Source organism: Pseudoalteromonas sp. NBT06-2, from assembly GCF_002276045.1.
GTDB lineage: Bacteria > Pseudomonadota > Gammaproteobacteria > Enterobacterales > Alteromonadaceae > Pseudoalteromonas.
Genome location: NZ_NQMR01000005.1, coordinates 1 through 57,671, shown reverse-complemented (window position 1 = coordinate 57,671; position 57,671 = coordinate 1). Strand labels below are relative to the sequence as shown.

Annotated in this window: 49 protein-coding genes and 1 pseudogene; 11 read left to right on the top strand and 39 right to left on the bottom strand. The window is 35.3% G+C overall.

Annotated elements, in window-relative coordinates:
• Positions 1–156: 156 nt before the first annotated feature.
• The gene (locus tag CJF42_RS01915) at positions 157–867 is read right to left on the bottom strand and encodes a LytR/AlgR family response regulator transcription factor (RefSeq protein ID WP_170940434.1); all 711 of its coding nucleotides are present in this window, start codon (positions 865–867) and stop codon (positions 157–159) included.
• Between the two features lie 82 nt (positions 868–949).
• Entirely contained in the window at positions 950–2,212 is a 1,263-nt protein-coding gene (locus CJF42_RS01910; protein ID WP_095365050.1) for a sensor histidine kinase, read from the bottom strand.
• A 395-nt stretch (positions 2,213–2,607) separates the two neighbouring features.
• Between CJF42_RS01910 and CJF42_RS01905 the strand changes: the two genes are divergently transcribed.
• Together CJF42_RS01905 and CJF42_RS01900 are read left to right on the top strand one after the other, a co-directional pair.
• A complete protein-coding gene (locus tag CJF42_RS01905; protein ID WP_095365122.1) occupies positions 2,608–3,534 on the top strand; it encodes an ABC transporter ATP-binding protein in 927 nt (308 codons plus the stop codon).
• A complete protein-coding gene (locus CJF42_RS01900) occupies positions 3,524–6,889 on the top strand; it encodes a M1 family aminopeptidase (RefSeq protein WP_095365049.1) in 3,366 nt (1,121 codons plus the stop codon). The genes CJF42_RS01905 and CJF42_RS01900 overlap by 11 nt, the downstream gene beginning before the upstream one ends.
• 169 nt (positions 6,890–7,058) lie before the next feature.
• Here the strand turns inward: CJF42_RS01900 and groL are convergent, their stop codons facing one another.
• The 3 genes from groL to CJF42_RS01885 all read right to left on the bottom strand — a co-directional run bounded on the left by groL (position 7,059) and on the right by CJF42_RS01885 (position 9,738).
• A complete protein-coding gene (groL, locus tag CJF42_RS01895; protein ID WP_095365048.1) occupies positions 7,059–8,714 on the bottom strand; it encodes a chaperonin GroEL in 1,656 nt (551 codons plus the stop codon).
• A 56-nt stretch (positions 8,715–8,770) separates the two neighbouring features.
• Positions 8,771–9,058 carry a co-chaperone GroES gene (locus CJF42_RS01890; RefSeq protein WP_095365047.1) on the bottom strand — a complete coding sequence of 96 codons (288 nt, stop codon included), beginning with the start codon at positions 9,056–9,058 and terminating at the stop codon, positions 8,771–8,773.
• Between the two features lie 155 nt (positions 9,059–9,213).
• Positions 9,214–9,738: an FxsA family protein gene (locus tag CJF42_RS01885; RefSeq protein ID WP_095365121.1), complete on the bottom strand. Its 525-nt coding sequence runs from the start codon at positions 9,736–9,738 to the stop codon at positions 9,214–9,216.
• Positions 9,739–10,038: 300 nt separating this feature from the next.
• On the opposite strand from CJF42_RS01885, the gene CJF42_RS01880 reads away from it, so the two are divergent.
• From CJF42_RS01880 to accC, 4 genes are all read left to right on the top strand, one after another.
• Entirely contained in the window at positions 10,039–11,835 is a 1,797-nt protein-coding gene (locus tag CJF42_RS01880) for a protein-disulfide reductase DsbD (protein ID WP_095365046.1), read from the top strand.
• A 330-nt stretch (positions 11,836–12,165) separates the two neighbouring features.
• Positions 12,166–12,618, top strand: a complete 453-nt coding sequence (gene aroQ / locus CJF42_RS01875) for a type II 3-dehydroquinate dehydratase (RefSeq protein ID WP_095365045.1) — start codon at positions 12,166–12,168, stop codon at positions 12,616–12,618.
• Positions 12,619–12,642: 24 nt separating this feature from the next.
• Positions 12,643–13,113 (top strand): acetyl-CoA carboxylase biotin carboxyl carrier protein, encoded by a 471-nt coding sequence (gene accB, locus CJF42_RS01870; protein ID WP_095365044.1) that lies wholly within the window; start codon positions 12,643–12,645, stop codon positions 13,111–13,113.
• A 15-nt stretch (positions 13,114–13,128) separates the two neighbouring features.
• Positions 13,129–14,472, top strand: coding sequence for an acetyl-CoA carboxylase biotin carboxylase subunit (accC, locus tag CJF42_RS01865; protein ID WP_095365043.1), 1,344 nt, complete (start codon positions 13,129–13,131; stop codon positions 14,470–14,472).
• Positions 14,473–14,876: 404 nt separating this feature from the next.
• Here accC and CJF42_RS01860 read toward each other — a convergent pair whose 3' ends face one another.
• From CJF42_RS01860 to CJF42_RS01825, 8 genes are all read right to left on the bottom strand, one after another.
• Positions 14,877–15,194 carry a hypothetical protein gene (locus tag CJF42_RS01860; RefSeq protein WP_095365042.1) on the bottom strand — a complete coding sequence of 106 codons (318 nt, stop codon included), beginning with the start codon at positions 15,192–15,194 and terminating at the stop codon, positions 14,877–14,879.
• A gap of 105 nt (positions 15,195–15,299) precedes the next feature.
• A complete protein-coding gene (gene acnB, locus CJF42_RS01855) occupies positions 15,300–17,891 on the bottom strand; it encodes a bifunctional aconitate hydratase 2/2-methylisocitrate dehydratase (RefSeq protein ID WP_095365041.1) in 2,592 nt (863 codons plus the stop codon).
• A 530-nt stretch (positions 17,892–18,421) separates the two neighbouring features.
• On the bottom strand, positions 18,422–18,562 hold the full coding sequence (locus CJF42_RS27130; RefSeq protein WP_170940433.1) for a hypothetical protein: 141 nt from the start codon (positions 18,560–18,562) through the stop codon (positions 18,422–18,424).
• A gap of 68 nt (positions 18,563–18,630) precedes the next feature.
• Positions 18,631–19,578, bottom strand: coding sequence for a bifunctional Delta(1)-pyrroline-2-carboxylate/Delta(1)-piperideine-2-carboxylate reductase (gene lhpI / locus CJF42_RS01845; protein WP_095365039.1), 948 nt, complete (start codon positions 19,576–19,578; stop codon positions 18,631–18,633).
• Positions 19,579–19,588: 10 nt separating this feature from the next.
• The gene (locus CJF42_RS01840; protein ID WP_095365038.1) at positions 19,589–20,668 is read right to left on the bottom strand and encodes a M24 family metallopeptidase; all 1,080 of its coding nucleotides are present in this window, start codon (positions 20,666–20,668) and stop codon (positions 19,589–19,591) included.
• Positions 20,665–21,711: a proline racemase family protein gene (locus CJF42_RS01835; protein WP_095365037.1), complete on the bottom strand. Its 1,047-nt coding sequence runs from the start codon at positions 21,709–21,711 to the stop codon at positions 20,665–20,667. Before CJF42_RS01835 ends, CJF42_RS01840 begins: the two co-directional genes overlap by 4 nt.
• A gap of 77 nt (positions 21,712–21,788) precedes the next feature.
• On the bottom strand, positions 21,789–22,907 hold the full coding sequence (locus tag CJF42_RS01830) for a methanobactin export MATE transporter MbnM (protein ID WP_095365036.1): 1,119 nt from the start codon (positions 22,905–22,907) through the stop codon (positions 21,789–21,791).
• On the bottom strand, positions 22,904–23,656 hold the full coding sequence (locus CJF42_RS01825) for an MbnP family copper-binding protein (protein ID WP_095365035.1): 753 nt from the start codon (positions 23,654–23,656) through the stop codon (positions 22,904–22,906). The genes CJF42_RS01830 and CJF42_RS01825 overlap by 4 nt, the downstream gene beginning before the upstream one ends.
• 73 nt (positions 23,657–23,729) lie before the next feature.
• Between CJF42_RS01825 and CJF42_RS01820 the strand changes: the two genes are divergently transcribed.
• Both CJF42_RS01820 and CJF42_RS01815 read left to right on the top strand, forming a co-directional pair.
• Positions 23,730–26,480: a choice-of-anchor B family protein gene (locus CJF42_RS01820; RefSeq protein ID WP_095365034.1), complete on the top strand. Its 2,751-nt coding sequence runs from the start codon at positions 23,730–23,732 to the stop codon at positions 26,478–26,480.
• A gap of 457 nt (positions 26,481–26,937) precedes the next feature.
• Positions 26,938–27,129 carry a hypothetical protein gene (locus tag CJF42_RS01815; protein ID WP_095365033.1) on the top strand — a complete coding sequence of 64 codons (192 nt, stop codon included), beginning with the start codon at positions 26,938–26,940 and terminating at the stop codon, positions 27,127–27,129.
• A 132-nt stretch (positions 27,130–27,261) separates the two neighbouring features.
• Here the strand turns inward: CJF42_RS01815 and CJF42_RS01810 are convergent, their stop codons facing one another.
• Positions 27,262–28,338: an OmpA family protein gene (locus CJF42_RS01810; protein WP_095365032.1), complete on the bottom strand. Its 1,077-nt coding sequence runs from the start codon at positions 28,336–28,338 to the stop codon at positions 27,262–27,264.
• A 157-nt stretch (positions 28,339–28,495) separates the two neighbouring features.
• On the opposite strand from CJF42_RS01810, the gene CJF42_RS01805 reads away from it, so the two are divergent.
• On the top strand, positions 28,496–29,374 hold the full coding sequence (locus CJF42_RS01805) for a DMT family transporter (RefSeq protein WP_095365031.1): 879 nt from the start codon (positions 28,496–28,498) through the stop codon (positions 29,372–29,374).
• A 123-nt stretch (positions 29,375–29,497) separates the two neighbouring features.
• On the opposite strand, the gene CJF42_RS01800 is transcribed toward CJF42_RS01805, so the two are convergent.
• From CJF42_RS01800 to pspA, 23 genes are all read right to left on the bottom strand, one after another.
• Positions 29,498–33,856: a LamG-like jellyroll fold domain-containing protein gene (locus CJF42_RS01800; RefSeq protein WP_095365030.1), complete on the bottom strand. Its 4,359-nt coding sequence runs from the start codon at positions 33,854–33,856 to the stop codon at positions 29,498–29,500.
• A 57-nt stretch (positions 33,857–33,913) separates the two neighbouring features.
• Positions 33,914–34,420, bottom strand: coding sequence for an agglutinin biogenesis protein MshP (locus CJF42_RS01795; RefSeq protein ID WP_095365029.1), 507 nt, complete (start codon positions 34,418–34,420; stop codon positions 33,914–33,916).
• Between the two features lie 172 nt (positions 34,421–34,592).
• The gene (locus CJF42_RS01790; RefSeq protein WP_095365028.1) at positions 34,593–35,543 is read right to left on the bottom strand and encodes a prepilin-type N-terminal cleavage/methylation domain-containing protein; all 951 of its coding nucleotides are present in this window, start codon (positions 35,541–35,543) and stop codon (positions 34,593–34,595) included.
• The gene (locus tag CJF42_RS01785; RefSeq protein WP_095365120.1) at positions 35,544–36,191 is read right to left on the bottom strand and encodes a prepilin-type N-terminal cleavage/methylation domain-containing protein; all 648 of its coding nucleotides are present in this window, start codon (positions 36,189–36,191) and stop codon (positions 35,544–35,546) included.
• A 115-nt stretch (positions 36,192–36,306) separates the two neighbouring features.
• A complete protein-coding gene (locus CJF42_RS01780; RefSeq protein ID WP_095365027.1) occupies positions 36,307–36,870 on the bottom strand; it encodes a prepilin-type N-terminal cleavage/methylation domain-containing protein in 564 nt (187 codons plus the stop codon).
• Positions 36,871–36,880: 10 nt separating this feature from the next.
• Positions 36,881–37,420 (bottom strand): prepilin-type N-terminal cleavage/methylation domain-containing protein, encoded by a 540-nt coding sequence (locus CJF42_RS28980; protein WP_095365026.1) that lies wholly within the window; start codon positions 37,418–37,420, stop codon positions 36,881–36,883.
• Between the two features lie 431 nt (positions 37,421–37,851).
• Positions 37,852–38,439: a prepilin-type N-terminal cleavage/methylation domain-containing protein gene (locus CJF42_RS28975; protein WP_095365025.1), complete on the bottom strand. Its 588-nt coding sequence runs from the start codon at positions 38,437–38,439 to the stop codon at positions 37,852–37,854.
• A 455-nt stretch (positions 38,440–38,894) separates the two neighbouring features.
• Complete coding sequence (locus CJF42_RS01765; protein ID WP_095365024.1) at positions 38,895–40,118, bottom strand: type II secretion system F family protein; 1,224 nt, start codon at positions 40,116–40,118, stop codon at positions 38,895–38,897.
• Positions 40,119–41,852, bottom strand: a complete 1,734-nt coding sequence (locus CJF42_RS01760) for a GspE/PulE family protein (protein WP_286203459.1) — start codon at positions 41,850–41,852, stop codon at positions 40,119–40,121.
• Positions 41,853–41,903: 51 nt separating this feature from the next.
• A complete protein-coding gene (locus CJF42_RS01755) occupies positions 41,904–43,013 on the bottom strand; it encodes a tetratricopeptide repeat protein (protein ID WP_095365022.1) in 1,110 nt (369 codons plus the stop codon).
• Positions 43,014–43,068: 55 nt separating this feature from the next.
• Complete coding sequence (locus CJF42_RS01750; protein ID WP_095365021.1) at positions 43,069–43,995, bottom strand: ExeA family protein; 927 nt, start codon at positions 43,993–43,995, stop codon at positions 43,069–43,071.
• A complete protein-coding gene (gene mshL, locus CJF42_RS01745) occupies positions 43,996–45,672 on the bottom strand; it encodes a pilus (MSHA type) biogenesis protein MshL (RefSeq protein WP_095365020.1) in 1,677 nt (558 codons plus the stop codon).
• Positions 45,656–45,973 (bottom strand): agglutinin biogenesis protein MshK, encoded by a 318-nt coding sequence (locus tag CJF42_RS01740; protein WP_212668769.1) that lies wholly within the window; start codon positions 45,971–45,973, stop codon positions 45,656–45,658. The genes mshL and CJF42_RS01740 overlap by 17 nt, the downstream gene beginning before the upstream one ends.
• 25 nt (positions 45,974–45,998) lie before the next feature.
• Positions 45,999–46,676, bottom strand: coding sequence for a type II secretion system protein M (locus CJF42_RS01735; RefSeq protein ID WP_095365018.1), 678 nt, complete (start codon positions 46,674–46,676; stop codon positions 45,999–46,001).
• Positions 46,673–47,272, bottom strand: a complete 600-nt coding sequence (locus tag CJF42_RS01730) for a PilN domain-containing protein (protein ID WP_095365017.1) — start codon at positions 47,270–47,272, stop codon at positions 46,673–46,675. Before CJF42_RS01730 ends, CJF42_RS01735 begins: the two co-directional genes overlap by 4 nt.
• Entirely contained in the window at positions 47,256–48,200 is a 945-nt protein-coding gene (locus tag CJF42_RS01725; RefSeq protein WP_095365016.1) for a hypothetical protein, read from the bottom strand. Before CJF42_RS01725 ends, CJF42_RS01730 begins: the two co-directional genes overlap by 17 nt.
• Positions 48,201–48,384: 184 nt before the next feature.
• Complete coding sequence (locus tag CJF42_RS01720) at positions 48,385–49,746, bottom strand: EAL domain-containing protein (protein ID WP_095365015.1); 1,362 nt, start codon at positions 49,744–49,746, stop codon at positions 48,385–48,387.
• A 160-nt stretch (positions 49,747–49,906) separates the two neighbouring features.
• A complete protein-coding gene (locus CJF42_RS01715) occupies positions 49,907–50,665 on the bottom strand; it encodes a TIGR04219 family outer membrane beta-barrel protein (protein ID WP_095365014.1) in 759 nt (252 codons plus the stop codon).
• A gap of 3 nt (positions 50,666–50,668) precedes the next feature.
• Positions 50,669–51,655 (bottom strand): DUF2333 family protein, encoded by a 987-nt coding sequence (locus CJF42_RS01710; RefSeq protein WP_095365013.1) that lies wholly within the window; start codon positions 51,653–51,655, stop codon positions 50,669–50,671.
• Between the two features lie 9 nt (positions 51,656–51,664).
• Positions 51,665–52,114, bottom strand: coding sequence for a copper chaperone PCu(A)C (locus CJF42_RS01705; RefSeq protein WP_095365012.1), 450 nt, complete (start codon positions 52,112–52,114; stop codon positions 51,665–51,667).
• Between the two features lie 104 nt (positions 52,115–52,218).
• Positions 52,219–52,554 carry a hypothetical protein gene (locus CJF42_RS01700; RefSeq protein ID WP_095365011.1) on the bottom strand — a complete coding sequence of 112 codons (336 nt, stop codon included), beginning with the start codon at positions 52,552–52,554 and terminating at the stop codon, positions 52,219–52,221.
• A 48-nt stretch (positions 52,555–52,602) separates the two neighbouring features.
• Complete coding sequence (locus CJF42_RS01695; RefSeq protein ID WP_095365010.1) at positions 52,603–52,812, bottom strand: PspC domain-containing protein; 210 nt, start codon at positions 52,810–52,812, stop codon at positions 52,603–52,605.
• Between the two features lie 22 nt (positions 52,813–52,834).
• The gene (pspA, locus tag CJF42_RS01690) at positions 52,835–53,494 is read right to left on the bottom strand and encodes a phage shock protein PspA (RefSeq protein ID WP_095365009.1); all 660 of its coding nucleotides are present in this window, start codon (positions 53,492–53,494) and stop codon (positions 52,835–52,837) included.
• Between the two features lie 644 nt (positions 53,495–54,138).
• Between pspA and CJF42_RS01685 the strand changes: the two genes are divergently transcribed.
• The gene (locus CJF42_RS01685) at positions 54,139–54,318 is read left to right on the top strand and encodes a hypothetical protein (RefSeq protein ID WP_095365008.1); all 180 of its coding nucleotides are present in this window, start codon (positions 54,139–54,141) and stop codon (positions 54,316–54,318) included.
• 561 nt (positions 54,319–54,879) lie between these two features.
• On the opposite strand, the gene CJF42_RS01680 is transcribed toward CJF42_RS01685, so the two are convergent.
• Together CJF42_RS01680 and dusA are read right to left on the bottom strand one after the other, a co-directional pair.
• Positions 54,880–55,167, bottom strand: a complete 288-nt coding sequence (locus CJF42_RS01680; RefSeq protein ID WP_095365007.1) for a hypothetical protein — start codon at positions 55,165–55,167, stop codon at positions 54,880–54,882.
• Positions 55,168–55,474: 307 nt separating this feature from the next.
• Positions 55,475–56,488: a tRNA dihydrouridine(20/20a) synthase DusA gene (gene dusA / locus CJF42_RS01675; protein ID WP_095365006.1), complete on the bottom strand. Its 1,014-nt coding sequence runs from the start codon at positions 56,486–56,488 to the stop codon at positions 55,475–55,477.
• A 105-nt stretch (positions 56,489–56,593) separates the two neighbouring features.
• On the opposite strand from dusA, the pseudogene CJF42_RS01670 reads away from it, so the two are divergent.
• Positions 56,594–57,656, top strand: a pseudogene (locus CJF42_RS01670) (site-specific integrase).
• Positions 57,657–57,671: the final 15 nt, after the last annotated feature.

The window sequence follows — 57,671 nt, the reverse complement described above, 5'->3', positions numbered from 1 at the left end:
ACTAACATGGGCGAGTGTTCTTGCCATCTACTGGTTTAATCTTAATGATTTTTGTTATTCAACAATAAAAACAAAGATGCTAATATTCCAAAAACGAATAAATATCAACTGAGTGTAGCTAAACGCGATATTAAAAATAATTGCAATACAAAATTCTTACTTTACCAATTTGAATACTTTTTCTCGAAAAGACTGGCCAATGGCTAATTCATATTGTTCTACAAAAAGTGATTTGTTAGCAATTCTTTCAATCTTGCTAACCGAACACAGATATGATTTATGAATTCGGATAAATTGTTCTGACGGTAGTTCTTCTTCAAAAGAAGATATTTTTTGATAAGCCATTAACTTCTTATCAACTAATTGAACCGCACAGTAATTTCCACAAGCCTCAATAAAAAGAATATCTTTAAGTGCCACTTGATGATGCATTTTATCTGCTTTGATAAATATCGTTTTATCATCAATCTGCGCTAGTACAGATAGTTGCTCATATTGATTATCAGGTTTAGATAGCCTATTAATCTCAACGCTTTTAATCGCTTTATTGATGGCTGCCACAAAATGTTCCATGGATATGGGTTTCATCAGGTAATCGCAAATGCCATGTGCGTATCCATCTAAGGCATATTCTGAATAAGCTGTGGTAACAATAACTTGCGCTTCCACCTGTATCGCTTTGAGCATATCAAACCCATGCAGCTTAGGCATATTAAGATCAAGGAAAATTATATCTACGCTATTTTCATTTAAAAATGCCATGGCTTCCAGTGCATTTTGACTTTGATTAACAACCGTTAAATTAGCTAAGTGGCTACAATGATCTTGAATAATACGCTGTGCGATGGGTTCATCGTCAACGATCATCACCCTATATTTTCTCATTATTTACTCCATACTCACTGTGTCATTTCTTTTACTTCTAACCGCATATTAAGTTGACTAATAACTAAATTTCGTCGAGTTGAATGCACAAACTTACATCAAACACCTCATTATGATTTGAAATTGTGAGTTGATGCTTTTGTGGGTAAATCAACTCCAATCGTTTAGTCAAGTTTCGCAAACCTAAGCCCGAATCTTCCTTGGCTGGAACGGCCTTGATTACTTCCTCTTTATCAGCTGATATATTATTACTGAGATGAAAAGTGAATGAACCAGAATCGAGTGTAATGCTTAGGTTGATCCATGATTTTTCGCTCATTGATTCAACGCCATGCTTGTAAGCATTCTCGAGTAAGTTGATCAACAACAATGGCGCTATCGCTTGATTAACATTATCGACATCAATAGAAGTCTCTACTTCAACTCTTTGTACAAAACGTAATTGTTGTAATTGAATAAAGTTGTTCAAGTAGGTGAGTTCAGATTGCAAAGGCACACGTTCTTTCTCGGCTTGATATATTGAGTAACGCATGATTTCAGACAGTTTTAAAATGATGCTCGGCGCAATATCTGACTTCTCTAAAGTTAAACCATATAGGCTATTTAGCGTATTGAAAAAAAAGTGAGGATTGACCTGACTTTTTAAATGCATTAATTCGGCTTCTGTTTTCTGATTATTAAGTTCTTTTAGCAACTGCCACTGACCAAATAACCAACTAAATGCCAAGTGACCTAACATCAGAAAACACAAAATTTGTAATTGAAAGCGAGTACCGTAGGGGTCGATGTCTTCAACGGTTGGGATAAACAAAAACAGTACGGTGACAAATAGCGCATACACAAGATAAAACCTTTGATTTGTTTTATTAAGCCGAAAGGGATGAAGTTTCTTTTGTGCTATTTGGACAACATTCAGTAGCAGTAGCGCATAAATTAGCGCAATAGAGAGATTGTTTATCCATGCAATATAGTGCGTTTCTGAAAACACTGGCAACATGCCTAAAGCGATAACAAACGAAATAGCAAATCGATGACATGTCACCCATTTCAGAGTTTTTGAAAAATACCCGATAGCATTTTTTTTATAAATTGCCGAGAGAACAAGAAGCAAAAATAAAATGTAATAGAAAAAGAGATAAACTATCGGAACAAAAATATTTTCTTTTTGAACCGATGCTGTGTGGTCACCAATGGGTTGTAATGTATCAAACAGCTTGAATAGAGATAAAACTACCAACACACTCACTAGCAGTGAGATGCCGTTTTTTTTGATAAGTGAGACTATAAGACCGAGCATAGCCGTTATGTTTTCATGGTTCGTTAACATAAATTTCTTACTAAAGTCCTGCTAAGTACGAGGATTATTAGTGGTGTGAGCCTCGGTGTTTTAAAGTTTGTAACCATACCGCGTAACACCTGAAGATCCAAACAAAATGCTTTGTTTTATACCAACACCCGCTTTTTCTATATGAACCGTTCAATTATCAGGGTAATCAAGGACAGCCTTATTTTCTATTACTTGGTCTTGAGTTGGGTTCACTTCGTCATATAAACAAAAAAATAACTTCTCAGTATTCCACAGCTCCATTTATAACTGCTCTATCAACTTTCAGTAACCCCCCTTGGTGAAACCAAATGAACAGCGTACCAAATAGAGAGCAAACTACTGCCAAACTTGCCAGAGAAAACCCTATCACAGCAGATCATAACTGCCTACAAATAATGCAAATCCAAAAAACTTATGCCAACGGTGTCAGAGCACTCAACCAAGTAAATTTAGAAATAGGCAATGGCATGTTCGGTTTGTTAGGACCAAATGGCGCAGGCAAATCAAGTTTAATGCGAAGCATCGCAACATTACAGAATGTTGATGAAGGCCACATTTTATTTAATGGTCTCGATATCAAGCAGCAACCGAGCTTTATTCGTCAAGAGCTTGGTTATTTACCACAGGAATTTGGCGTTTATCCTAAATTTAATGCGGTTGATTTGCTTGACTATATCGCTGTCCTAAAAGGTATTACAGACAAAAAAACGCGTTGTAACCAAATTAATCACTTACTTGAGTTAACCAACCTTTCCCAAGAGAAAAAACGAGCAGTTGCCGATTACTCTGGTGGTATGCGTCAGCGATTTGGTATTGCTCAAGCACTACTTGGTTCTCCACGAATTTTAGTGATTGATGAACCCACCGCAGGTCTTGACCCATTGGAGAGACAAAACCTGCATAATTTATTGTGCCAGCTCGCCGATAAAATGATTGTTATTTTATCAACCCACATCGTTGAAGACGTTAATAATTTATGTCCCCAAATGGCCATCATGAATCAAGGTAGCATTCTCTTTAGTGGTACACCAACACAAGCACTAGAGAAGGTTAATGGCCAAATTTGGTACAAGTCAGTGCAACAAGATGAGCTGAATGCCATTAATGAAAAATATAATGTACTATCGGTTCGCACACAAGAGGGACAATTTAAGGTTAGAGTAAAAAGCTTAACGGCTCCAGAGGCGGGGTTCAGCAGCGTTTCAGCGGATTTGGAAGATGCTTATTTTGATACACTTAACACTACAGATCTCAATGCCACAAATATCAATGTAGCTAGTCTCAACGGAAAGCTGCAGAAGGAGAGTCTAAATGAAAAATGAGGCTCACATGACATCTCGTAATATCGGCGGAAGCTTTTCCTTCCTGTCATTATTCGAATTACGTTATCAAACTAGGCAAATTTCTTTTTGGGTATTGGCAGTCATTTTGGCCGCTTATGGTGTTTTGATTACGATTGAGCACTTGGGCGAAGGTATGTCACTGCTTCAATCAAATTCACCTTATCGGTTAAGTTATTTTATTTCGTTAACCAGTTGCCTCTCGGTGATCGTTATTAGTTTTTTATGTATTAACGCATTTATGCGAGATAATGAAAGCGGCTTTTTTCATCTGGTTGGACATTTAAAGAGTGCTAAACAACGACAAGCGCAATTGCTATCGGTGGTTGGACTTGCCATTACTATTATATCACTTATCACCATTGGCATGGCGCTTGGTTTGCTTTCCCCCAATCTGGTTGATGAAATCGGCGAAGATAAAATTGCTGCTTTCAATTTTTTCAATTACATCAAACCCTGGCTGATTTTTGTGATCCCCAATGGCATTATCATATCGTTAATACTGTCTGCTATCAGTATTCGCTTTCAGAATACTTTTTTTGTTTACACCGCCGCGCTACTCCTTATTATTTTATTTATATTTTCTATTCTTATCATTGGCGCGCCAATTACTGGCACCCCTGTATCTGCCAGAGAGTCAACACTGATCATTGCCTCATTGGTTGATCCTTTTGGTGCGGCGGCTTTTTTTGAGCAAACCGCTTTATTGTCGGCAGAAGCAAAAAACCAACAAGGCACAGAACTTTCTGGCTGGCTATTAGCCAATCGAATTCTATGGTTATGTGGAGCGATATATGTTTACGCTATTTGTCGAAATAAGCAGCCAAAGGTTGGTCAAAAAAAAATCGATAAGGCGCATAAAGAAGGTTACTCTAAAAAAATAAGTTCTAAAAAAAGTCAAATCAAATTAAAAAATGCATATAGCGCGAGTCTCTTATCAAGAAAAAACTTATCGATCAAAAACAAAAAAAACGTTCATAAACGATTAAGTATTATTCTTTTTAATACTCACTTTGAAGTTAAATCGTTACTGAAAGATAATGCTTTTAAGGTCGCGATGTTTCTTTGGTCAGCAATGGTTCTAGTCGGAATTTCGATGGTTGACAAAACATTTGTTCAAGCGGAAATGGTTGACCAACTTGCCACAACAGCCCATTTAATTTCACATTGCGCTGAAGCATTTTCAGGCTTAGCACTATTTTTTGTTATCTATTTTTGCTCAGACAAATTATGGCGAGCCAATGCGGTAAAAATGACGGGGCTGATTGAAGCAACACCTGTCGCCAACCTAACATTAGACAGTGCTAAATTACTTTCACTGTTTATCATTCCCTGCATTATGCTATTGGTTCTAATGGTAATAGCTGGGTTATATCAACTATTCAATGCAAGCCACTTAGTTGATCTCTTTGTCTATTTTTCAATGTTTATCTATTTAGTATTACCTGTGTGCATAAAAGCTTGCACCGTTTTTTTCATTCAATTGGCGGTATTACACTCACGCATTTCAAATAAATATTTAGCGATGTTATTGAGTGGATTATTGATTATTGCCCTGCCGAGCATCTTCGTCAGTATGGGCGTGCAAAACCCTTTGGTTTTATTTAATCAAATTCCCGATGTATTACGCAGTTATAGTGAGTTTGATGGTTACGGTTTAGTTGGTGAGTCAGCTCAATGGCTAACACTCTACTGGGGCTTATTTGCCGTTATTATTTCACTCTTTGCCTTTACCCTTAATCAACGAAATGATGAGCGCAGTTCATCACTTTCAAGTGCGATTAATGGCGGTAAAAATAAACTGTTATACACTTCCGCATTTGTTGGGATCTTAATCAGCTCATGGTCGATACAAATTCAATTACCTGATACAAAGCAAGACAGATCAGAACAGGCCCAACTTGATACTTCTCAACAATATGAGCAGTCATACAAACACTACCAAAATATTATCCAACCTGAAGTCGTACATACCTACTCGGTGATTGAACATTACCCATCGGATAATTCAATCCAGATCAAAGCGACTTCAACCATCAAAAATAATAGCGCTGAATCTATCAAGCGAGTATTACTTACTTCGATGAGAACAATGTCAGCGCCCAAAATAGCAGGTGCCCAATTAATTAAACAAATGAGTACCGGTTATTGGCATGTCTTTGAATATGAATTGACTAATCCAATGGAGCAAACTGAGGTACGAGAGCTGTCATACTACATGACAGTGAAATCAACACCATTTGATATTAATGGCAATATAAAGGCCAATGGAAGCTACCTACATCAAGGACAGATTGAACCTGCAATAGGCTATGTCAGCGCCATAGAAATACAAAGCGATTTTCAAAGAAAAAAGCGCGGGTTAGAGTTGTTAACCGCTAGCGATAGAAAATTGAGCCAACAGACCAATACCGTGCGCCGTACATTCAAAACAAAATTAGTGACTGCAAAAGGCATGAATGCTCTCACCATTGGCAAGTTATCCCTGCAAGGCCTGGAGAATAATCGAAGTTTCCATCAATATGAAATCAATCAGCCAGTATTCTCTATGGTGAGTTATTTTTTTGCAAAGTACGAAAAACAAAGCTTCCATTATGGAAAGCTTCCCATAGATATTTACTACCATAAAAACCATGATGGAAATATTTTGGAAATGGTAAGAGCCACTAAATTAACCATGAAATATATGCAAGCCGAGTTCGGTGACTATCCCTATGATAGTTTAAAGCTGATTGAAACCACTAAACAAGCACCGTTCGGCGGACGTGCCAGTGCCGGTGTCGTTGCTTTGAATGAATCTCTGTTTACCCAAAACCCTAAAGGAAAAGTCAATATCAACAACGTGGTAAGGAATACCATTCATGAAGTTGTACATCAATGGTTTGGTGAAAAGCTTGCAGCCAGAGAAGGAAAGGGGCAAAAAGTCATTCATGAGTCTATTACTAAGTATCTTGAAGCTGAGATTTTAGCGATTGCAGAGTCGCAGGAAATGGCAGATGAATTGATGGCCTACAACTTCAGGCGCTACTTATCAGGCCGCTCTTATGCGAGTAAAAAAGAAGTGCCACTCAGTGAAAGTCAAAATGAAAACTACCTCTTTTATGGCAAAGGTCCTGTTGTTTTCAAATCCATTCAAAATCAAATAAGCAAAGAAAAGCTGCATAAGGCGTTACGCACTCTAATTGAGAGAAATGTTGCAGGAACTGAAGCGACATTTGATGAGATGCTCGCTTTGATTCTGAAGCAGACACCAGCTGATAAAAAAGAGTCTATTAAGTATTGGCTGACACAAGTATTTGATTTGCAAACACTCATCAGTAAAAAAGACGCAACTTAGCAGATAGACAAAAATTTGGATCACATTTTAGCCTGAATTCAAATGAGAGAAAACGCTCTACACCATCTAGCCTACCTGCTTAGCTGATTACATCCATAAAAAAGCCCGAATATCGCTATTCGGGCTTTCATTTATTTGGTTAGAGCTACAGTAATAGATTAAAAACCTATTACATCATGCCGCCCATTCCACCCATACCGCCCATGCCACCCATATCAGGCATAGCTGGAGCAGCAGCCGCATCTTGTGGTACATCAGCAATCATCGCTTCTGTTGTGATCATTAGACCAGCTATTGAAGCTGCATATTGTAGTGCCGAACGCGTTACTTTAGTTGGGTCTAAGATACCCATTTCAATCATATCGTTATATTCACCTGACGAAGCATTGTAACCATAGTTACCTTCACTCTCTTTAATATTATTTACAACAACTGATGCTTCATCACCTGCATTTGAAACGATTTGACGAAGTGGCTCTTCCATTGCGCGTAGTGCCACTTTAATACCGTGGTTTTGATCTTCATTATCGCCTTTAAGTGCTAATAACTTACTCGCAGCACGAACTAATGCAACACCACCACCGGCAACAACACCTTCTTCAACTGCTGCGCGTGTTGCATGTAATGCATCTTCAACACGGTCTTTTTTCTCTTTCATTTCCATTTCAGTTGCAGCGCCAACTTTAATGACAGCGACACCACCGGCAAGTTTTGCCATACGCTCTTGTAATTTTTCTTTATCGTAGTCAGAAGTTGCTTCTTCAATTTGCGCTTTGATCTGTGAAACACGACCTGAAATAGCATCTTGCTCGCCAGTACCATCAATAATTGTTGTATCATCTTTAGAAATAACAACACGCTTCGCAGTACCTAAATCTTCCATTTGTGCTTTTTCAAGCTCTAAACCAATTTCTTCTGAAATGACTGTACCACCAGTTAAAATTGCAATATCTTGAAGCATCGCTTTACGACGATCACCAAAACCAGGCGCTTTTACAGCAGCGACTTTAACAATACCACGCATATTATTAACAACTAACGTTGCTAATGCTTCACCTTCAAGGTCTTCAGCAATAATTAATAATGGCTTACTTGCTTTTGCAACACCTTCTAAAGTTGGTAACAGCTCACGAATACTAGATACTTTTTTATCTACTAATAAAATGAATGGGCTATCAAGTTCAACCACACCTTTCTCGGCATTATTGATAAAGTAAGGTGATAAATAACCACGATCAAACTGCATACCTTCAACAACGTCCAATTCATTTTCTAAAGTCTGACCATCTTCAACAGTAATAACACCTGAAGCATTACCTACTTTTTCCATTGCGCTGGCAATGATGTCGCCAATTTCAGTATCAGAATTAGCTGAAATAGTACCTACTTGAGCAATTGCTTTAGTGTCTGAACAAGGTTCTGAAATTTCTTTTAATTCAATAACAGCAGCTGCTACTGCTTTATCTATACCACGTTTAAGATCCATTGGGTTCATACCAGCAGCAACTGATTTTAACCCCTCATTGACGATTGATTGTGCTAATACCGTAGCAGTTGTTGTGCCATCACCGGCCGCATCATTGGCTTTAGAAGCGACTTCTTTCACCATTTGTGCGCCCATATTTTCAAACTTGTCTACAAGTTCAATTTCTTTGGCAACTGATACGCCATCTTTAGTGATAACTGGTGCACCAAAAGATTTATCTAATACAACATTACGACCTTTTGGACCTAAAGTTACTTTTACTGCATTTGCTAGAATATTTACGCCTGCAAGCATTTTAGCGCGAGCATCACCGGAAAAAATTACGTCTTTAGCTGACATTTTAAACTCCTATAAATTTTTAATTGATTTGGTAATAAATAAATTTTTGAGTAAATTTATTCTACAATTGCAACGATGTTATCTTCGCGCATGATCAAATACTCTTGCTCTTCAATCTTTTCAGTTTTTTCAATATATTGACCAAAAAGTACTGTTTCGCCAACTTTTACTTCTAGTGTTTTAAGCTCGCCATTATCTAGAACGCGACCATTACCAATTGCAACAATTTGACCACGCGTTGACTTTTCTGCTGCTGAGCCCATTAATACAATGCCGCCAGCTGTTTTTGTTTCTTCTTCTAAGCGTTTTACGATAACGCGATCACTTAATGGACGTAAATTCATTTTATACTCCTAATAATGTTGATTCTTAATATTGCGTTTTAACAATAATATTTAACTGTAATATTTAACTGTAATATTTAACTGTAATATTTAACTATAATTATGGGGATGAAATTATTTATCCCAAGCGAAAAAACTTAAAAATTAGATAAAATTTACTCTTTCCGCTGAAACTCACCTTCTAGTACTTTCGGTTTTTGTTTTTCCGCTTCATTTTCGTAAACTTGCCCCTGTTCACTCTGTTGATTATGATCTTGATTAAAAGTATTTTTTCCAAAGCTACCTGATGAAAAATGAAAACCATGTGCGCCAGATGATACACTTTTAGTGGCAACTTGTTTTAATATACCCGCAGCCATTTTATTTCGTACTAAAGGTGTTAATAATAAAAAACCAAAAATATCAGTCACAATCCCAGGAGTAACCAGTAATACACCTGCAATAATAACGCATAAACCAGAAAATAAGTCTTTTGCTGGCATTTGCCCTTTTGCCATTTGCGTTTGCACATTCTTTAATGCGTCAGTTCCTTGCTGCTTAACTAATTTAGCACCTATAAATGCGGTTACTATTACCAAGGTAATGGTACTCCAACCACCTATCACTTCACTTACTTGAATTAATAACGCTATTTCTATTATTGGGATAATAATGAAAACTAATAATAATGACTTAAACATACCAACCTCAGTGAAAATTAATTTCATATAACGAAATATAAATGAGGGCTAAGCGGTCTTATTTCAACCCAAGTTTATGCTTATTTTGCTGATTTGATCATCAAATTAAGGTATAAATACAACTTTCAAAATTTAGTCATATTTTTATGCTTTAAGTTTATGTTAAGTTATATTTTTAAACTCATTTTAGTGAGCTTTTGCAACTTAAGTTATTTAAAAAATTAAAAATATACCAAAAAGCCTGAACTGGGGCTAATTAAAATATAAGTCATTTGTCAGACTTGATGAGGTAACCGTTAAATGCGTTTTATATCCACAATATTTTTATCTTTGCTTTTATTTGTCACTTTGTTTACACCTAACATTAGCAGCGCCAATAATATATTAGATGAATTAATTGCACCATCACAGCAAACTTTCTTACCTGTTTCAGAAGCTTTTAGATTAGACTTTGATCAGCAAGGTGAAAAACTATTTATTAATTGGGAAATCGCACCAAAGTATTATATTTACCAAAAAAAACTTAAATTTATTGCTAAAGAAGCCTCCCTTGAACAACCTAAGTTGCCAAACGGACAGTGGATAGAAGATGAATTTTTTGGTAAAACAGAAGTGTATTTTAATGCTTTGAACTTGGTCATTCCTTTATCAGATATAGAAGATAATGCCATAGTCAAAATTCGCTATCAAGGGTGTGCAGAAGCGGGTTTATGTTACCCACCAGAAACCATCTCAATCCCTTTAAGCAAACTTTTATCAACAACACAATCAAATACCATAACTCAAAATTTAACTAATAATAGTAAAAATGAAGAGAATCCTCCTTCTCTAACCGAAAAACTTTCACAACAAGATTTCACTACAAATTTAATTGTTTTCTTCCTCTTCGGTTTGGGTTTAGCATTTACTCCTTGTGTCTTTCCTATGTTTCCAATACTTTCAAGCTTAATTGCCGGACAAGGCAAGTCTCTTTCGACTAAACGTGCTTTTACTTTGTCATTTGTATATGTACAAGGTATGGCTATAACTTATGCTTTATTAGGGCTAATTGTTGCCACCTTAGGCGGGCAAGTTCAAGCTTACCTACAGCACCCTTATATATTAATTAGTTTTAGTTTATTATTTGTCCTTTTAGCTTTATCTATGTTTGGCTTATTTGAAATAAGACTACCAAGTAGTTGGATGTCTCGGTTAACTCAAGTTAGCAATCAGCAAAAAAGTGGCAATTATGTTGGCGTTTTCTTAATGGGGATCTTATCAGGCTTAATCGCATCACCTTGTACTACCGCACCATTGTCAGCCGTTTTATTATATGTAGCTCAAAATGGAGACTATTTAATTGGTGGTATAACCTTATATGTACTAAGCCTAGGCATGGGCCTACCTTTACTTATTTTAGGCACATCAGGCGGAAAGCTACTACCAAAAGCTGGTAGTTGGATGGATCAAGTTAAAACTTTATTTGGCTTTATCATGCTAGTTGTACCATTGATTTTGTTAGAGCGTATTTTAAGTTTTGATACTATTTTAACTTTAGGTTCATTGTTGATGATAGCAACGGCAACTTATTTATATCATTGGCATACTCAAACAAATCAAGCTAAAGGAAAAACCATATTATGGTTCACTGCCTTTGTATTATTGTTTTCTGCATTAAGCCTTTTACAACGAATTTATATTACGTCGAATACCGTTGAGGGAAATCAAATACAGAGTACCTCTATGGAACAAAATAACGGAGAATTTATAAAAATTGTCGGTTTATCAGAGCTTGAACACGCGATTACGCAAGCCAATCAGAATAATAAACTCGTCATGGTTGATTTATATGCAGATTGGTGTGTCGCTTGTAAAGAGTTTGAACATTATACTTTTGCGGACCCTAAAGTACTTAAAGCATTCTCAGGTTACGAGCTAATTCAAGTAGACTTAACCGATGCCAGTGATACGAACCTTGCATTTATGAAGCACTTTAATGTATTTGGTTTACCCAGTATTTTATTTTTTGATACACAAGGAAAAGAGCTAATATCTGAACGAGTAACAGGTTTTATGGATGCCGATAATTTTGCAGCTCATTTAGAGAAGTTAAAGTAAGATAACTAAAAACCAAGTGGGCTAATATAATTTCTAGCTCACTATTTCTTTATAATTTATATTTTTTATGTCCTTGTATTAACTTTATCATAAATTATTGTCCTCTCCTTTTTAAACAAAAACTACAATTCTCTCTTCATTAGTACCATAAATCCCAAAGCAACTAACTTTGGACTGATTAGACCAGTATTTTGCTGTTATTTTCTTTGAAATAACTATAATCGTTGCTGAACGTGATAAAAAGTTGCGATTTAAGTCAGAACCTATTAAATTATGACTTGAATTATAAAAACAACGACACTCACTACTTTTAAGGAAATTTCGCAGACAATGACTGCTAAATTCAAACTTTTAGTCCTAAATGGACCAAACTTAAATATGTTAGGTAAACGAGAACCAGAAACTTATGGCTCTCAAACCCTAAACGATATTATTGCATCATTAACGCAACAAGCTCTAACACTTAATATTAAGTTAGAACACTTCCAAAGTAATGGTGAGCAAGCATTAATAGAGCGTATACACTCAGCTTGGGGCGAGGTTGATTTTATTATTATTAACCCCGCTGCATTTACACATACCAGTGTCGCTTTAAGGGATGCGTTACTAAGTGTTGATATACCTTTTTATGAAGTGCATTTGTCAAACGTTCACAAAAGAGAAGCTTTTAGACATCACTCATATTTTTCTGATGTTGCACAAGGTGTTCTCGTAGGATTTGGTGCAATGGGTTATGAAATGGCTTTAACAGCCGCGGCAAACCAATTGCAAAACACACATTAATATAAAACAGAGACGGGTTTATCCATGGATATTCGTAAGATAAAAAAGTTAATTGAATTAGTTGAAGAGTCTGGTATTTCTGAATTAGAAATCACTGAAGGTGAAGAATCGGTCCGTATTAACCGCTATAGTCCGGCTCCAGTAATGCAAGCAATGGCAGCTCCTTTAGCTGCGGCTGCTCCTTTAGCTGCGGCTGCTCCTTTAGCTGCGCCTGCTGTAGTTGCTGTACCTGAAACTGAAAGTGCCCCAGCAGTAATTTCAGGTCATGTAGTTAAATCACCAATGGTTGGTACCTTCTATCGCTCAGCTTCTCCAGAAGCTGCTTCATATGTTGAAGTCGGTTCAACGGTTAAAGTAGGAGATACTTTATGTATCTTAGAAGCGATGAAAATGATGAATCAAATCGAAGCTGATAAAGCAGGTGTGATCAAAGAGATTTTAGTTAATAACGAAGATCCAATTGAATTTGATCAACCACTATTTATCATCGAATAATCTAAGGCAAACGCTATGTTAGATAAAGTTGTTATCGCAAACCGAGGTGAAATTGCACTTCGTATATTGCGTGCCTGTAAAGAGCTTGGCATCAAAACTGTTGCCGTGCATTCTACTGCAGACAGAGATCTAAAACATGTATTGTTAGCCGATGAAACAATTTGTATCGGTAAACCTTCGGCTTTAGAAAGTTACTTAGATATTCCTCGTATCATTGCTGCTGCTGAAGTCACTGATGCGGTTGCAATTCATCCAGGTTATGGGTTTTTAGCTGAAAATGCTGATTTTGCGGACCAAGTTGAGCAAAGTGGTTTTATATTTATCGGTCCTACCGGTGATACCATCCGCATAATGGGCGATAAAGTTGAAGCAATCAAAGCGATGCGTAAAGCAGGTGTACCTTGTGTCCCTGGTTCTGATGGTCCTTTAACTGATGATAATGAACGTAATTTACAAATTGCAAAACGCATAGGGTACCCTGTGATCATTAAAGCCGCCGGTGGTGGTGGTGGCCGTGGTATGCGTGTTGTACGAGATGATGAAGAATTAATTGATTCAATTGCATTAACGCAAAGTGAAGCACAGCAATTTTTTGGTAACCCAGTGGTTTACATGGAAAAATTTCTTGAAAACCCTCGTCACATCGAAGTTCAAGTACTAGCAGATGGTCAAGGTAATGCAATTCACTTAGGCGAACGTGATTGTTCAATGCAACGTCGTCATCAAAAAGTAGTTGAAGAAGCACCAGCCCCTGGCATTACAGAAGAAATGCGTAAGTTCATTGGTGAGCGTTGTACTCGTGCATGTATCGATATTAACTATCGTGGCGCAGGTACTTTTGAGTTCCTATATGAAAATGGCGAGTTTTATTTCATTGAAATGAATACCCGTATTCAGGTTGAGCACCCGGTAACTGAAATGGTAACTGGTGTTGATTTGATCAAAGAGCAGTTAAAAATAGCTGCTGGTCAACCATTAAGCCTAACGCAAGATGATATCGTGATCAGAGGTCATGCTATTGAATGTCGTATAAATGCAGAAGATCCTGTGTCATTTATTCCTTCTCCGGGTAAAATTACACGTTTCCACCCTGCAGGTGGCTTAGGTGTTCGTTGGGATAGTCATATTTATGCTGATTACAGCGTACCACCATATTACGACTCTATGATAGGTAAATTAATTACTTATGGTGAAAATCGTGACATTGCTATTGTACGCGCTAGAATTGCATTAGATGAATTAGTCATTGATGGCATTAAAACTAATATCCCTCTGCATAAAGAAATTTTAGCAGATGAAAACTTCCAAAATGGTGGTACAAATATCCACTATTTAGAAAAAAAATTAGGACTACAATAAGCCCGTAGTTATCCATACCGCATTACTGATAAAGCCAGCTTCCACTGGCTTTTTTTCATTTTAAATATCAAATAAAACAACAAAAAACGTTCTTGTACTACACTATACAAATGTCTTTAAACCCGCAACTAGATATACCCATGCTACTTCAAAATGGATGTTTCAGAGCTATCTGAGCGAGCCCAATTCAAGGCGTGTTGATGCAGAAATGTCGGCACCTTTCAAAATAACACAACGATGAAGTGGGTTTGCTCAGAAGCGCCGTCTCGGCGAGTTTAAACAGGGTTTATGCTACGTAATTAATTTTGATAAGGGAACAACCATTATCTTCAATTAATGTCTTACCTAAATCCTGTTTAATTTTCGCTGAAATCGCGCATTTTGAGGTATCATGGTTATAAGTCTTAAAGCCTATCTTTTTGTTTTGAGCTAATATTGACAACTTTACTATTTTCAATTTTTACAGAAACTAAGAAGTCTCCCCCTATATCAGCTTTTAAAATATAGGACCAAGTCTCTTTAGTTGTACCAGATTTATTTTCTCCATCATTCACTCCAATACTATCAACATCTTTCGATATTGGCTGACCAACTTTAGCCAATAACTCAATGCGGTCAATATCACAGCGTAATAAATCACCATTATTTAACCTAAAAGAATCACATGCTGATGCAGATGTTGTAAATACGAAACTGACTAAAAACAATAAGTATATTTTCATTAAATTCTCCTTTGAACGAAGCATAAAGCGTTAAAACTGAATTTAACATGAATAAAAAAAGCCTGCTAAAATAACAGGCTTTTTCCAGACCAAGGCGAAATAAGTTTATACAGCTTGTTGAATGATTACTGTATCAGCTTTCTTAGTGTACTCTTCCATTTTATGGAAGTTTAAGTAACGATAAGTATCCGCTGCCGTTGCATCAATTTGTGATGCATATTCCATGTACTCTGCTGGCGTAGGTAATTTACCTAAGATAGCACCTACACCCGCAAGTTCTGCAGAAGTAAGGTATACATTTGCACCATTACCTAAACGGTTGGGGAAATTACGAGTAGACGTTGATAAAACAGTTGATTTATCAGCAACACGCGCTTGGTTACCCATACATAATGAACAACCAGGCGTTTCTACACGAGCGCCCGCTTTACCATAGATAGAAAAATAACCTTCGTCACTTAATTGTGCACTATCCATTTTAGTAGGCGGTGTAACCCACATACGTGTAGGTAAAGTACCACCAAATTTTTCGATAAGCTTACCAGCAGCACGGAAGTGGCCAATATTAGTCATACAAGAACCAATGAATACTTCATCAATTTTAGTATTTTGAACATCAGATAATAATTTTGCATCATCTGGATCGTTAGGACAACAAACGATAGGCTCTTTAATATCAGCTAAGTCAATTTCAATAATGTGTGCGTATTGCGCATCTGCATCAGCAGACATAAGTGATGGGTTGGCTAACCACTCTTGCATACCTTGGATACGACGTTCGATTGTACGTACATCACCGTAACCTTCACTGATCATCCACTTAAGCATCACAATGTTAGATTCTAGGTATTCAGCAACAGCATCTTCTTCTAGTTTAATTGAACAACCAGCAGCTGAACGCTCAGCAGATGCATCAGAAAGCTCAAATGCTTGTTCAACAGTTAAGCCTTTAAGGCCTTCAATCTCTAATACACGACCAGAGAACTCGTTAATTTTACCAGCTTTTTCAACCGTTAAAAGACCGTTTTTGATCCCGTAGTAAGGGATAGCATGAACTAAGTCACGTAAAGTGATACCTGGTTGCATTTCACCTTTAAAGCGAACTAAAACAGACTCAGGCATATCAAGTGGCATAACACCTGTGGCTGCAGCAAATGCCACTAAACCAGAACCTGCAGGGAATGAAATACCTAATGGGAAACGCGTATGAGAATCACCACCAGTACCGACAGTATCTGGTAATAACATACGGTTTAACCAAGAGTGAATTACACCATCACCTGGACGAAGTGAAACACCACCACGGTTCATGATAAAATCAGGTAAAGTATGATGAGTAACAACATCTACAGGTTTAGGGTAAGCTGATGTATGACAAAAAGACTGCATCGTTAAATCTGCTGAGAAACCTAAACATGCTAAATCTTTAAGTTCATCACGTGTCATAGGACCTGTAGTATCTTGCGAACCAACAGTTGTCATTTTAGGTTCACAGTATTGACCTGTACGAACCCCTTCAACGCCACATGCTTTACCAACCATCTTCTGTGCTAAAGTATAACCTTTAGTCGACTCAGCAACATCTTTAGGCTTAGCAAAAAGACTCGTTTCTTCAAGGCCTAATGCTTCACGAGCACGACCTGTTAAACCACGACCAATGATTAAAGGAATACGGCCACCAGCACGTACTTCATCTAATAATACAGAGCTAAGTTCAAATTCAGAGATAACTTCGCCAGCTGCATTTTTTACAACGCCTTCGTATGGATAAATATCAATTATATCACCCATATTCATTTTTTGAACGTCTAATTCAATTGGTAACGCGCCGGAATCTTCCATCGTGTTATAAAAGATAGGAGCGATTTTACCACCTAAACATACACCACCACCACGTTTATTAGGGATACAAGGGATGTCATCACCCATAAACCATAAAACAGAGTTGGTAGCAGATTTACGAGATGATCCCGTACCAACAACATCACCAACGTAAGCTAGCGGAATGCCCTCTTTTTGTAGTTCTTCAATCTGAGCGATAGGACCAACAGTACCATCTTCATCCGGATTGATTCCTTCACGCTCAATTTTAAGCATCGCTTTAGCATGTAAAGGAATATCTGGACGTGACCAAGCATCTGGTGCTGGTGATAAATCATCCGTATTTGTTTCACCAGTTACTTTAAATACTTTTACAGTAATTTTTTCAGCTACTTTATCTTTAGATGTGAACCATTCACCATCAGCCCAAGATTGCATAACTTGCTTAGCTGCTGCATTACCTTTTTCAGCTAATTCTTTAACATCATAAAACGCATCAAACATTAACAATGTATGAGATAAACCATTAGCAGCTGTTGACGCTAATGCATCATCGTCTAATAGGTCAATCATAGGTTGGATATTATAACCTCCGAGCATAGTACCTAAAAGTTCAGTTGCTTTATCAGCAGATAAAATTGGAGATTTTGCTTCACCTTTACTAACGGCAGCTAAAAAACCGGCTTTAACATAAGCTGCATCATCAACACCCGCTGGTACGCGGTTTGTTAATAGATCTAATAAAAATTCTTCTTCACCTGCTGGTGGATTTTTTACTAATTCTACTAAGGCCGCAGTTTTTTCTGCGTCTAATGCTTTAGGTACAATGCCTTCAGCTGCGCGTTCTGCTATGTGTATACGATATTCTTGAAGCATGATATGCCCTCTTGGTGACGTGTTAATATCCAATAACTCTAGCAGGTTTGTTGAATATAATTATTAATTGGACTAAAAATATATCAACAGTATACGATTTTTCGCGCTAGATGAGAATTAACGAAGCTAATCCTTTCTTTATACTCACTATAGATATGATGAATAGTCTACCTTAGTTTCATGAATGGTTAGTAAATAAGAATTGTTCAACAATATTAATAACGGAGATAGATGAAATAAACTGAGTTATGCACATCATATGAAAGACCTGAACTTTAACTTTATGATATAAAAATCAATAAAATACCAAAAAAAGGTAAAATGGTACTCGTTAATTTTATAGTGGTTTTTGGCAAGCAAATATTATTTGGATTAATAGGGTCGACATAAATTTGGCAGGCATGTGTTTTTTTTTGCATTTTCTTAAATAGTTTTTTATCAAAGTCTGTAATCGCACTTAACGACCTTTTTTTAAACCCATATTCCACCAACATTTGTTTGTCTTTAAATGAACTAAATGGCATCAGATTTTAAAGTGACACCATAGTCACTTTGTCAATAAAACATACACGCCATGTTCGTTTTCGATATAAACTATATGCAAAATAAATTAATGGCTCAATACCTAATACTGTCAGCACCAACCCAGATAAAAAAAGTTCATATTTCATAGCATATCCTTATTGCAAAACCGAGGCTTTAAAAAGTGGTTTACCTTAGAGAGTCACCTTCTGACTCGTTACATTTGGTTTTTATAAACCAGATGTGCGCTAACTAAATCACTTAAAGCTGTGCCTACAGACTTAAATAACGTAATTTCATCAGCATTTTTACGCCCATTAGCATCACCTGAGCATAATTGTGCTAACTCAGCTTTAACATCAGCCTCAGTAAATAACCCCTCACTGATAGGTATTAACAACTCACCCGCTTCATTTAAAACATTTGTTCGGCTATCAACATATACAGAGCTATTCAAAATAGCCTGAGTATCACACTCTCTACGATCATGATTATGATTACCAATTAAATCTACATGAGCGCCAGGTTTTAACCAATCACCTTTAAATAAAGGGGTGGCAGAGCCTGTTGCACAGCTAATAATATCAGACTGTTTCACTGCCATTTCAACATTATTTACCTCACAAGCTATAAACTCAACTCCTTCGTGACGTGTTTGCATCTGAGTAATTAAACTGGCTACTTTATCTGAATTACGACCCACTATTGTTATTTTTTTCAGTTTTCGAACCGTTAAATGGGCACTGATCATATAAGATGAAAGATTACCTGAGCCAAAAAACACCATGGATTCACTATCTTCTCTAGATAAATAACATGACGCTAAAGCTGATACTGCAGCCGTACGCCAAAACGTAACACTAGTACCATCAACTAAAGCTAAAGGCACACCATGATCTCTACTAAATAACATTATTTTTGAATATAATGAATCAAAATCCGCATCACTATTTTGTGGGAAATATGTAAAAGACTTCACACCTATCACATCTTCATTCCATGCTGGTAAGACTGCAAATGCATTGTGCTTTTCACAACCAGGTGCCAACTCAAACACCTGACGTTTTGGCATCTTAAAATCACCAGAAAAACCTCTTTTGAGGGCAGGTATTAAATCACTAAAATTAAGTATGTTATGAACTTGTTCTTTTTCTATTACTTTCATTTTTTTACCTTTAAATTAGAAACGGTTTAGGTGCATGGGTTAAAACTTGATAACCATCATCTGTAATAAGTAAATCATCTTCTAATCTAACGCCACCAAAATCAGGAATATAAATTCCAGGTTCAATGGTAATAATGTTGCCCGGCTGTAAAACATAATCACAATTAGGCCCAATAATTGGCGCTTCATGTAAATACAAGCCAAGGCCATGGCCCAAACCATCACCCGCCCATTGACCATACTCAGATTCATTCAATACTTCACGTGCAACTTTATAAGCTTCAACAACAGATAAACCGGGTTTAAGCACATTAATTGCAGCTTGTTGTGCTTGCGCTACCGTATTGTAAACCTCTGTTTGTTTCTCTGAGGCTTCACCTAAAATATAACTACGCGTCATATCAGAGCGATAACCATTTATTACTGCACCAAAGTCTAAAGTAATAAAATCACCTTGTTTCAATTTTTGCTCACTAGGAATACCATGAGGTAATGAACTACGCTGGGAAAATAACATAATAGTATCAAACGCCAGCCCTTCAGAACCGAGTTTTTGCATGCGGTATTCAAGTTCTAAAGCCACATCTCTTTCTGTAGCACCTGCAACAAAATAGGGCATTAATTCATTTAAAGCCTGATCAGCAATCGCAGCTGCTAATTTTGTTTGTTTGATTTCCCAATGATCTTTAACCATACGTTGGCGTTCAATCATGCCAGTAATCGGTAAAGTAGCAATATTACTAAACGCTTTACACACATCTTGCCACATAGCCACATTAACAAATGCAGCATCAAACCCTAAAGTTTTTGTACTACCTAAATGACGCTTAATACATGCACCTAAAGTTTCTTTTTCGCGATCTCGCGTAATGATTTCAAAATCACAGCATTCTTTAGTCGCTTGCTCAGCATATCTATAGTCAGTAATTAAATAATTTTGTTCTAGTGTAATAATGCCATAAGCAGCATGACCGCTAAAACCACTTAAATAACGTAAATTTTCAAAACCTAATACTAATAAAGCATCTAAGTTTTGCTCAACAAGTTGCGAACGACATTGACTTTGTCTTTGTTGATAAATTTCTTTCATCGAAAAATAAAACCTTCTTTTAATGGATCTTCAGGATCAATATAAAACTCTGATTTACCTGTTATATAAGCCATACCACTTACTTGAGGAATAATCGCTTGGTATTGCCCAAATTGCGTTGTCTCAACCACTTTGACATTAAAATACGAGCCTAGAATACTTTCAATTTTAATGGTCTCATCAACCAATAATTCGCCTTTTTCATAATGAATAGCCACCCTACCACTCACACCTGTGCCTGTTGGACTTCGATCTAATTCACCTTCAGCAAAAATACATACATTACGACTATGGACGTCTTGTGATAACGCTTGCTGATGGGAAACAAAAATAACACCGTATAAAAAGCTTAAATCATCTTCAAATGGATGTTTGATATCAAACTGACTTTGCACTGCTTCTTTAATTCGTTTGCCCATGTCTATAATGGCAATGCTATTTGTATCGCTTAAGTCTAAATCTAACGTGTCTGCATCAACATAGGCATAAAATGCACCACCATAAGCTAAATCAAAAGTGACGTTACCTAAGCCGAATACAGCTGCTTGTTGTTGCTTCAACGCTAAAAAAGAAGGCACATTATTAAAATGAATATCGATAATTTTATTATTTTTAACTTTTATATATGAAGTAATTAATCCCGCAGGGCTATCAATGCGAAGCGCGTTATCACCTTCGATAACATCAATGACTTTAGCCTCAACTGCAGCCTTAGATAAAGCGACAATCGCATGACCACACATAGTGCTATAACCTTCATTATGTAAAAATAACACACCAAAGTGACTTGTTTCACGTTCAGGTTCAGTGATCAATGCAGCATACATATCTGCGTGACCACGGGGCTCAAAAATAAGTGCTTTACGTAAATCATCAAAATGATTTAAACAATATTGACGTTTCTCTAAAATCGTTTTTCCTTGAAGTTCAGGAAAGCCACCTGTGATCACTCGTAAAGGTTCACCGCCAGTATGCATTTCTAATGTCGTTATATGATGCCAATCTGTTGGCACTTGCCAGTTAGCAAAAAGATTTTGTTGCATAGATAAATTAATTGATAATGATGTATTGCATACAATATACTTAAATTGAATGAAAATGCAAACTTGAGGTTTTTAGATCAATTAAAGGGGTTACTTAATTTAGGATCTGAAACAAAGGATTCATCTGTTAGCGCATTTAAAAATGCAATTAAATCAGATTTTTCTTTATCCGTAAGTTCAAACCCTTTTACAAAAGGACTTTTATACATATTTTCTTTAAATTCACTGTTAATATCAAGTTGCTTTGTGGCACGCCCACCAGCAGCGTAGTGCGCTACAACCCCATCTAAAGTTTGAATACTGCCGTCATGCATATAAGGTGCTGTCAGTGCAATATTTCTTAATGTTGGCGCTCTAAATGCCCCCATGTCTCTTTGCTCTAAGGTGATTTCATTTAAACCAATATCCGTTAAAGGGTAACTGCCTTTGCCATCTATATTATATAAACCCGTATTATGAAAAGGACGTCTATCTAATAATTGTTTTTCATGGGTCGTAGATTGAGTAAAATTGAAACCACCATGACAATGATGACACTCTAATCTTTCTGAAAAAAATAAATCCATACCTCTAACCTGGCTAGCACTGAGTGCATTATCTTGCAATTGATAGGCATAGCGATCAAAAGGGCTATTAAAAGAAATGAGCCTTCTTACAAAACTTGCTAATGCCTTATTAATTTTATCGAAGTTAATATCGTTATCATTAAAAGCGGCTTCGAACATCACTTTGTATTTATCAGTATTAAAGCGAGATAATACTTCATCTTCATAGCCCGTTATCCCCATTTCAACTGGGTTTTCTCCAAACATAGGTAACAAAAGTTGACGCTCAATAGAATCTAAACTCGGATGTGCCCAAGTAAGGGTTTTATTATAGGCGATATTAACTAAAGCCAATGAGTTACGCCTGTGGCTTTGACCTGTAGATCCGATAGAGACAGTTAAGGGCTCTGAAAAAGCCTTTTCTTGTTGATGACAAGTCGCACAATTTTGCGTTTGATTTGCTGATAAATTTTTATCGTAAAATAAAAATCGGCCTAGTTCTATTTTAGCCTCGGACATAGGGTTATCTTTTGGTACTTGTGGTTTGGGGTAGTCTTTAGGAATTGGCCATTTATAAGCTATTTTCTCATTAGGGCCACAACCTAATAAACTCAAGATAATAAGAACACTAAAAATATTTAGTAATTTCATTTTTTAATCACTTTTATTTGGTTAAATAAATCATTATTAGCTAAATTTGAATATATAACTTGGCAAGCTTGTGAATTTAAACTTCCCATACAATTATTATTTTTCTCTAGAGGTAAATGGCTAAATAATTTATCTAAATGGATATAAATGACTTTATTCGGATTAAAATTTTCAATACTAAACCTAAACCTATTTGGTTGTTTACAAGACTCTTTAGGTGCCCGCATAACAGACGCGGAGTCACATCCTGTTGAGCCTAAATGAAAAGACCAATGCTCATCTTTTAATGTTTGGTTAACGATATCTAAACGTAAAAATTTATGACCAAGCTGCCAAGTCCAAAACATATCAGACTGATTTAATGGAAACTGTGCCGTTAAAGGATTTTTATGGTTTAACTCAAAAGGTACTGCTAATTCAAATGATAAGTCTCTACCTGCTGCTATTTCGTTTTCTATATTAATTAGCCAATTCATGCTTTGTCGGCACATACCTCCCAACAAAGAAACATGAGTATTCATATCGACTCCATTAACATGGAGTCTTTGTTGATCTATTTTAAACTTAGAAACATAAAAACTTAATGCATTTATTTGCCACTGATTTTCCATAACTAAGAATGAATCATCACAGGTGATTTCTTTACCTTTAAACATTGGCTGGAATTGAAGCGGTACCGGCGTTTTTTTATTACAAGCAGTTATTAAAATTAATGCTAAGATTACCAATATAATATTACGTAAATGCAAAATTACCTCTTTTTAATATTATTCAATCTGTGATAAATTGAGAAAATAATAATTATAAACACAGGTAATCTTTATGTACCAGAAATATTTATTACATAGCATTGCATTACTAACGACGCTATACAGCGGTCAAATAATAGCACATGCTGAACATGACAAATCAAGATATGTTGATTCCGCAGGTAAAGATACAGGTAAATGTGATAATCCCATTCGCCCCTGTAAAACCATACATTATGCAGTACAACAAGCCAGTAAAGGCGATAAAGTTTTAGTTGCTAGTGGACAATATAATATTCAAGATGAATCAGACATTTTTTATCTACAAAGCCAACTTGTACCTGTGAGCGGAGGTTATAATAAATTTGATCATTTTCAAGTACAAAGCCCAGATGTCAATCAAACCACTTTAACAGGTGTACCTGTTTCAATGGCAGACCAATTATATAAAGCCGGTTTTAAAGTAATAACGGATATAAAGGCAGGTGTTATTTCAAAATCACTTGCTAATAAGCTCAAAAAATACCAGATATTAAGCCAAAAACAACAAGATGTAGCATGTATCGCAGGCAGTGCGAGTGAATTCCCATGCAAAAATGTAGATTTAGTCGCTCATGTACCATTAAGTAGCGGAACAAGTGGTAATGATATTTGGGGACATGTAGATCTTAATACTCATATCGAATATGTAATTATGGGCGTAAGTAATGGTGTTAAAGTTTATAGCTTAGAAACACCAACAAACCCTAAAGAAGTGGGTTTCATATCTGGTTCAAATACCAGTTGGCGAGATATAAAAGTATATCAATATTTTAATAAATTAACTCATTCATACCAAGCTTATGCTTATGTCACATCTGAAAGTAGTGACGGCATTAAAATAATTGATTTAAACAACTTACCAAATTCAGTCAGTTTAGCTGCCACTAACCTTAGTGGAACATCTGCTCATAATGTCTATATCAACAATGTTGATTATACCTTAAATACACAACTTCCCAATGCGATTGCGACGGTTCAAATTGTAGGCACAGAATCTTATGGAGGCGCTTTTACAAGTTTTTCTTTAACAGAACCTAAAAACATCAGTCGATTATTCACCCCTAGTACCAACTCTCGCGCTAATTATACACATGATGCAACCTCTCTTTTAATTGATGATGAACGTAAAAATAGAGACTGCCAAACAACAGCTGAATTTTGTAATGTTTTAGTTGATTTTAATGAAACAGAGATACGTTTTTGGGATATAACCAACACAAACCAAGTTACTGAACTGAGCTCTATCGGCTATGATGACGTAGCAATTGAAAACCAATATGTACATTCAGGCTGGTTCAGTGACGATAAGCGCTATATTTTCGCACATGATGAATATGATGAGTATCAAGGAGGCTTAAATACCACTGTACGTGTATTTGATATTTCAGATTTAAAACAACCTGTTTTAGCTGGTATGTACAAAGGTCCAACAAAAGCAATTGATCATAACGGCTTTGTACGTGGCAATAGATATTACATGTCTAATTATGAAAGAGGTTTAACCATCTTAGATATCAGCGATGCAACCAACCCAAAAGATGCTGGTTTTTTTGATTCATTTCCAACATCTGATAATAAATCATTTAATGGTGCTTGGGGTGTTTACCCATACTTACCTTCAGGCTTAATATTACTGAGTGATATCAACAGTGGTTTATATGTATTAAAAGACAATACTCGTGTTAATAATGAACAAGGTAGTATTTCTTTTGCAAGTTCAACTATAGCAACTCCCAGAGATTCATCTCTCACAATTAACGTTAATTTAGATAAAGCCTCTGAGATAAGTACTAGCATAGCTTATGAAACACTTCCAGGTAGCGCAGAAGAAAATACCGAGTACACACCAACCAAAGGTATTTTATCGTGGGCAGAACAAGAATCAGGGGATAAGTCATTTGATATTGCCATCTCTCCTAGTAACTTGAGCTCCCCATTACAGCAATCTTTTTATATCCGATTATATGATCCAAAAAATGGTGCCACACTAGGCGATCATCAATATCTCACTGTGAATTTAGAAGGGAGTGAACACAATGGTAATGTTACATTTATTGCTCAAAAAGAAAACATTGCTGAAAACCAACAAAACTATAGTATCGATATAGCTCGCACCGCCGGTAGTTTTGGTAGTATAAGTGTTGATTATCAAGTTGTTGCAGGCTCAGCTTCATATACTGATTTCACAGCCATTTCGGGCACATTAACTTGGGGTGACGGCGACACTGCCAATAAGCAAATCGTTGTAGATATTACAGATGATCAACTATCGGAAAATGACGAGTTTTTCGAAATTCAATTAAGTAACCCTATTAATAGTTTAATCGAACAAGCTAAGTACCAAGTCACCATTTTAGATGACGAAAATAATCAAGCTCCCACAGTATTTGCAGGTAACAATATTGAACTTTCTACCAATGCATCAATTACAAACACCGAAGCTAATGCAACTGATGCTGAAAATGACCAGTTATCATATTTATGGTCTCAAGGTTCGGGTCCTCTGATCACAATAGACAACCCAACCAGTATCCAACCAAAACTTACTTCATCAGATGAGACAGGTGAAGCGGTTATTACCCTTACAGTAACAGATGAAAGAGGTGCGAGTAGCTCTGATAGCCTCACAATTAAAGTAATTGGCGCTATTACGCCACCAGAACCACCAACTCAACCGGAACCTCAACAAAGTTCTTCGGGTAGTATCTATATATTATGTATTTTTATGGCTTTTGTTACGAGATTACGGTTTTTAACAATAAAGAGTAAATCAACTTCATAAGTTAACGTTCAAAAGTAATATTCAAGATAAGGTTATTTATACCCAAGCTACTTGGAAATGCATGATTTCAGCGGGAGTTTAAATGGTCAAATACAAGACATTTATTGCAGGTAATGGGTTATTCCCTTATCAGCATAAATAACGCGGTAGTTGACCATTTAAAACCCGCCCGTAGGGAATTTATCAGATAAGTAATCACTACGTTACATCAGTTTGAAAGGCAATAAGCATTCCTAAAATGATGTGCCTTGTGCTAACTCACCTGATAAATTCTGAAACAAGCATTATCAAGTGGCTTGGGTATATAACTAAATAATCTTATCTGTTTTATCCTTTAAAATAACCAAACATCACCTAATTTTACCGTTCAACACAAATTCATCGATTCAAGACTTAAATCCCCTATGATTCATACCAAGCAAACATTAATCGTATTTTTTAAGATAAGGATCTTAATATGACGACATTTACGCAGACATCAGAAGGAACATTTGTAGATAGAGAGCCTGGAAAGTTCACAACAAAATTGAAAATGGCAGGTGCTATTGTAGGATCAGCATTGGTTTTATCTTTAGTATTTAGCGGATTAATGACTTTATTAGTCGTAGGTTCAATTGTGGCGGGTATATCGTTATTTTTTCGTAAATAACTAAAAGATAATAACTTATCAAGTCATTCTTTCTAAAATATTTTATAACGTCATCAAAAATAAAGCACATATATTACCCAATATGTGCTTTATTTTACGTCAACGCAATAAATAATTAAGCAGGCTTAATCATTACATTTTGTTGTCACGCTTTACATTCACTGTTTCCATAAACTTAACAGCAACTACACGCCTGTTTTGCGCATCAGCTTTCACTGTATTTGCAGTATTTAGTAACTGAGTTTCACCTAAACCTACCACTTCAATTCTATCTGCTGCGATATTATGCTTATTCACTAAAACTGCTTTTACTGCTTTAGCGCGGCGTTCAGATAGTTTTTGATTATACTCATCAGAACCTCTAGCAGAAGTATGACCTTCAAGTGTTACTGTATTGTTTGAATGCTTAGCTAAAAAATCAGCGACTTTCGAAATTTCATTAAAATATTGTGCATTCACACTTGAGTTATCATGTGGGAAGTTGACTAATAGCGCTAGTGACGCTTCATGAACTTGCGTTACAGTACACCCCTTAAGGTCAACTGCATATGCAGTTGCTGAATTGGCACAATTATCTGCTACATCATATACACCATCATTATCACTATCTAATGGTTTAGATTCTGTTTGTGCAACTTGAGTTGGTGCTACATTTTTTTCAGGTATCGTTGTTGATTTAGCCGTTTCACCAAAAAAGTAGTTTATACCTAGCTTCCAAGCAAAATCAGTATAATCACGATCTAAGCCTTCATACCAAGTTGCTTCAGCAGAAACAGCCCAATCATCATTAAAATAATGTCTTGCGCCTGCACCTAAGTTTGCCATATTGAAGCCTTGGTAGACATCCATTCTTTTAATACCAGCAAAACCATAAAAAGGTGAATCATCAAGATGATAAAGCGCATCAATACCAAAACGTGTTGCACTTTTTTCTTGAGTTGTACCTTTAATACCAAAATCATGAGCAGTCACTTCAATACGAGTAGCCCACTGTTGATCGAAACGGTAACCCAGCTCTAAACCTAAACCTAAAGATTCACCTAAGCTTACTTCTGGCTTGTCTTCAATGTTGTTCCAGTTAGCCCAATAGTAATCAGCAAACAAACCTAAGTATGCACCTTCTTTAGCTTTTTGCTCTGCCAATACAGAAGTGCTTGCTAATCCTAATAAGCCTAATGTAATACCACATGCTACTGTGTTAAATTTCATATTTACTCCCTATCTATTTAATTAAAAAATATTATACATCATTGACTTAAATTAAGCTTATTTGTGATACTTTACCCGACCTTATTTCGGCGTAACATCAAATAGCTAAAATCTAATAAGCGCCACAACATATAATCAAAAAAATCGAACTTTACATATGATTAAAAATCAGCGCCACGCTATTTACTTTGCGCTTGCAGCCGTTTTTTTATGGTCGACAGTTGCAACTGCTTTTAAGCTTGCTTTACAACATTTATCACCTTTACAGTTAGTTTTTTATGCTGCTGTTTTTAGTTGGTTATTTTTATTTGCATGTTTAACTAAAAACAAACAACTCACTGAAATTACACCTACGTTTAGGCGCAATAAAGCGCTCTATTTTAAGTTAGGGTGTTTAAATCCACTTTTATATTATTTAATTTTGTTCAAAGCATACGATCTATTACCTGCGCAACAGGCGCAAGCACTTAATTACACTTGGGCAATCGCTCTAAGTTTTTTAGCAGTACCCATGCTTGGCCAAAAGTTAAGAAAAACTGATATCGCGGCATTAAGCTTTGCTTATCTAGGGGTGTTAATCATAAGTACCCAAGGACAGTTAGCCCAATTAAACTTTCAAAACCCTTTAGGCGTAGGCCTTGCACTGCTCAGTACACTTTTATGGGCATTATACTGGATTTATAGTACCAAAAACAAAGATAAACCTATTTTAAGCTTATTTATTTGTTTTTGTGTTGGTTTACCTTTAATTGCGGCAGTCGTTACTTGGCAAAATGCTTGGATACTGCCCAACTTAAAAGGCACATTAGCTGCTTTATATGTGGGTTTATTTGAAATGGGCATTACTTTTGTTTTATGGCTCATTGCCATGAAAAAAGCTGAGAATACCGCAAAAGTAAGCAATTTAATTTTTATCTCTCCTTTCATATCACTGATTTTAATTAATCAGTTTTTAGGAGAAGAAATTCACCCAGCAACTTTAGTTGGGTTATTATTTATCGTTGCTGGATTGATGGTGCAGAAGTTGATTAAGTAACAGTTCTAGGTTCTAGGTTCTAGGTTCTAGGTTCTAGGTTCTAGGTTCTAGGTTCTAGGTTCTAGGTTCTGAAAAGTATAAATATTTCAGCTTCGCTGGGCAAACAAAAATGAGCAATAGTAATTATTGCTCTCGCCAATATATGACGTGATCGTTACCGCGATAGCGGCCAAATTGAATTTCACCTTGGGGGTGTAGCTGTGAGCCGTTTCCTTTCCAATCAAACTGTAACCATATAGGAGTGGTAGTGTGCTCAATTAAAAAGTTCTTTTGTGAACCTAAAGGGTCTACGTATACCCCTTCTACACCATCATAAGTACCATTAGAAAACCTATAAGGAGCGGTACCTTTAATATCAAAAGTTAGGCTTGGGCTCAAAGGTGTTTTTTGATCCAAGTTTGCACTGTAATCACTACAGCTGTCTTCTATATTAAGTATAAAATTTGTACCATCAAAATACTCTGTGCGCATAGGTACCTGAATAGTGTCAAACTCAGAACCATAGGTATCTAATAATGCTAAACGGCCATATCTAAATTGATTTACACCATTAAATTTAACCCCAGTACATGAATTATCTGAAGTACAAGCACTGTTTGGATGTAAATTATTCATATCTGGGTTTTCATTCATATTCAAAAAATCAGTTATATTTTGCAGTGAGCTTTCTCCATCATCGATCATTAAAACAAACTTAATATTTTCATAAGGCCCATCAGGACTTGAATCACGGTTTAACACATAACCAGAAGATGATGATGTAAATATACCGTTTTGCCAACTACCTGCTGAATTTGGAGGAATCAATCGGTGTACATTATTTGTATCTTTAAAGTCATTATGTGAACGATATAAATCATTATTATTATTTTCAACTTTAAATGACATAGTTGCTTTTGCAAAAGCACCCGTATAATTTGTTGCTATACTGCTTAAATCTGAGGTATCAGAAATAGCATTAACTGTGTATTGGCCTGTGAAACTTTGACCAAAATAAGTAAATGTAGCACCGCAACTATGATTAAACATTGGTGTTGGATCTACCGCTAAAGTAAAAGCTGCTGGAACAAACCTACCAATATTATTTTCACTTCCTGTAATTTTAGTACTTGGCTCACCGGATCTTGTCCAATTTAAGTAATTTACAGCATCTAAGCTAGCATCAAGTTGTAAAATACCCACTTGATCCCATGCCACATTAAAATAGCTATTTGCTCCAACTTTAGATATGCCATCCACAAACTTATAGGTTCCAATTGCTAAGCTACCATCTTCTCCACCAACTGGCGCTTGCACTTCAGAAGTTATATTCGGCACTAAGCTAATACTGGTATCATCGTCATCATAATTAAGCGTTAGGTTATTTTCCGCATTTAAGGCTTGAATTTGAACAGTGAAAGTCTCACCTGTTTTTTTAAATACAGAGTCTGATGCATCATCAGCATATGAGGGATCTGTTGAACTGTGAAGATCATCTTTTACGATAACAGAAAATGAATTTGGTCTAAAAATAAACTCATTTGAATTACCTACCATATAATCAGATGAGCCTTGTAATGGCGCTCGAACATTAAGCTTTACCTTACCTGCATCAGTAAATTTTAAATTTGAAATCGAGGCAATTCCGTTAGTATCAAAATTTAAATCAACTGAAGTAAAACTTGCTGTTTCTGATTTAGCAATTGTTTTATTTTCTCCTGCTTGATCATTCAAAGTAAGTCTCATACTAGAACTGATATTACAAGTCCCTGGATCAACGCAATCTACTTGAAATTCGATTGGTTTAACTCCCGTATAAACAGACTGGCACGCTCCTGTTTCGGGACTTGTTTTAACAGGCTGAATATAAATGGGATCTGTTATTATAGCTCCTGAAATCTGATCCTTTAAATCTACTTTATTGGTTCCAGTACTCTCAGTAAACCTCAAACCTGTATCTGTAAAAGCAATATCACATGCAGTTCCACCGCTTGAATTTATACAAACTAAAGGGTTACTAGCTGATACAGTTTCATTTGCAGTAGATAAAGTTAAGGTACCTAACGTAGTTTGACTTAAATTTACAGTTGTATTTCCAGTAAAAGTAGGAGACGATTTTATAACACCATCCGCTTTAAAGTCGAGTGTTGTACTTGAACCATACAAACTAGTACAACTTGCATTTTCACACGCTTTAATTGTTATAGACTCTGCTTCACAGGTTAAACCCGCACCATCATGTTCAATTCTGTAATGATCAACTTCTGAAGCACAAGAACGTGCTGTGCCATCCCAGTTATTACCTGCTTCAACATTGGTTTTAATATCATTAATTTGAGAAGATGAGAGTACCGTATTAAAAATAATTAATTCATCTAATAACCCCTCCCAGTCTTGAGCAATGTCAAATCCTCCGCCAAAACTATCTTGCTCTTGACCTAATATGAGACTCGCTATTTGTAATGCGGCATTATCGTCGCCATCAATATGTGTGATACAGCCTTGACTCACACCATCAAAATAAAAACAACTTTGTGCCGTATTAGCCCTTCTCGTCCATACTAATTGGTGCCAATTGTCATTATTCATAGTTACCGTAGAACCTAGTTGGCTAGCGGTATCAAAAGGTGATGCGGTTATTGTAGGCCAAAAATGATTGTTATTATCAAAGTAAAATACAGCTTCATTGCTGCCTTGTTCGCTTGAATCTCTCAAACCAGAAAAAATAGTTGAATCTTGAGTAGATGTGCTTTTTCCCCAAACAATAGCTGTGAAATCACTTAAACCATTCATAGCTGAAGCATTCATAGTGATGTAATCTGTTGTTGAATCAGCACTTAAATCAGCTGCGTTACATAATAAGCCATCAGCAGGTAATACATTTGTGGCTGTACCATGATAGTCATTTTCTGAGCTATCTAAAATTGCATTTGTACCACTGTAATTTACTTCATCAAAATGCATATCTAATACAGGTTGCAAAACTGGGCATGCTCTAGCTGAACCATCATAACCGAGACCTGCATTTTGATTATCATAAATATCAGTTATCTCATCAGAACTGATTGCCCCATCAAAAATAATTAATTCATCAATCAGCCCTTCTACCGCTTGAGATGAATCAAATCCTCCGCCGAAACTATCTTGCTCTTGACCTAAAATTAACGCCCCGATATCAATTGCACTCGCATTATGAGTTGTACAATTTTGCAATACTTTATCTCTATATAAACAATTTTGCGTACCATTTCGGGTCCACACTATATGATGCCAATTATCATCAGAGATATCGGTAATACTAAAGCTACCGTTTTGATACTCAGTTAAATAAGGTTGGAATATTTGACTAGATGGAAACCACATTATCAATTCATTAAAATTACTATTATTAGCGCCAGAGACTAAGCTTTGATTTGCTGCTTTGGCTGTTTTTAACCACAAAGAAATAGAAAAGTGAGTTTTATTATCTAAAATTTGTTCATTTAATTTAATATAATCTGAAGTACCGGAGGCCGTTAAATCTGCTGCATTACACACCTTACCAGGAACAGGTAACGCTGAGAATGCCGTTGCATTATTACCATTAATAGAGTCAATCACTTCACCAGTTGCACCACTTACCCAGCTTGTTTCATCAAATCGATATTCAGCGGTAGGAGTCGTATCACCACATAAACCATTTAAATCTAAGTTTGGTAAAGCAGTACTAATATATGTAACTGTCGCACCTTCTTTTATTTTTATTTCACCTTCTGCTGAAATAGCACCATAAAACCGCCCACCACTACTTTTAATTTCAACCTTATTTTCAGAGTATATATAAGCTGATATCGTTGCATGACTTTCAACTTTAACTTTATCTTCCCCTTCAGCAAAATAATAAACAAATAACTTACTCGGATCTCCCACATTTCCTTGGTTTATCACCGACCACTCTTTAAATTTGGCTTTCCTTGTCGCAAAAATTCTGACGGTACCTGAGCCCAGTACATTTAGGCTACTAATCCCTTTAAATTCTAAGTTTTCTATGTAGTAATCACCTGGAGTCATATACACAGTTGAGTTACTTTCAACTTTTAACTGTTTAAAATAGTAAGTATTAAAACTACTACTCATATAAAGTATGCCAGAATTTTTAACAGTGACATTTTTAAGATCATTAGAAGTTATTGTTTGAGTTGTGCCATTAACTGTCAAATTACTATTTGATGTGTAATTAACAAAATTTGCAGAGAGTTTTGGTACTACGCTACCTTGCGAACTACAGTTTGCAGTATTACAGGTTAGTATTGAACCATTATTTTGCACAAGTGTCGTCGCTAGAACCGTATCTGGGTTATTAATTAATAAAGACCAACCTTCAAATTTTATTTTGCCTGAATTGTCACTATTCGTAAGCCCATCTATAAATGTCTCCTCGCATGATAGCGATACCGCTTTAGGTGTAAAGAAGCATAGAACTAATAAAAGTGATATATAAATAAAACTCGTTAACTTGAACACTGATACTCCTTTTAAACCACAATAACCTGATATATAAGTTTGAATTCTGTCATTAAATTAATTAAGTGTTTTAGCTTCAACATTTATGGTCCTTTGCGTTTGCCAAAAGTCTTTTCGGCAGCCATGGCCTGCGGCACAATTGCTTATTGAACAAGTTGCAGAGCTACTTATTCTAAATACATTTACAAATTCAGTTGAAACGGAAGAATCCGGAATATCTTCTATTGCATTGCAAATGATTTTTGCACTACAATTTAATAAATAAGGGTCGGAATAAGTTAATGTTTTTGGTGCGGAGTCATCAAAGTTATTACATGCATCAACAGACGCTTGATTAGCCACGGCAGGATCTGAATCAGGATTTAACTCAAATATTTCAACTAAGGCCCATTCAATACCACTTTGGCCAGCTAACAAAGCGCGAGCACCATAATATTCCACCGCATTATTGTGTGCTGAACTCGATAAAATATTCACTAAAGCGACACCTAATGCCAGCATTAAAATAGCAATAAATAATGCACTCATAAGCATGCTGCCAGCTTGTTTTTTTATACTTTGCATTATGCTCCTTTTTTGAGTGCTTTAATCACATTTTCAGTGCGGTCACCTCCGAGCTGTTTTTATCGAAGAGCTATCACATTATTTATCAAAATATTCAGTAACAATAATACACATAATCTAAACTCAATTAAAATAAAGTGTGTAACTAAAAAGAATCTTTATCAATTTCACTTTATGGCACATTAGGTAAATGAATTTCGTGATTAAAAGAAACCGTCTCAGAGCTATTTATACCCATTTGACTATGAATATTAACAACCGAATTTCGCGTTAAAGACGCATTATGATAATTAAAAAATGCAGTGCTAGATAAATCATTTTGTATCAATTTACCTAATAATATGCCTTTTTTTGATCCTATCATATGGGTTGCTATATTAGGGTTTGAATCTGCTTTATTTTCCTTAAAACCATAACCTTCATATCTATAAAGCTCATTACCTTCAACACAAAAACTCACTGGATTATCTAGAACATAAACCCTTTTAGTGGGTGATTCATCTGCATACACCCCAGACATCGTCCAAGTATCTAACGAAGGCGTTGTATTATCTAACGCTGAATTTATAATAAAACGTTTATTATTAGCCGCTTTGTAAACATCGTCGGCACTAAGGGCATAAATACTTACATTATCATTGCTAGAATTTGCAGTAGTATCTGGATAATTAGTAGGATCAACCACGTTAATTGTATTACTTGTTAAATTATCCACATAAATAGAACTGGCTTTAAAGGGCACAAACTCTAAACACTGAAAGGAGACACATGCAGGCACTACTTCAAAACCATCATTGTCATCACTGTCACAATTTAGCCGAACTGAATTAGGCGTTGCATGACGCAATTCACGTGTCAACCTTGCCAACATAAAGCGTGATTGGGCTACCGCTTCATCACGCTCAGTCGCTTCTGCATAAATTTGAGCACCTAATGATAAGTACTGCATAGTTCCAACACTTACAATACCTAAAATAATAATCACTAAAATTAATTCAATTAAAGTGAAACCACCAACCTGCTTGGCATTTTGGTAAATATAAGGCTGCGCCTTAGTAGAAAAGGTGATAGGAAATCGGGTTGAATTTTTGTTTGTTTTTTCTGAATTAAGTCCTTCAAGCATTTAATAATTTCCCTTATAGGCAGAGAAACCATAGGTTTCATTATTACTGGCCGTGATAGATACGGTGATAAGCTTGGCTTTTATATCGGTATCTGCAGTACCATTAAAATCACCATCATAAACCACAGATATTGTTGCTGTAAAACCTTTATAATAATCAGATACATCTTGATTTAAACTGTTTTTAAAGTCAGAGTCACTTAAGGTTAAGCCATTATAATCATCAACATCATTATAATTTACTCGACTCTGTAAGCTTGACCCAGTACAAGTTGGCGCTGTTTTTGTATTATCTAAACACTCAGGGCCAAAGTTAACAGTTTCAGTACAAATAGCCCCACCTTCTCCACAGCGTTGCCAAGGTGGGCTACGATCTGAATTCTCATCAAACGATTTAGCCAGTATTTCATTCATTAAAGCTTGGCCCAATTCTGTCGCCCGTATTTGTACAACAGGATCGGCACTTTGCCTCGCTTGTGGTGCTAATAAGCCAGTCATAATGGTCATTACAATTGCCAATACCACCATACCTAAAATCAGTTCGATTAAAGTGAAACCACCATTTTGTTTTGCATTACGGTTATGATAAGGCTGCGCCTTAGAAAAAGGTAAAAATCGAGTTGCAGATTTGGTCGAAACACAAACCATAAGGGGATTACATTTTTTAATAAAATATATACCACACCGGAATAGCGTCATTAAAATAGAATGCCAAAATTCTATTATCTGAAATATCCCCTTTTTTAAACAAGAATTCTTTTTATTAACACCCATAAATGGCACCTTCACCAGATATGCAAATAGCCACTTCGCCAACTGTTATTTTACATCCGCTCGTATCGCAATTGCCTTCATTAGTACTGGTACAGTGGCCATTAGTGAAAGTGACAGGGTTACCTAAGCATGGTTTGCCTAAATCATCAAATGCAATTTGGCTGAAAGTAGAACCGGCTGCATTATCAGCATCAAAAGTGACATCTGTGCGACTGCTATCTAATGTCATAGATAAATAATTAGGGTTATCAACGCTACTTGCAGTATTAGAACAGGTATTTGTATCAGTTATAGGGGAAGGCGGCGCAAGTAAATTAGGAGAGATAATAAATTTATGACACTTTGCATTAGCAGTCATTTGCATTGCACGTAGCTGCATGGTTCTTAAAGTTGACATCGCTTGGTCTCGGGCAGTATAAGAATCAAATAATGCTGGGCCAAAAAATTTGGGGAGCACTGTCACCGACAGGACCCCCACAATAATCAAAGTAATGATCAACTCGAGTAAGGTGAAACCTAAATTAGATTTTTGTTTTAAATTTCGAGCTTTCACTTTACTTTAATTAACAGCCATCTGTATTAACAATAATAACAGGTTTAACAGTTTCACTTTCAGCTTCTTTATATGAAACATAACAGCCATCATGAGTTTCAGCTGTAGTGCCATCTGTTACTTCAGGAACTAACCCTACGACAACAGTCGTACTTTTAGTAGAAATCACATATTCTCCAGTTGTAATTACAAGCCCATTGAAGTCTCCATTAGCACCAACTGAAATGTCTAGAGAGGCTAAAATACCAGCAGCTGCCGTAGGGTAACCAAATGAAGTTAGTACATCTTTAGCCCCATCACCATTAGTATCAACACCAATACCAGTGCCACCAGCAGTTTTATGAACTCCACCAATAATAGCTTTTCCGTATACTACAGATATAGCACTATTAACAGCCCCGTCAACTCCTTGAATTGTTGCTTTATTTGCATCCCCCTGCAAATCTAAAAATTTAGGGGCTGCGGTGACTGCTAGAATACCTAAAATTACAATTACGATGATTAATTCTATCAAAGTAAAACCGGTTTGTTTTTTATTTATTAACTTCATAGCGTTCCTATTTTATTAACTTAACTCTTATGGCAGTGTATAAGCCCCATAAGAAACATTTAAAATTGATTACCAAATAGTCAACTTTTAACTATTTAATACTGCATAAGCTAAAAGCTTATGTTACGAAACAAAAATCCATTTTGAATTTATCGATATATATCATTACTTACATTTAATCATATTTTTCAGCCATACTAAAAAATACAAGCAGTGACAATTTAATTTACCGGTTTAATGCAGCATTTCAGCTTAATTCATTTATTTTTAATACAGTTAAAAGCCTTCAACTCCACCTTAAATTCAAGCCTTTGATAAGTAAACCTTTTGTTATTGTGTTAACGTTTTTTCTTTTAGCTATTAACTCTTTTAGCTTTGCTTTTCATCTTTGGCTGCATAGTAGCCTTTAAAAAATCTGCGTAGCTGATTTTTTAGTTAAATACTAAAACTTGACCTGTTTGTGGTAAATAAGTAAAACCTCGGGTATTGGCTTTTATGGTACCATCAACGGGTATATTATTAATATCTAAAGAATTTGTTAAATAATATATGCACTGATCATTACCCGAATTTTCATCTAACCTTATTAAATATCTATTGTCTTGTACATCTGCTTGTAATGCACCAATTGAGTTACTGGGTGCACTTTGCAATACATCATTAAATACTTGCTGGCACTTATTTTTACTCATTTGCGTAGCACGGCTATCACCTTCAGTGCTTCGTGCTGTTGGATAACCTATTGTGCCATCAACCCCCATTTGTAATGTATCATAAGTGACTAAAGTTTTATTAGGAGCGCCTGATTCACCATTTGGTCGGCCTTCAAGCTCCCATTGCGCTCTAACTAAGCCAATTGCAGCAGCAAAGCCACCTGCTACGCCTTCAATTGACGCTTCTTCAGCTTGATCCGTTACTTCTAAAAAACGTGGTAAGGCGGTTGCAGCTAACAACCCTAAAATAATTACAACAATTATTAATTCTATTAATGTAAAACCACTTTGTTTTTTCATTATCATTTTTATTTAACTTACCTTTATTGGTACAATTTTATCAAATAAAGCCTGTTCAAAAGCTTAGTATTCTTATTTAAGTATAGCTAAATAAGTAATTAACTCGAAAGTAGGTTAAAATCACTATTTAATATAGCAGCGCTATATTAACAGTCCTCTGAGTTAAAGCATAATCAAAAAGTGTGGTATTCTCTCTAAAACACGTATATCTTGATACATTATTCTTTTTATCAAACATAGGTATAACACGCAATGTTTTTAACTTTTTTTGTGGCTGTAAACTTACCCAAAAAAGCACCTTAATTACTAAAAACACAGCCAAATAAAATAATTTCCGCCTTAAAAGTTATAAGATAATATCCTATACTTTTTCTACTATTTTAAACTTTTAGCCCTTGATGGCTGACATCATATCCCGTATCAATAGGTAAATATTCCGTGTTTTTTATTATTTTAAACTTTTAGCCCTTAATTGCTGACATCATATCCCACATCGGTGTAAATATACCTAAAGCTAAAACTAATACCATACCTGCGACTATTGAAATCAAAATTGGCTCAATTTTGGCAGTGAGGCTCTTTAAATCGAAGTCGACTTCACGTTCATAAAACTCTGCTGATTCTTGTAACAATTCATCTACCTGACCTGTTTCTTCGCCTACGGCGACCATTTGTAATACTAGTTGAGAAAACAAACCACTGTTACGAGATACTCTTAATAAACTTTCACCTTTTTCAATACCACGACGCATATCTATTACTTTATATGCCATATAAGCATTGTCGACGGCTTCTGATACTAATGTGAGTCCAGTTGTCATAGGCACACCTGAGCGTAATGTCATGGCAAAACTACGACTATACCGAGATAACAATGAACGTTCAATAATACTACCAACTAATGGTATTTTTAACTTCCACTGGTCCCATTTTAAACGCCCAACTTCTGAGGCAATATAATGACGCACTGCAAAAGCTGTTGCAGCCATACCACCCATTACCGCTCCCCAATAATTAACCATAAAATCAGAGGTCGTTATTAAAATACGAGTCATTAGAGGCAGTTCTGCATTGAATTTTTTAAACATATCGGCAAAGGTCGGTATTACAAAAATATTAAGAATGAACATAGCCGCAACCAATGCAATAATCACAAAAATAGGATAACGCATAGCAGATTTAATTTGTTTGCGGGTTTCTTGTTCACGCTCAAAATAAGCTGCTAGCTGCTCAAATGCCTCTTCAAGCTTACCTGTGCTCTCACCTACCATAACAATAGAGACCATTAGTCGGTTAAAAACCTTTTTATGAGAAGCCATAGCGGTAGATAAATTTCGACCTTGCTCTAATTGCACGGCTAAATCTTTAAGTGTATCACTAAAACGTTGATGGGTTGTTGTTTCGGCTAAACCTATAATAGCGCGAATGATCGGAATACCCGCTTTCATTAAAGAATACATTTGGCGAGAAAAAATAATTAAATGTTCTAAGTTGACTGATTTTTCAAATAAATCATTAATATCAAAATTAGCAGAGTTGGATGATTTTTTTGTTGCCACAATACTCATGGGGATATATTGCTTTTTTAACAAACTGTCAGCCGCAGCGGCATGGTTAGTCGCCTCTAATGTGCCTTTTATCAATTTACCTTGGCTATCTTTAGCCTGATAAGTGAAAAATGCCATTTAGTGTGTCGTTTCCATTGCTTTAACTTCAATTTCAGGCATATTTTCAGCCACTCTAAATACTTCATCTAGGCTAGTGATACCTTGAGTCGCATATTCAAGCGCCATAGTAGAGAGTGGTTCAAAAGAGGGATTTTCACGCGATGCTTTGGCAAAGGCTTGAGTATCAGCCAACCTAAGAGCATCCATCATGGCCTCATTCATTTCTAATAATTCAAATACACCAATTCGCCCTTTAAAACCTGTATGGTTACAGTTAGTACAACCTCGTCCTTTATGGAATTTAAGATCAATCTCTTTTCCATTGCTTAAATATTTTATCCAAGAAGTTTCTTGGCCATCAGGTTGATAATCAATTTTACAGTTATCACATAAACGACGTACTAATCGCTGCGCTAAAATAGCACGTAATGAACTCGCAACTAAGTATGAAGGCGCCCCCATATCAATTAAACGCATTGCGCTCGTTATTGCGTCATTAGTATGAAGTGTAGATAAAACTAAGTGACCTGTTAATGCGCCACGCAAGCCAATCTCTACCGTTTCTTGGTCACGCATTTCCCCCACCATGATGATATCGGGATCTTGTCTTAATGTAGTACGTAAAACGCGAGCAAAATCTAGCCCTATTTTACTATTTACTTGTACTTGGTTAATACGTCCTATACGATATTCCACCGGATCTTCAACCGTAATAATTTTATTATTTGGCTGATTTAATTCACTTAATGCACCATATAAGGTAGTTGTTTTCCCCGAACCAGTAGGACCTGTAACTAATATCATACCGTGCGGGCGTTTTAATATTTCACGCACACGTTTTAACATACGCTCTGGCATACCAGTTTGATCTAACGTTAATAAACCTGCCGATTGGTCTAATAAACGCATTACGACTGATTCACCGTGTTGCACTGGCATAGTTGAGACTCGAATATCTAAACTGTGATTTTTCACTTTTATGTTAAAACGGCCATCTTGCGGTAATCGTTTTTCAGAAATATCTAACCCAGCCATAAGCTTTAGCCTTAAAACTAATGCTGATGCAATGGCAAATTGATTTAAAATACTCTCATGCAATATACCATCTATCCTTTGGCGTATACGTAATAAACCATCATCAGGCTCTATATGTATATCTGATGCACGCATTTGCACTGCATCTTGAAAAATAGACTGCAGTAACTTAACAACAGTTGCATCTGAGGTATCATCATCTAATGCATTTAAATCAAACTCTTCTTCATCTTTATTTTCTTCTTGCAGCTGGCTAGCAAAATTTTCTATTTCCTGGGTTCTACGATATAAGTTATCAAAGGCAGCCATCATTTGACTTTCTTGAATCACCGCTAAAGCAATTTCTTTTGGTGCTAACATAGGTGCTAACTGATCTAAACTACTTAAATCGGCTGGGTCACTCATGCCAAGCAATACATTGTCTCCCTGATCTTCAATTACTAACGCTTTAAAGCGACGAGCAAAGACTTCTGGTAGTAAATTAGCAATACTTGTAGGTATTTTCCTTTGGGCAATATCTAAGAATGGCACATTAAGTTGTTGCGCTAAAAATCGCAATAATTGTGGTTCGCTAATTACGCCTTGGTCAATTAATGTCGCACCAAGTTTACGGCCAGAAGCTTTTTGTACTTTTAATGCACTGAATAAATCTTGCTCTTCAATGATCCCTTCATGAACCAACAGATCACCAAGTCGCATTTTCAGTTTAGGTCTGATCATCTTAATAGCTCTTATTTGTTAAATAATTTTTAGGCGTAAAAAACAACATTATAATAATCCAATTTTTTCTAAGCGTTTTTTAGCGTGATTATGTGCATTGGGTGATAAACCACCTAATTCAATTGCCGTTAAGTAAAATCGTTTGGCATTATGCAAATGACCCAAAGCATCATTTGAAGCCGCCAGTGCTAACCACCATTTTGCCTCACTAGGTTCTAACTGAGTTAATTTACTAAAACAATGTTTAGCAACTTTATGCTCGCCTAGCTGCTGTGAAGCAGTGCCTTTTAAAATCCAAAAATCTACATTTGCACTTACTTCATAGCGCTTTGATAAAACAGGTGCTACCGATTGATAACTGCCTTGCTCTACTAGTATTTTAGCTAACAAAATACGCCAACGCATCACATCAGGATTTAAAGTTAAACCATGCCTTAATATAGATTCTGCTTCTTGTGTTTGCTCACGCCCATAATAAGCAGCAGTCAGTAAACTTCGCGCTTCAATATGCAGTGGCATTAAAATTAACGCTTTGTCTAATGCAGATATTGCATCTTCAATTAAGCCAAATTGAAAAGCCTCTTTACCTTGTACAAACCAATTTTCTGCGCGCGCTCGTGTTGATATTTTTCTTATTTTAGCGACCGCTTTAGGTTTGTTCTGTATGGTGTTTTTAGCAGGTGTATTTTTTATTTTTTTTGCTAATTTAACACTCTTTTTTTCTTGTTTTTTTGTTAATTCATAGGAAATTAAAGGTTTTTCTATTTGTGCAACGGGTGTGCTCTCTGTTTTAGCTAAATCAACTTCAAGCATTTTAATACGCTCATTAGCCATTTTTAAAGACTCCTCTTTAACCTCTTGTAATCTATTGTTTTTATCTAAAGTAGCATTTTGTTTTTCAGCTGTGATTTGCTTTAATTTTGATGGTTCAATTTTGTCAGTCTGAGCAATAGAAGTTGGCTCAGCAGGATTATTTTTGCTTGGTATAAACCAATATGCGCCAATGGCGACGCTCATCGCAATTAAAATTAAACCAATGCGTTGAAATAACTGACGATTATCTCTCACACTTTCAACTTTAACCGTAGGATCTAAATACACAGAGGTATTCAATTCTCTTTGCTCAATATCTTTGAGCATTTTATTTATAACACTCATAGCAGTCCTCTCTTAACCACAGATATTACTGCTGATATCACATAATTAGTTACCATCATAACACTTGCCTCCAAAGCCAAATACCCGCAACAAATGCAGATACTAGAATTGAAGTGGTGATTAATAAAAGGTTATTGTTACTTTCTTTACAATCTTCGGTATCTTTTATCGCCGCTTTAATATGTTTTGCATTAAGCGCTTGAGCACCCTCACCAAAAGCTTGTAATAAAACTTTATGACATAATAAATTAACTAACCTAGGGATACCACGACTCGCCTTTGCAATTTGTAACCCTAAATTGGTTGAAAACAGATTAGGGATACAGTCATTGCCTTGTTCATACTTCCCTGCAATGCTTAGCCTATGTTGAATATAATGAACTACTTCAGAATCATTCATAGGTCTTAATTTATATGAAAAGCTAATCCTTTGCCGTAACTGCCTTACTCTTTCATTTGCCAATTTTTCATCAAGCTCAGGTTGGCCAAATAACACCACTTGCAGCAACTTTTTACTTTCTGTTTCTAGGTTTGTAAATAAGCGTAAAGCTTCTAATGTATCCCAGCTAAGACATTGTGCTTCATCTATGATTAAAACAACTGATTGACCATTTTGATGAAGTTCTAACAGTTTATGTTGAATTTTTTGGATCAATGCTTGCTGATCTAATTGTTCATCTAATTCTAACCCTAGTTCACTCGCAAAAGCCCAACGTAACTCTTCTGGATTTAAATACGAGTTTGGTAAATATGCAGAAACCATATTCACCATATTTTTAGGTAAGCTATTAAGTAGCTTACGACATAACAAGGTTTTACCTGTGCCAACTTCGCCGGTAACTTTTATAAAACCTTCCCCCATATTTAGCGCTGTAAGAAGTACCTGCATCGCTTCATTATGGGGCTCTAACGCACAAAAAAAATCAGTATTTGGCGTTAACGAAAATGGCATTTCCTTAAGGTTAAAAAAACTTAAATACATTTAATTAGCATACCAACTTTTTAATAATTGCATTGAACGCTGTTGTTGTTTTTGCCAAGAGTCAGGCATGACAACTGTAGGTTTTATTAATATGATCAGCTCTTTTTTATCTTGTCGTTTACGAATGTTTTTAAAAAGATTTCCCAGTATTGGCAAATCACCTAAAAAAGGGGTTTTTGACTCTTCATCTGTTGTCACTGTTTGCATTAAACCACCTATAACAACTATTTCCCCAGAAGAAGCTCTTATAATTGTATCCGCTTCTCTAATATTGCTTTGCGCTAAGGGTAAAATAAATTCTTCATTATTAAGTGTAATCACTTTCTTTTGTTCTGCGGTCTCAGTCACCGAAGGGTGAACATGCAAGATCACAGAGCCATTCACATCAATCTGAGGCGTTACATCTAAAGCAATACCAGTAAAAAATGGGGTTAGTTCAATTTCAGGCGTTGTTGTTGTTGAATTACCCGTAACTGTAGTACTTGAAACTTCAGTTACAAAGTATTCATCTTGACCCACTTTAATAACTGCTTTTTGATTATTAATAGCTGTGACTCTAGGGTTAGATAACATTTGTACATCTCCCTGAGTTTCAAGTAAATTGATTACGCCAGAAAAGTCAGTATTTTTAAATGAGATACTTGTTGAACCACCGAGTTCAGCTGCAATAGAGTTTGTTGCAGTACCAACAACAGATCTGCCAAAAGTAATATCAGTACTGCCTATATGTCCTAATACCTCAGTCCAGTTAACGCCTTGTTGGTAGTCATCTTTAAGCGTTACTTCAATTACTTTTGCTTCTAATATAACTTGCCGCTGTAAGCTTTCTTGACTTTTATTTAAAAAATCTTTCATAGCAGCTATTTCACTAGGTAAAGCATGAACCGTCACTAAACTAGCTTGTGGGCTAACAATAACGTAACGACCTTTTTCTTTACCTACTAAAGATTCTAACGCTATTTTTAATTCACTCCAAAAATCAGTATTTGAAGAGCTTTGAATGTTAGCACCATTTAACTGAGAACCACCAGAGCTTAGAGAACCATTACTACCTGATCTGCTTTGATTATTTACACTGTTATTTAAATTACCTGAGCTTGATGAGCTCCCTGCGCCTTGATCAAACTGGCTTACACCACCAGCAACAACACTGACACTTGAACTACCTGAACGACTCATCATTAAATAATTGACAGGAATTGACTCTGTTCTCATTTTAGCTGGTAAAACTTGAACAACTTTTCCATCACGAAAAACATCAATATCATACATGCGAATAATGACTTTAATTACTTCATCTAAACTAACATCTTTTAAGTTTAAGCTGATTTTTCCGCTTACCTCAGGATGAATAGCCACACTATAAGGGGTATCGTCAACTAAACCGACAAAAAAATCTCTGATCTCAACGGCATTAGCCGCAACTTCAAAGCGCTTAATTTCTAGCTCTTTCGGTATTAATAAATTTGAACTAACAGAGCTTAATAACTCTTGAGCTAACGCATCAGGAACAACGTCTTCATTTACTTTTTTAGCACTCTTGGCTTTTGAAATGAGTTCTTCACTAATATGTGGTTGAATTTTATTTTTATTTTCAGTGATTTCGCAACCAGAAAAAAATCCAATGGCTAAAGATAAAATACTAAGCTGATATATTTTTTTAACGTTTAATTTCATAAGAGTAAAGCTCTAATATACGTTGTTCTATTCCTCGAGATAAGTAAACTTTTTTTGCCGTTATTTTGGCAATATGGTATTCACCTACTTTCTCGCCCGCTTTATAAAGTGTTCCAGAAATAATCGCTTTATATCGACCGTTTTTAAAAATTAATGACTGAAGCTTCAATTCAGAGTTTTTATTATCTTCGGAATTAGTACTTGTTGAACTTGTCGTATTATCAGTTAACTTAGGGCGAGTTGGATCAATTAATTGCTGAGAATTAAGTTTACCCGCATTAACACTAATAGCACTGAACAAGCACGTTACTATTAATAGTACTACATTACAGCGCAATAAATTTATCATCTGCACTCACTGTTGCTATCACTAATTTAAGTTCCGCCTTAGGGTACTCCATGACTTTATATTGGAACTGACTTACAAAAAGCTTTTCTTTTATTTTACCAAGGCTTTTTACATAATCTAATAAGCTAAAATAATCACCCACTATTGTAAGTGACATACCATGCTCATAGAAAGCAACTTCCATATTTTTATTTTTTTGCGCTTTATCTTTTTTTGCTTTTTGCCCTATTACGATTGATTTAACAGCTTCTAAACCAAAAGACTTTAACTGCAACGATTGATTAACCGCGAGTAATTTTTTAAGAACTTGCGCCATTTTATATGGTGGAATAAAGCCTTGGCTAAATTGAGATAAATTCTGATCAATCTGTTTTAATTCTAATTTCGATGTTTCAAGTTTATTACGTAAATGTAAAGTATAATCTTGCGCTAAGGTATGACTAAACATATCAATTTTTGTTTTAGCTTGAGTCAACGACAGATGAGTTTGTTTTAGCTGTTTTTTACTATTCGCTATTTCAGTATGTAAAGGCGAAATGACAAACCATACAATTAAATATAAGATTAAAAATAAACCTGTGCCAAGAAGCATATATTTTTCACGTATTTGTAATTGCGATACTTTTTCGCAATACATTCCCCATTGTTGTTTCAAGATTTATCACCTTTATTAATGGTTGCTACACGAAACTCAACTTGTTCTTGGTCATCGATATTTTTAAATTCTAAAACTGAAAATGATTTTCCCGAGAAAAAAGCCGACTTTTTAAGCCCATCAAACCAATAAGGCAACTTAGAAGGTGACAGAGTTAACCCCTTGAGCTCAACTTCGTGGTTAACAAATAGAAACTCAGTTAACCAAATATCTGAATGGTGAAATTGTGCTAAATCAGACATCACATCCGCATAGTTGATTTTATTTCCATCATTACGATTAGATATATATTCAAGCATCTGTTCTTTATGTTGGTACTCTTTTTTTAATCTATTTAGTTGCTGTGATAAAAAGCTTTTATCTTGCTTGACCGCAAGCGCTGTTTGTAACTCATTAACTTTTTCGGTGTATTGAGTCAACTGACGTTTCACCTTAATCAAGTCTTGATTTAAGCTTTTATTAACATAAATTAATATGCTCATATAACCAAGGCAAGCAACAAGCACCATAATCCAAGATAATGCGATATTATTTAAGTTTAATGGATCTTTTACAGGCCTTAATTCAGATAAATAGAGATTAATGCGTTGCTTCATTTTCACTCCTTATCATTTCCATTGCAGCACTGATAGCGAAATGTAAAGATTCATCTTGCCCAGCACAACATGCTAAATGCCTTTGTATTGACATAACCTTAACAGGAAAATGAACTTTTAACTGTTCAACTATTTGCTCTAAATGCTCACTTGGTAAATATAACTGTAATGACTTTAAAGGCGGTTGTTTTAACTGAGATTCAAAAAAATCAATTGAACGCTGAATCTCTAAACTAAAAGAGTCTAGCAGACCCATAGATAAATCTTCCATACTCATATTTGGTAACCGAGAAAACCCTCTTAAACGACGAGAAAATAATAAACACCCCTCTCGTACTATTTGAAGACTCGGCTCTTGTCCAGCATGCTGATATACAATTAAATGCGCTGCAGTATCGACTTCCAGCAAGCTGGTTAATACAAATTCTTCGCAAGTTATCAGTTCAAGTTCAGCTTTACTTTTATGTACTGCTTTGATGATAGGCATTAATAATGATTTATTTGCCGCAAAAACAGATATTCTCTCTTGGCCGCTCTGCATAATTGGATTTTCTATAAAGTCTGCAATAATACTTTCAGCAGGAATAGTAACAAGATCTTTTACAGTCCAGGGAAGCGATTGTTTAATTTCATCAACTGATAAATTAGGTTTATCCATTTGGACTATTTGATACCAATGAACAGGAAGAACAATAGCCATCTTCGCATAATCAACATCTAAATCATTAATGCATATCGTAATTGATTCAATCAACTGAGAATCATTTGTATATGAAACTGTTTTTTCAGCCACTATCAGCCATTGTTCTTGTTTAAACTCTAAGTTAACAGCTATTATTTTATCTAGCTGTACCACAAGACCAATATAGTTAGTGTCACTTTTACCTCGGTTAAAAAAAGGTAATCGCGAAATAAGGTTTTTTATCATATATTTTTTTATTATCACTCAAATAACATGACTCTGTTAAGTTAACCAATAGAGTAAACTATCAGTTATTACTAAAAGATAGCAAGTAGTTTAAAGATAAAGAATTTTCAAAATTAAGTTCATATTAACAGAAACTATGATAGAACACATTTATGAAGAGGATATTTACCAAATAAAACTTACCTTAAACCTTAGAAAATGCACTTAACTCTTGTAATGCTTCACTAAAATAATACCCCTGAGCTCCTACAACACCAAGATTTTTCAATACATCCAACTCTAATTTTTGCTCAACACCAACAGCAAAAACAGGTAAAAAATGACTTTTTGCAAAATGTGTTATTTCTTTTACTTTTTCCTGTTTTTTAATATTAAAATGAATATTGTGAATTAAGTTATAACTTAGTTTAAGAGACTTAATATTATATTTCACAAATACATCATATTTTACTAATTTATCAATTATTGCTCCTTCAACTTTATCTAAAACTAGAGAAATATTATTTTTATTCAATAAATTAAAAATATGCTGTAACTGTGTTTCTTTATTTATTAAATCTACCTCTGCAATTTCTAACACTATATTTTTATTACTTTTCGACATTATTAATACATCTATCAACCATTGAAAAAAGCCAATATCAAGCCAGCTAGTTTGGTATAAATTAATGCTTACTTGTTGATAGCTTCCCTCTGATTTAATCACATTAATAACTTGTGTTACGATTGCTTTATCAAGTAACAACTTTTGCTTCTTAGACTTTATATTTGATAGTAGTTGAGATGCATTAAGCAAACCTAAGGTTTCGTGTCGAATTCTTATTAACGCTTCATGCTGTAAAATATCACCATTAAACATCGAAAAAACAGGCTGAAATAATAATATATAACGTTTTTTTTCTATATATGCTGAAATATCATTAGATGTTAAAGCAAGCAGTTGGGTTTGTGTATGGTGATATGAGCAACAATAATACGATAGCCACTCACTTGTTTTACTGATCATTAATGCCGTCTGTGCCAGTTGATAAACCATCATTTGATTGGCGCCTGCACTGTAATCACACATTCCCATTTTTATGCTTTTTACCAAATTTTGCTGTATTTTATTTTGATCTGCTAATGCAATACTCTGCAAAATTACTTCATGCAATCTGTGTATAAATAAATCACCTCTATCAAAAGGGCCTTTATTAAAAGTTAATGTAAAACAAACTGCATTAATTTTTTTAATAGAAACCTTATTTATTTCTGAAAACTGTTCAGATAATTCTGTTTTAAGTATTGTAAAAAACGCATATGTAATTTCTATTTGAGATACTTCAATAATAACAAATGCTGTTTTAGCTTTTGAATCAATTAAATGAATACCACTTTGCTCAATACCTAATAAAGAGACATTTAATTTTGGCTCTTCGATTACAGTCACTTTTTGATTATTAATAATATAAGGAGTTTGCTTGTTATAATGTGCTTTTTTTGAAAAAAAGCTAAAAAACAGCAATGATTCATAAAGCTTTTTAATAAATTTTACTAGCCTTTTCATGCGATATTTTCAAAAACAAAAGCAATAGTATAAGTGTTGTTCAACAATCACGAGAATTCAAGTTCAGTATGTTTTGTTTTTACGTTAAGCACAAAAAACCTGCATAAAGCAGGTTTTAAATTTCGATAATTTAATAATAAAAATAGTCTGATTATTTTAACTAGAAGTGAACTTGAACACCCAAAAATGGACCTTTTACTTCTAAGTCAGTGGTAATATCATCAATATCATTAAGTTCCATTAATAATGAACGGTAACCAAACTTAACAGCAATATCTACGGCCATATTATCAACTACCTCCCAAGCAACACCTACTTGGAAGTCTTGAATTTTGCTATCATCAATCGCTAATAAACTACCTTCAAAAAACACACTTAAGCCAGTCATAGGTAAACCCACTTCAGCAGCGGCATAACCTAATGGTACATAACCAGAGAAATTAACATTTTCATCTTGTTCTGGTACTCCACCAACAGTGCCTTCCATCGCAACGCTACCGTCAAATTGCTTAACATTAAAACCAAGGTCAATTGAAAGTAATGAGTTATCAAATATTTCATAATACAAAATAAAATCATTATGAGTTAAATCTGCAGTAGTCTTAGTTACAGTTCCAATTTGAAATGAGCTATCACCAAATGAAAAATTTCCTGTACTCGTACCAAATATTTTAATTTCATTATGTTTAATTTTAATATTTGGCACTAAAGGAATTGGATGCTCTAGGGCAACATAAAAACTCGTGAGTGTTTCATCTTCAAAATCAAAAGTCTCAAGAGGCCCACTATCAGAAATACTACCAGTTGACTCTGCTTGCCAAGCTTCTACGCCTGCATAAACACCTAAAATTGTATCAGCTTGAACAAGAGGTGCAGTTAAACCCGAAGCAGCTACAACTGCTAACAAGTGCTTTTTCATAATTTATCCCTGTGATAATAGTTCTGAAAGTTCAATTAAAGCGGCATTTGCTCTAGAGATATAATTAGCCATCACTAAAGAGTGATTTGCGCCAATACCAAAGCCACTGCCATTTAAAATAATAGGGCTCCAAACAGTATCCTGAGTCGCTTCTAACTCTCTGATTATTTGTTGTAAACTGATTTTAGCATTTTTTTTCTCTAAAACATCAGAAAAATCAAATTCAGCCGCCTTTAAAAAATGAAGCAACGCCCATGAAGCACCTCGCGCTTCATAAAACACATCATCAATTTTTAACCAAGGTGTTTTTATTTGGCTCTGTTGTGGGCTATAAGTAGCTTGCTGCGCTGCGCTATCACCTGCTAAATCGGTATTAATACGCTCTTGACCAACACTCGCACTTAATCTTTGACTTAAACTTCCTAATCTCTTTTCTGACTCTTTTAACCATGATCTTAAATTATCAGCACGGGCATAAAATTGACTTGAGTTTACCGCTGTATTCGCAATGCCATCTCTGTATTGAATTAAAAAATCAATGCCTTTTTGATATTCAGATTCAGCACTTGGCCAAGCCCAAGCCGTTGAACTAATATTAAATTGTGGCTGTGCTTTTTTAAGTGCTTGGTGTTCAGTAGATTGAGACTGTGAACGACTAAAATCTTTACGCATAGATAATGCTAAGTCTCGAATCATCTCTAAAGCACCGTATTCCCAAGCGGGTATATTGTCCATCATGACTGAAGGCGGAATCATATCATTCGATAAATAACCACCTGGTTTATCTAATAATGTATTCGCCACTGCAATTAATGTTGAAGTCGTGACATAGCCAACAACTAGCTTTTGATTTTTTTCATTTGCTTGCTGCTGCGCATATTGTTTTACATTGAAAACAGTAGGTTCAAAACTCCAATAAACAGCAATCAAATAATTAATTAATAATACCCCTAATAGCCCAGCGGTTATCTTGCCTTTATGCTCTAACATATTATTTCCTTAATGATGGCTATGGTTTTGTTTTTCTTCACCAAGCTTTATAACATCGGCTTGAATAGAAATAGATTCACCTTTAGTAAAGTGAAGTGTTAATTTGATTTTATCCCCAGGTTTTGGAAATTGAATTGGTTCGAATAACATTAAATGCAGACCGCCCGGCCGAAAATGCACTTGATGATAAGCATTTATATCAAGTGAGTGTAATCGACTCATTTTCATCATGCCATTAATAAATTTATGTTGATGAATTTCAACCCGCTTTATACCTTCAACTTCAGCACTTACAAGAGTACGTATATCTTTAGTATCATTATCTAAAGTAAAATATGCGACACTATTGCTTGCCCCAGGTATAAATGAGCGTACTTGAACATCAATTAAAGTTGTATGCGCTATTGCAGAGTTAATATAAAAAATACAAAAAGCTGAAATAAATACTAAAAACCTCATAAATGTACCCAATTTATTCAATGAGTATTTATTTTACCTTAACATGTGCTCAGGCGCACTTATCTCATTGTATTAATTTGTATTAATAAATACATTCATTAATATCACGCAGAAGCAGATTTTTTTTCTCCTACAAGTAGCCAAATCACTAAGCCGATTAATAAAAACGGCCATAAAACAGCAACGCCACTAAACAGTAATGCACTTGCAACTACGAGTAAACTTGCTCCGATAATGCCTGCGATCCCGACAGTAAGAAATATACACACCGCAGTCACAACAAGAATAGCTAAACTTACAAGCAGTACTGTTGCTATCGGCTCTATCCATAAATCATCAAATTGAAAGTTAAATGGCCAGTAAATATGGAAATGATCGAAGTTAAAAAAACCACACATATATAAAAATAACATCAAGCTAATGATAATCAGTGTTTTCATAAAATCCCCTAACCCTAAATCAATCAGATTTAGGGTAGTATTAAAGCTTTAAAACTCATAACGCTCTGGCAATACCATTGCGCCAATAAAATAACCAATTAAAACTGCAACTGGAAACATGAAAAATAAAAACAATGTCACTAAACGTACCGTCCAAACAGGAAAGTTATTACTATGCGCTAAACCTGCACATACACCTGATATTTTTTTATTTAACTTATCTTTATAAAATGAATTTGTATTTTGATATTTACTCACTACTTTCCCCTCAGGTTTATAATTAAGCCGCAACTTTCTTTTTAAGTTCAGCTAATTGCGTTTCAATTACATCATTTATTTCAAGCTCATTAAATTGCTGCTGCAAACTGGGTGCTTTGCCTAAATCATACGACTCAACTTTCGCTTCAATTTCATCTACTTTTCGCTCTACAGACCCAAAGCGCTCTAACGCTTTATTGATCTGTTCGCTATGAAGTTGCGCTTTTATTTTTAACCTAGAAGTGATCGTTTCTTCTTTGTTCATTATGCTAGCTTGCCTTGCTTTTACGTGTTCTAATTTAGCTTGTAAGCTATCTGCATCAGTTTTTAATTGATTTAAAGCAGAATCGATCTTAATCATCTCAGCATCTAAATTTTCAACAACTTTCACAGCTTTGTTCTTTTCTATTAAAGCCGATTTTGCTAAATCATCTCGTTGCTTCTCAAGCGCTAACTCCGCTTTTTGTTGCCAAAAGTCAATATATTCATTTGATGCAGTTATTTCTCGGTTAAGTGCTTTTTTATCACCAAAAAATCCAGCTTGAGTCCTTCTTACTTCGATTAATGTCTCTTCCATTTCTTGGATCACTAGACGTACTAACTTTTCAGTGTCTTCAGCCTTATCCAGTGCTGATAAAACATTTGATTGAATAATATCTGTTAGACGAGTAAATACTCCCATAACCATTCTCCTTGTTGATTAATAATGATTTTTTCATTTATATATTACTCATTACAATTGCTGTGCCAACTAGAATCAAAAACAAAAAGTAATTAAAAAACAATGATTTGAATGTGAATTTAAAAATAAAACCTAGTGATACTATAAATTTAATTATTCTAAAATTTCAAATTTTAGTTAATTTAACCACTGCAAATAGCCAAATTGACCAGTATGATTTTCTAGTAATATTTATAACAAAAATGAATTGCGTTAGATATGAAAATTAAAATGCACAGAAAAATTTAAAGTAATATCAATTATATTAATTAAGCGATCTAATATAAGTAAGGATAAATTTTCAATAGCAAGGCGCTTGATTGAGCAATAGCTGGCCTATTGGGATTGAAAGCAAGCAGCTATTGCATATTTAGACCATTTAGATTGATCATATATTTATTTGAATTGGTATCCCGTACTACTTGGCAATGCAGATTTCAGAGCATGGGTATATACCCAAACCACTTCAAGATGCAGGATTCAGTTGGAAGTAGAAATACTTTAGGCTAGGCATTGATTGAAGAACATGGTTATTCCCTTTTCAAAATCAATAACGCTACATAAAGTATTTATAAACCAACCTTACAGGGACTTCTGAGCAAATCATGCTCGTTGTTGCCTGCATGGATGTAGGTACTAGAGCAATGCAGGAGCATATTGCCGGTCCATCTTTTTTTAAGGGAGTAACCATTAATGCAAAGATGCGCCTAGATCATGAATTGCTCAGCAGTCCTGAACCTCACATCTTGAAGTGGCTTGGGTATAAGTTATGGGATCGAAGTTAGGTGAATTTTTATTGAGAGGTATTACAATGGTTTTTTTGATAGTTCCAGATAGCTTGATGAATGGCATTAGTTTTAAGCGTAAAAGTACATTTATTGGAGCCTTAATCAAAATACAACTTAAATAACAATATGAAGTGATTAAGTTTTGACTTATCAATTCTTACAGCTTTGAATAATAAGGCAGTTTTTGAAATAAGTTAACGCCAATATATGTTGCAACCATGCTCAATACAGGGATTAAGAATAATGTTAAAAGCGGAAATAAATCAACCATGAGAGCTACCTAACCTTGTGCTAACCATTAATAATAGACTGTAAAATAACTTAATTACTTTGTAATTATTTTATAAAGTGATAAATGGTTAATATAAATGATGAATGGAAAACAATGATAAATTTAACTTAAACCAAATTAAGCTAAATTCACCTTCGAGCAAAGCACCATTGCATTAAAATGCGCGCTCGACGACTAAGCTGAACTCCCATAAACGTCAATAACAAACTTGCTACAGGTGTTAGTAAGATACTGAACAATAACGATGATTGAATCATAAAACATCCCTACTTAGTTACTTGAGCAATAATAAAAGATTTGGATTTAGTATTAGACTGAACTTTAAGATCTCTAATAATGACACGATTCGGACGAATTACATGATTAAAATTATTTAAAGTCATTTGAATACTCTTATGAGTCTCTATTTCTATTTGAGCTTTTGTTTCGTTAATCTGAGATAAAACAGTGTGTTTCACCATAGTTTTTAAATTTACTTGCTCTGCGTTTGCTGAAGCAGTTAAACCTAAAATTGTAAAAATTCCAACTGCAACTTTTTGAGTAAACTTTAACATTTTATTCTCCTTGGAATTAAATAATGTCGATTTTTTTAAAGTTACATTAGGTATTACAAGGTATGTGCCAAGTATAAAAGTAAAAAACAAGACATTGATTTTTAAGATATATTTAAATTTTAGTTTTTGAAAGTGGTTAATTTAACGAATTAATTGGTGATTTTGACTATGAAATTATAAATTTAATTTTACTATTCTTCCGATTTCGGGAATCTAAATCCCGAAAACAATACATTATTCATTACTTGATGCGTTAATAAGTATCTTTAGACCATTTAAAATGGTCACATTTTTAATGATATTTGTATTATTCAGCCACAAATGACAACGCTTTTTCCATCGTACTAACATCAGCTTGTTTACCATGACCATTTTCAGATAGATGACGACGATATGAACGTGCACCAGGCAAGCCTTGAAACATGCCTAACATATGGCGAGCGACGTGCCAAAAGTTTGCACCTTTACACATTTCATCTTCAATATAATCATACATATTACGTACAACTTGATGACGTGTAACTGAATTAACTGTTTCGTTACCATAAATAAGCTGATCGACTTGGGCAAGTATAAATGGATTTGCATATGCTTCACGCCCCATCATTACACCATCTAACTTTTTCAAATGAGAAATAGAATCATTAAGCGTTTTTACTCCACCGTTAATACTAATATCTAAGTGAGGGTAGTCCTTTTTAAGTTGATATACACGTTCATAATCAAGCGGCGGTACTTCCCTATTTTCTTTCGGGCTTAGACCATTTAACCATGCTTTACGCGCATGAATAATATAATCATCACAACCAACTTTATGTGTAGTATCAATAAAATCACATAAAAATTCATACGAATCTTGTTCATCTATACCAATTCGTGTTTTTAAAGTAACAGGAATATCCACTTTTGCTTTCATAGCAGAAACACATTCAGCGACCAATTTGGGCTCTGCCATTAAACACGCACCAAAACGTCCATTTTGTACACGATCTGATGGACATCCTACATTCAGATTTATTTCATTATAACCACGATTTTGAGCCAATTTAGCACACTCAGCCAAAGCTTCAGGATCTGAACCTCCTAACTGCAAAGCAACAGGTTGCTCGTGATGGTTAAAATGTAAATAATCACCTCGACCAAATAAAATAGCACCAGTCGTTACCATTTCAGTATATAAAACAGTATTTTTAGTTAACTGACGATGAAAAGTACGACAATGACGATCAGTCCAATCAAGCATGGGCGCAATGGAGAAGCGTCTAAAGCTTGTATCTACTGGTTTTACTGGCTTTAAGCCTTGTTTTACTGCGTTGTTCATTTATGTTTAATTGCCCTGAATTACCTGTAATTTCGTTTAATTTTCATATATAGCGCCCCTTATGGGCCCCTCTTGGGGTAGGACTACTAACGGTAATAACGGAATATGGCATCATTTAATATTGAAAAACGTGCAAAGGTAAGTGGAGAGTTTAGCTACCGCTGTACTGTGCGCGTTAAAGAATCTGGCAAAATTATACACCGTGACTCAAAAACTTTCAGCAAAAAAGAAGTTGCACGTAACTGGGGTTTGGCACGCTGCGTGAATTTAGAGGAGGAGGGCACCTTAAATAAGCAAAAAGTGGTGTCGCTTTTTATACTTTAATAATCATGCTCTGTGGAACAATACAGGTAGAACTAAACAGTATGTAATTAAAATGCTTATGGATTGTGATATATCAAAAATTAAAAGTAATGCTTTGAAGTGTAGTGACCTAATAGAGCATTGTAATAATAGAAAAAGTTCAGGTGCTGGTCCTGCAACTATATATCATGATATTGCTTATTTACGTTCTGTAATGAAAAAAGCCTCACCTGTTTGGAATGTATCAGCAAACTTTCAAGTTTTTGAAGAAGCGGTACCCGTTCTAATTGAAATGGGTTTAGTTGGTAAAAGCCAAAAACGAACTAGGCGACCAACTGAAAATGAATTAGATGAATTGCGTGAAGGCTTAAAACAAAGAATGGAGTACCGTCCAAACAGTAAAGTGCGTATTCCTTTTTTAGATATTTTAGATTTTTCTATAATAACTTGTATGCGAATTGGTGAAGTTTGCAAGTTGCGTTGGGAGGATTTAAACGAAGATCACAAAACAATTTTAGTACGGGACCGAAAAGACCCACGCAAAAAAGAAGGTAATCACATGATAGTACCTTTATTGGCAGGCAGTTTTGATATTGCTAAAAAACAAAGTCGTGATAGTGATTTAATTTTTCCCTTTAATTCACGTTCTGTTACCGCGGGTTTTCAAAAGGTGCGTTCTGATTTAGGTATTGAAGATTTACGTTATCACGATTTACGTCGTGAAGGTGCAAGCCGATTATTTGAAAAAGGTTACTCTATTGAAGAAGTAGCCCAAGTTACTGCCCACCGCAATTTAAATATTTTATGGCAAGTTTACACGCAGCTATTCCCACATAAATTACATGATAAATTTAACCAACAATAGGCGATAAAGTATCTT

Excerpts from the sequence above, each read along its gene's own strand:
- CJF42_RS01915 (WP_170940434.1), bottom strand. The coding sequence starts at position 867 with ATGATCGTTGACGATGAACCCATCGCACAGCGTATTATTCAAGATCAT.
- CJF42_RS01910 (WP_095365050.1), bottom strand. The coding sequence starts at position 2,212 with ATGTTAACGAACCATGAAAACATAACGGCTATGCTCGGTCTTATAGTC.
- CJF42_RS01905 (WP_095365122.1), top strand. The coding sequence starts at position 2,608 with ATGCAAATCCAAAAAACTTATGCCAACGGTGTCAGAGCACTCAACCAA.
- CJF42_RS01900 (WP_095365049.1), top strand. The coding sequence starts at position 3,524 with ATGAAAAATGAGGCTCACATGACATCTCGTAATATCGGCGGAAGCTTT.
- groL (WP_095365048.1), bottom strand. The coding sequence starts at position 8,714 with ATGTCAGCTAAAGACGTAATTTTTTCCGGTGATGCTCGCGCTAAAATG.
- CJF42_RS01890 (WP_095365047.1), bottom strand. The coding sequence starts at position 9,058 with ATGAATTTACGTCCATTAAGTGATCGCGTTATCGTAAAACGCTTAGAA.
- CJF42_RS01885 (WP_095365121.1), bottom strand. The coding sequence starts at position 9,738 with ATGTTTAAGTCATTATTATTAGTTTTCATTATTATCCCAATAATAGAA.
- CJF42_RS01880 (WP_095365046.1), top strand. The coding sequence starts at position 10,039 with ATGCGTTTTATATCCACAATATTTTTATCTTTGCTTTTATTTGTCACT.
- aroQ (WP_095365045.1), top strand. The coding sequence starts at position 12,166 with ATGACTGCTAAATTCAAACTTTTAGTCCTAAATGGACCAAACTTAAAT.
- accB (WP_095365044.1), top strand. The coding sequence starts at position 12,643 with ATGGATATTCGTAAGATAAAAAAGTTAATTGAATTAGTTGAAGAGTCT.
- accC (WP_095365043.1), top strand. The coding sequence starts at position 13,129 with ATGTTAGATAAAGTTGTTATCGCAAACCGAGGTGAAATTGCACTTCGT.
- CJF42_RS01860 (WP_095365042.1), bottom strand. The coding sequence starts at position 15,194 with ATGAAAATATACTTATTGTTTTTAGTCAGTTTCGTATTTACAACATCT.
- acnB (WP_095365041.1), bottom strand. The coding sequence starts at position 17,891 with ATGCTTCAAGAATATCGTATACACATAGCAGAACGCGCAGCTGAAGGC.
- CJF42_RS27130 (WP_170940433.1), bottom strand. The coding sequence starts at position 18,562 with ATGAAATATGAACTTTTTTTATCTGGGTTGGTGCTGACAGTATTAGGT.
- lhpI (WP_095365039.1), bottom strand. The coding sequence starts at position 19,578 with ATGAAAGTAATAGAAAAAGAACAAGTTCATAACATACTTAATTTTAGT.
- CJF42_RS01840 (WP_095365038.1), bottom strand. The coding sequence starts at position 20,668 with ATGAAAGAAATTTATCAACAAAGACAAAGTCAATGTCGTTCGCAACTT.
- CJF42_RS01835 (WP_095365037.1), bottom strand. The coding sequence starts at position 21,711 with ATGCAACAAAATCTTTTTGCTAACTGGCAAGTGCCAACAGATTGGCAT.
- CJF42_RS01830 (WP_095365036.1), bottom strand. The coding sequence starts at position 22,907 with ATGAAATTACTAAATATTTTTAGTGTTCTTATTATCTTGAGTTTATTA.
- CJF42_RS01820 (WP_095365034.1), top strand. The coding sequence starts at position 23,730 with ATGTACCAGAAATATTTATTACATAGCATTGCATTACTAACGACGCTA.
- CJF42_RS01815 (WP_095365033.1), top strand. The coding sequence starts at position 26,938 with ATGACGACATTTACGCAGACATCAGAAGGAACATTTGTAGATAGAGAG.
- CJF42_RS01810 (WP_095365032.1), bottom strand. The coding sequence starts at position 28,338 with ATGAAATTTAACACAGTAGCATGTGGTATTACATTAGGCTTATTAGGA.
- CJF42_RS01805 (WP_095365031.1), top strand. The coding sequence starts at position 28,496 with ATGATTAAAAATCAGCGCCACGCTATTTACTTTGCGCTTGCAGCCGTT.
- CJF42_RS01795 (WP_095365029.1), bottom strand. The coding sequence starts at position 34,420 with ATGCAAAGTATAAAAAAACAAGCTGGCAGCATGCTTATGAGTGCATTA.
- CJF42_RS01790 (WP_095365028.1), bottom strand. The coding sequence starts at position 35,543 with ATGCTTGAAGGACTTAATTCAGAAAAAACAAACAAAAATTCAACCCGA.
- CJF42_RS01785 (WP_095365120.1), bottom strand. The coding sequence starts at position 36,191 with ATGGTTTGTGTTTCGACCAAATCTGCAACTCGATTTTTACCTTTTTCT.
- CJF42_RS28980 (WP_095365026.1), bottom strand. The coding sequence starts at position 37,420 with ATGAAGTTAATAAATAAAAAACAAACCGGTTTTACTTTGATAGAATTA.
- CJF42_RS28975 (WP_095365025.1), bottom strand. The coding sequence starts at position 38,439 with ATGATAATGAAAAAACAAAGTGGTTTTACATTAATAGAATTAATAATT.
- CJF42_RS01765 (WP_095365024.1), bottom strand. The coding sequence starts at position 40,118 with ATGGCATTTTTCACTTATCAGGCTAAAGATAGCCAAGGTAAATTGATA.
- CJF42_RS01755 (WP_095365022.1), bottom strand. The coding sequence starts at position 43,013 with ATGAGTGTTATAAATAAAATGCTCAAAGATATTGAGCAAAGAGAATTG.
- CJF42_RS01750 (WP_095365021.1), bottom strand. The coding sequence starts at position 43,995 with ATGTATTTAAGTTTTTTTAACCTTAAGGAAATGCCATTTTCGTTAACG.
- mshL (WP_095365020.1), bottom strand. The coding sequence starts at position 45,672 with ATGAAATTAAACGTTAAAAAAATATATCAGCTTAGTATTTTATCTTTA.
- CJF42_RS01730 (WP_095365017.1), bottom strand. The coding sequence starts at position 47,272 with ATGAAGCAACGCATTAATCTCTATTTATCTGAATTAAGGCCTGTAAAA.
- CJF42_RS01725 (WP_095365016.1), bottom strand. The coding sequence starts at position 48,200 with ATGATAAAAAACCTTATTTCGCGATTACCTTTTTTTAACCGAGGTAAA.
- CJF42_RS01720 (WP_095365015.1), bottom strand. The coding sequence starts at position 49,746 with ATGAAAAGGCTAGTAAAATTTATTAAAAAGCTTTATGAATCATTGCTG.
- CJF42_RS01715 (WP_095365014.1), bottom strand. The coding sequence starts at position 50,665 with ATGAAAAAGCACTTGTTAGCAGTTGTAGCTGCTTCGGGTTTAACTGCA.
- CJF42_RS01710 (WP_095365013.1), bottom strand. The coding sequence starts at position 51,655 with ATGTTAGAGCATAAAGGCAAGATAACCGCTGGGCTATTAGGGGTATTA.
- CJF42_RS01705 (WP_095365012.1), bottom strand. The coding sequence starts at position 52,114 with ATGAGGTTTTTAGTATTTATTTCAGCTTTTTGTATTTTTTATATTAAC.
- CJF42_RS01700 (WP_095365011.1), bottom strand. The coding sequence starts at position 52,554 with ATGAAAACACTGATTATCATTAGCTTGATGTTATTTTTATATATGTGT.
- pspA (WP_095365009.1), bottom strand. The coding sequence starts at position 53,494 with ATGGGAGTATTTACTCGTCTAACAGATATTATTCAATCAAATGTTTTA.
- CJF42_RS01685 (WP_095365008.1), top strand. The coding sequence starts at position 54,139 with ATGCTCGTTGTTGCCTGCATGGATGTAGGTACTAGAGCAATGCAGGAG.
- CJF42_RS01680 (WP_095365007.1), bottom strand. The coding sequence starts at position 55,167 with ATGTTAAAGTTTACTCAAAAAGTTGCAGTTGGAATTTTTACAATTTTA.
- dusA (WP_095365006.1), bottom strand. The coding sequence starts at position 56,488 with ATGAACAACGCAGTAAAACAAGGCTTAAAGCCAGTAAAACCAGTAGAT.